Origin of the sequence: Rhizobium herbae (genome assembly GCF_017873135.1) — a bacterium.
GTDB classification, from domain to species: domain Bacteria; phylum Pseudomonadota; class Alphaproteobacteria; order Rhizobiales; family Rhizobiaceae; genus Pararhizobium; species Pararhizobium herbae.
The window spans coordinates 57512-112907 of sequence record NZ_JAGGJV010000013.1; the positions used below are offsets into that span (position 1 = coordinate 57512).

Here is a 55396-nt window from a genome sequence, read left to right on the forward strand (position 1 = left end):
TTCAGACACGGGTCGCCCGTCTCCTTATTGACGAAACCGAGTATGAGAAACAACGACAATTGCCGGAGGAGGACGGCCACGGCGATGACTTCATCCAGTTTCAAATCGCCCGCCGCGGCGAAAACGGCGAAACGACAAGGATAGCGGCTACCGCAGATACTTTGGTCGAGCCGCGCGACCTGATCGAAGTGGCTCCGGAGACACCCCATCGGTCCAAGCTCGGCATGAGCCCTCCCGCACGCGCTCAGCACCGTATTGCCTCTTCGGACGCGCTGACGCGGTAGACGGAGTCGTGGTGTCACTCAGCCTGACTTGTTGCGAAGAGAACCAATACGGCGGCGCATCTTTGGAAAACTGAAGCCGGTGCGCTCGTCTTTGCTCGGAGACGGAAATGGAACAAGGACGCCGATCACGTATGCGATCTGCATGATCACGAACAACGCGGCTGTTGAGGCAAGGGACGCAAAGACCGTGGTGCTTTCATAGATCAGGGCGAGGTACAGCATGTTGGTGATCAAAGCGAAAATCGAAAACGCACCGACATGCAGAATGAAGCCCGCAACAAACGAGACAAGTCCCGCAATAATCAGCCCGGCAATCATCCCGTTATCACTCCTGGCGGCCTCTGGTTATCAGCATTGTCCCCAACTCTCCCAATTTAACTTACCCTGGATGAAGAGACCGTTTCCAGACTAACGTCCATATCATTTTTTCACACTCGGTTCACTCGCCGAACAAAGTCGCTTTGCGCCTGGGCGCTTGGTTCATTTTTGCCACCTGCGCTGATACCCATTTTATAGAATCGAACAGACACTTTCTTCCCGATAGTGGTAGGCATGCGATGCGTGTTTTTGTTGGCTCCAACAACTGTTATATTTCGTCGCATGGAATGGGGGCGTAGTTCATGCAGTGTCCTGAGAATGCACCGGAAGTCTATGACTATATCATCTTAGGTTGTGGAATCTCTGCTTTGACGGCAGCAAAGCAACTGTGTGAAAATCATTCGGTTCTTGTCCTGGAAAGCTACAAGGAGCCTGGTGGAAACCACCAGTCTCATACAATTGATGGCATGGAATTTGATGTAGGCTCCATCTGTTTTAACACGGCTGACGAGCAGTTCCGATACTTTCCGGAATTGCTTCGAGAATGTGTTGCCAAGGACGTTGAAGTCAAAAAAATCTGCACCAACGGCGTTGTTGGGAAATACCCCTTCGATTGGCAAGTCGAGGCATCTTCATTCAATTTGCTGGAGCGCATTTCTTGCATCTGGAGTCTTTTGAGAGGGCGGTTTCGCGCAGACCGGTATGACAGCGCGCGCGGCTTCGCTCTATCCCGGATCGGCGACGTACTCTATCGACGTGTCGGGTTGGATTTGTACATCAGGAGGCTATTCGGGGTAGATGCAGCCGGCATCGACTATGATTTCGCGCTCAAGCGCATGCAGTGGCTTTCGCGCGAAACCTCGCTGAGACACCGCTTCGGAAGAAGCATAAAAAACCGTCTGACAATCACCCTGACCAACGGCAAGACGGTCGTGCGGCCATCGGGTGGATTCGGCCTTTATTATCAGAAAGCCCTTGATGGACTGCGGGAACATGGCGTTCATTTCATATTTGATAATAGGGCTCTCAAAATCGAGACCAATTCACCCCTCATGGAGATCAAAACTGCGACCGGAACCTTTCTGGCAAAGAGGCTCATTTCGACCATACCCCTCGATGAGGCTTCTGCACTTTGCGATCTGCCGGAAACGGGCCTTCCAACCGTGACCTTGCTGAGCCTGTTTGTGGCTCTACGCGGATCCTGGATACCCGGCTGTTCCGTTCTTTACAATTTTCATACCGGCGGAAACTGGAAACGGATTACCGTTCACTCCGATTTTTATCCCTACACCAACTCTTATGACAAACACTTCACGGCCGAGATTACCGTTCCACCGACAGTTGCAGTGCCGACGCCGGAATGTGCATTTTCGGAATTGCTGGCGCATCTTCGGCAGATGAATCTCATTGAAGGTGAACTGTTTTTGATCGGCAGTTCGGAACTAAAAAACGCCTACCCGATTCCCGAAAAAGGCTTCAAGCCACGCCGTGACGCTGCAATTGCGCGGCTTGCGTCCAAGGGTGTGATCTGTCTGGGACGTCAAGGCAAATTTGAATACATCCCGCATTCGAATATTGCCGCCAAGGAAGCGATAACGGTATTGAATCAGATGGTTAAACCAATCACCGCTTATTGAGTCGTGCGTGCGCATTCAGCTGCGAGCCAGGTATGGTTCTGATTAAAGACTCAAAAAACGGAAAAACTTCCGCTTTATCAATATTTTAAGCGTCCCGCTTCAGATGTCGAACGTCCCAATCCGCTCAAGGCGGCCAAAATCCGGCCCGTATCCTCGCAGGTGGCGCGATCCTGACATTCGGCGCCTTTTACCAAGCCACTTCGTAGATCCGGGCGGCATCCGACAGCGACACCGTGCGCGGATTGTTGACCAGCAAACGGGTCTGTTCCATTGCACTTTCCGCAAGCAGAGAGAGCCCATCTTTGGGAATGCCGACATCCCTCAGGCGTACAGGGAGGTTCAGGCGCACGGGCAGCAATGCCAGTCCTTCGATGAAACCGGAAAGCCGCTCGGCTTGATCGGCAGGCTCAAGGTGAGGAAAAAGGCAAGGTGCCAGTTCCGCGTAGGCTTCACCACACGCGATCGCATTGAAGCGCAGCACGTGCGGTAAAACAAGACTGTTGGAAAGGCCGTGCGGAACGTGATAGCGGCCACCGATCGGATAGGCGAGAGCATGGACGGCAGCGACCGGCGAATTGGCAAAGGCCTGACCGGCCAGCATTGCGCCGAGCAGCATCGCCTGTCGGGCGGCCAGATCAGTTCCGTTCATGACCGCGATCTCGATACTCGCCCCGAGAAGCCGAAGAGCCTCTTTGGCAAGGGCACGGGAAACCGGATTGTTGTTCGTACTCACGGAGGTAAAGGCCTCGATGGCGTGCACCATGGCGTCAATCCCCGTTGCAGCCGTCACGGCCGGTGGAAGGCCGATGGTCAACTCCGCGTCGAGAAGGGCCGCATCCGGTAGTAGCACCGGCGATACGACGCCTCTTTTCTCGTATGCGCCCGTGGTGACAATGGAAATCGGCGTGACTTCAGACCCGGTGCCCGCCGTTGTCGGCACGAGTACCAGCGGCAGGCGCTGCCCACTGGCTTTACCCACGCCATAGATATCGCCAAGTGCTTCACCGCTTTTGCAGAGCAGGGCCACCAGCTTTGCGACATCAAGCGACGAGCCGCCGCCGATGCCAAGTACACCCGTGGCCCCGAATCCGATCGCCTGTGTCACAGCCGAGTGAATCACGGCTTCCGGTGGATCGGCGACAACGCCGGTGAAGATCGATGTCTCAGCGCCGCCGTTCGCAAGGGTTGCTAGGGCCGGCTGAACGAGCCCAGCTTTGACGACCCCATCGTCCGAAATCACCATGACGCGCGGCCCAAGCCGGGTTTTCGTCACTTCCGAGAGCTTGGCGATGCAGCCCGGCCCCGCGATGATCTGCGGCACGGTCGCGAATGTGAATGTGGACATCGTGCCGTTCTCTCACTGATGCCATCTGACGAGCGGCTGATAGTGATGCGGTTGGCGCATGACAACGAGATCCTTTCGCCGGACGATGTTCGTCGGATAGGGCGTATCGAGATTGGTGGTATCGACTGCTGCCGCAGCAATCCCTTCTTCATCTAAAATAGATGATTCCTTGCGTGGAAAGGCAAAGGAATCGGGTCCGAACACAGCGCTCTTGCCTTGATATCCCCGTCCTGTGTCCAGCACATTGGCAAAGGCGAAATAGACGTTGTTCTCGCCCCCGCGCACGCGCAGAGCATGCCAGTGATAGGGATCCGCTCCCTTGGGGATAGGATAATTGTGTGGGATTTTCGTGCCGCCATGGCTGCCAGTGAAGGTGCCGGCAATGGCCGAGGGGCAGGCAACCACATCGCATCCCATCAGCGCGAGCGAACGGATGGCTTCCGGATAGAGCGCGTCATGGCCGATCGCCAGGCCGAGGCGGCCGATGGCAAGATCGAAGACTTTCCATTCGTCGCCAGCCGTCGCCCAGTTGTCGGCTACGCCGAGATGTGTCTTGCGATAGCTCCCCACAAGTCCCTCGGGCCCAGCGAGAACCGCGCTGTTGTAGACCTTGTCACCATCCGCTTCGGCAAATCCAGCAACAAGATAGAAACCCAGTTTCATGGCCAGACGAACGAAGGCGGATACCGTCGCGCCTGATAGCGGCTCCGCCCGGCTTTGCGGGGCTTCCAGTCCGGTCAGCGACAGTTCCGGGAAAACCAGAATGTCCGGCGCTGTCGTAGCCTTCGCTTCGGCTGCCAGATCGGCTATGCGCGCAAGATTGTCGGCGATGACAGAGGACGGGGCGAACTGGGCGACAGCTGCGCGCGATGCGCGTCCGCGTGGTATCGGCTGGTATCCATAGAGGCGGAAGTAATCGCCCGGATTCCAGGTGAAGCTGTTGGTCATCATGTTCATGTACAGCTCGGGCCGGCGGGACTTGAATACCGGTTCGCACAAGACCTCGCGACGGCGGGCGCGGGCAAGATCGACCGTGCCATAGGCAATCCCGTCGCCCGTATCGATCGATGCGGCAACCGTACCGTCTGGCTCGATCAGGCAGCTTCCACCGGAAAACTGCACGGTTCTCTCAAGCCCCCACCGGTTACTTTCGATGACATAGCAGGCGTTTTCGAAGGCGCGGTTGATCCAGTAAGGTGCCGGGGTGCGTTCCTGGAGCCAGTTGGAGATATGGCAGATGATGTCGGCACCCGCGAGAGCCTCTAGGCGCGCCGTCTCGAAGAAATGCAGATCCATGCAGACCAGCATGGAGATTCGGCCGATCTCCGTTTCGAAGACCTCGTGGACGATATCGCCGTTTGCAGCCCATTTTGGCTCGGCGATATAGGGATGCGATTTGCGATGCCGGCCGACGACGCCCTCGGGGCCAATCAGGACGGCGGTATTGTAGTATAGCTCACTGGCCGGATCGACCTCCGGCATGCCGACGACGATATAGCAGCGGTATTTGCTAGCAATGGCCTGGAAAACATCGGTGGTCGGTCCGGGGATAGCCTCGACAAACGGTTTCACTTCGGCCCTGTCGAACCAGCAATAGCCGGTCGTGCCCATTTCCGGGGTTACGATCAAGCGGGCGCCTGCCGCCGCTGCCTCCTCGCAAAGGGCTGCCAGTCGGCTAATATTGCGTGCCTTCTCGAACATGGTCGGCTCGAACTGGATGGTGGCCGCGGTGTAGCTTTGTGTCGATGTCATTGTCGTTCCCATTGTCCCTGTGAATGGATGCCCGGCTGTCTCAGACAGCCATGTGCCGTTGAACAAGCGCGTCGGAGAGCGTGTCGATGGTGCCGGCCGCGACCACGCCTCCCTTCTCCAGCATTGCGAACCGGTGAGACGCGTGCCGCGCAAAGGCGACGTTTTGCTCGACAAGGATGATCGTCATGCCGATCTCCCGATTGAGCCGAATGATGATCTTTTCGATGTCCTCGACGATGGATGGCTGGATGCCTTCGTTGGGTTCATCGAGAAGAAGCACCTTGGGATCGGCGGCAAGCGCCCGGGCGATGGCAAGCTGCTGTTGCTGACCGCCCGAAAGCACGCCGCCCGGTCGATCGAGGTTGGCCATCAGATAGGGGAAAAGCTCCGGCACCAGCGCTGGAATTTCGCGTTTGCGATCGGCGCGCGCAAAGGCGCCCATCAGGATGTTCTCGCGGATGGTAAAATCGGGGATGATCTCCCGGCCCTGCGGGACGTAGGCGATGCCCGCCCGGGCCCTCATATGCGTTGGGGACGAGGCGATGTCTTTTCCTTGCAGGCGCATCTCGCCCGTCATGCGGTCGGTCAATGCCATCAGCGTTTTCAACAGCGTCGTCTTGCCGGTGCCGTTGCGCCCGAGAATACTCGTGACCTTGCCGGCCGGAATGTCGAGCGTGACGCCGTGCAGGATATGGCTGCGGCCGTAGTAGCTGTGCACGTCTTTCAACGACATCATCAGGATATTCCTTTCGAACCGAGATAGGCTTCACGGACTTTCGGATTGCGCTCGATATCTTCGACGCTTCCTTCCGCCAGAACCTCCCCGAGATGGAGAACGGTGATGCGTTCGGCGATTTCGCGGACGAACCCCATGTCATGCTCGACAACGAGGATCGTATGGCGACCTTTGAGATTGTTGATGATCTGGGCGGTCTTGCGGGTTTCCGCCTGGGTCATGCCGGCCGTCGGTTCGTCGAGTAGAACCACCTTGGGATCCTGGACGATGAGCATGCCGAGCTCCAGCCACTGTGTCTGGCCGTGGCTGAGATAGGCAGCCATCATGCCATGCTCGGCCTCGAGGCCCGTGAGCGCCAGAACGTCGTCCACACGGCTCGCCTCGGCGCGCGAAAAACCGAACCTGAGATTGGCAAGCACCGAAGGGTTGCGGCAATTGGCGACCTGCAGATTCTGACGTACCGTCAGGTCGCGAAAGACGCTGGGGATCTGGAATTTTCGGCCAATTCCGGCGCGTGCGATGCGATGTTCGGGCCAGTTGGTGATATCGGTGTCGTAGACGAAGACCTTACCCTGCGTGCTGTGGGTCTTGCCGCTGACCAGATCCATCAAGGTTGTCTTGCCGGCTCCGTTTGCGCCGAGTAGCACACGCAGCTCGCCGTCGAAGACGGTGATGCTGACGTTGTTGACGGCGCGGAAGCCACCAAAATCGACGCTGAGACCGTCGATGGTCAATGCGATGGCGCTCATATCACAATGCCTCGCTTTGCTGCGGCAATGCCGGAAAGGCCTTGCCTAGTTTACGCCGACGGACGAACCATCGCAGCACATCATGCGCAACGCCGCCAAGGCCGCGCGGCATGAACAGAACGACGAGCACGAAGATGAGGCCAATGATCGCCTTCCATGCCTCCACCAGCGCTTCGGTCTCGCTGACCTCCGCTTCGATCATGTTGATCAGGATCGCGCCGATGCAGGCGCCAAGCAGGGAGGAGCGGCCGCCGACGGCAGCCCAGACCACCATCGTCACGGAAAAGGACAGGTCCATGAATGTCGGTGACGCAAACTCTGCGACGACCACGTAGAGCATGCCGGCAACGCCGGCGATCCCCGCGGAAATGACGAAGAAAAACACCTGGTAGAGCGAGACATCGAAGCCGAGATAGCGGGCGCGCACATGATCGTCGCGGATCGCCTGCAGGATCATGCCCGCGCGGGTTTCAACGATGAGACGGGCACCGATGAGCGTCAGCGACAGGCATGCGGCACACAGATAATAGGTCGCCCTGCTGTAGGGGTCGAATTCGATGCCGCCAATCGTCAGCCAACCAAGATCTGTCAGGCCGTTGAAACCGTTGGTCACCGGTTGCGCATCGACCATGACGAGACGGACGAGCAGAACGAGCGCCAGCGTGATGATCGAGACGAAAACACCTGAAATTCGCTTGCGGAAAACCAGCATGCCGAGTGCGCCGGCAATCACCACCGGAAGCACTATGCCGAGCACAAGCCCGACTGACTGGCTTTGAAAGGGAAGCCAGAGAAAGGAGCCTTTGTTGATGCAGCAAAGTTCCGTCGGCGCGCCAGGCTCGGCATTCCAGAGCATGAAATCCGGAACCGGCCTGTCGGAGCCCTGTTGGAGACTGGTCAGGCTCGACAGCTTCAGCGACATGGCCAGCATGTAGGCGCCCAGACCGAAAAACAGCCCCTGGCCCAGATTGAGAATGCCGGCATAGCCCCATGTGAGCGCGATGGCGACGCCGAGCATGCCGTAGACGAGATATTTCGAAATGCGGTTCAGCCAGAATTCATCGCCGAAAACGGGTGCTGCGAAGATCACCGCGATGAAAAGCATATAGGCGGCGATCTGGAATTTTCTTTCGATGCTCATGTCAGCGACCCTTGAACGAGAACAGCCCGCTGGGCTTGACGAGAATGACGAGGATGACGACGCCGAACACGACGGCACGCGCCAGGATGTCGTTCGTGCCGATGGCTACCAGCGCATTGATTTCGCCCAGCAGGCCTGAGGAGAGGATAGTGCCGAAAAGACTGCCGACCCCGCCGGTCACCACGACCATGAAGCCATCGACGACCATCGTCGTGCCCATGTCGGGAAAGACGGTCTTGAAGCCGGACATCATGACCCCGGCAACGCCGGCAAGACCGGAACCGAAAGCGAAGGTCATGGCATTGACGCGCTTCACGTCGATGCCGCAGGCTCCGGCCATTTTCGGGTTCCGGATGATGGCGCGAACCTGCATGCCGGCCGACGTGCGATAGAGAATGAACCATGTCATCAGTGTCAGCGCTGCCGTAACAGCGATGATGAAGGTACGGTATGCGTTGATGTCAGCGCTGGCGAGCCTGAACGTGCCTTGCAGGTAAGAAGGTACTGCGACGTTCTGCAGGCCGGCCCCGAGACCCTCGACATGAATGCCGAAAAAGGACAGGCCGAATTCGAGCCGCACGGCCTGCTGCAAAAGGATGGCGATCCCCCAGGTGGCGAGAAGGGTGTCCAGCAGGCGGCCGTAGAGCCGCCGGACGACCACCCGCTCGATCAGAAGGCCGAGCAGGGCCGTCACGACGAATGCCAGAGGGATCGCGAGCAGAAGGCTTGCTTTCAGCCAGATGCCGGAGAGGACGGCGACATAGGCGCCGATCATGACCATCTCGCCATGGGCCATGTTGATGACGCCCATAGCGCCATAGGTGATGGCAAGTCCAAGCGCCACCAGAAGAAGGATCGAGCCGAGACTGAGGCCGATAAAGAGAATGTCGAGCATAACGCCACCGTTCGTGAGAAGGGCGGACCGGACTCTCCTGCGCCTTCCATACTGAAGTCAGGATGGAAGCTTTTGGAAGAAGAGCGGAGGCACGCCTTACCGAGACATGATCCCGCCATCCATGGATGGCGGGACGACGCGAGGAGGGGTCAGCCCTTGAGCTTTGCGGCGTCGAGACCGTTGCTGGTGCAGAACAGATTGCTCTCCGTCTCGCCATAGGCGGAATAGGGCAGTGGCTTGATCGGCGCCGGGTACGCGTTCACCACCTTGCTCTGGCCGTCCGCCTGCCATTGCCCGATGCGCGGCGTCAGCCAGCAATGCAGGTTATCAGGGTCGGTGGTCACCTTGCCGCCGGGCGCTTCATATGTCTGGCCGCGAATGCCTGCCCTGATCGCATCAGCCGAAAGATCGCCGGATTTTTCGACGGCCTGCTTCCACAGGAAGACCTGAAAATAGGCGGCTTCGAGGGAATGGTAAGTCACGGCTTTGGGATCGTTGACGAAGGTCCTGAAGCGGTCGATGAAGCTCTTGTTTGCCGGCGTGTCGATCGACATGAAATAGGGGAAGGAGGTGTAGCTGCCGGCAGCATATTCGGCACCCATCGCCGCGATCTCGATTTCGGAGGTGACCGTCGCGCAGATCGGCAGGACCTCCTGCGAGAGCCCCTGGTTCTTGAACTCGCGGTAGAAGGCGATGATGGAGTCGCCGACCACGTTGGACAAGACCACGTCGGCACCGGATTCCTTGATCTTGCTGACCATGACGGCCCATTCCGAATGGCCAAGCTCCAGATATTCGTCGGCCACCCATTCGGCGCCGGCGGCTTCAATCAGCTTCTTGGAAACCTTGGCCATCTCGCGCGGATAAACATAGTTCGAACCGACGATGAAGAATTTCTTCTTGCCCAGTTTCTCGACAATCCAGGGAATGTAGTTGGAGAGTTGCTGGTTCGGAACGGCGCCGGAATAGACGACATTGCGCGAGCACTCGAAGCCTTCGTAGTGCGTCTGGTAGAACAGCATGGCGCCGCGTCGCTCGAAGATTGGCAGCACTGCCTTGCGGCTGGCCGACGTGTGGCAGCCGAATACGGTGGAGATCTTGTCCTTGAGGATTAGCTTCGAAGCTTTTTCGCTGAAGGTTTTCGGATCGGAAGCCCCATCTTCGACGACCACCTCGACCGGACGGCCGAGAACGCCGCCGGCCGCGTTGATTTCGGCCACGGCCATCATGACGCCGTTTGCCAGAAGCTTTTCGGCAACCGAAAGCCCGCCCGTCTGCGAGTAGAGCGCGCCGACCTTGATGGCATCGGCTGCGAAGGCGCGGCTGCCCAGAGCGGGCAGGGCGAGTGCTGCGGAAGCGGTCGCTGCGGTTTTCAGAAATTCACGTCTGTTGAACACCATCTTGGTTCCCCTTTTTTTGATTGGCGCACGCGGCGGCACTGCCCACCGAACGGCGAGGCTCTCATGCCGAAAAATGGATAGAGGACTGACGTCACTGTCAGCAGACAACAAAAAACCCGCGAGGCTTGTCACAGCCTGCGGGCACCCTTGCCATCACCGCATCACGGCTGCGCCGTGTGCAACAGCGGCACATGGCTTCGTGAAACGAAGGGATGTGCCGGAGGTGTTTATTCAAAACACGTGAAAAACTAATCATGTTTTTGGGGCGGGCGCAAGAGCTGTTCGGCGCTGATAATCGAATTGGCGATTTCATCGATCGGCACGCGCCGGGCCATCGCCTGCTCCCGCATTTCGCGGTAGGCCTCATTCTCGCTGGTGCCGCGCTTGGCCATCAAAATGGCTTTAGCCCGGGCGAGCTTTTGATCTCCCAGCACCTTGCGCTTGTACTTGCGCGCTTCCTTGACGAGCTTCTGGCGCTCAAGCCAGAGGTTGCGGGCGATGGCGAGATTGGTCAGCAGACCAAAGGGTTTGATCGGTCTCTCGACAATGGCGAGCGCGCCGCTTTCCAGAACGATCTGCAACGTCGACGGGTTTTCGTAACCGACGATGGCAAGCATGGTCGGGGCTGGATTGGGAAAGGATTTCAGCAAGCGTTCGATTTCCGGTCGCGCCTCATCTTCCATGGCTAGGAAGACGACATCCGTGCCGTGTGGCAATTCGGGCGGCACCGGCCAGAGGTAACTGACTGTACAACCGATACGGCGGAGGTGATCCACGAGAAACTCCCCTTCGGATGTCCGGGGATGGATGACCAGGACCTTAAGATCCCGCAAATCTCTGAGAAGGGCGAAAGACATGGTCGCTCCCTGTCAAACCTGGACACGATGTGGGAAAGTCTGCGTCAAGTCCGGGCGATATTCTCGCATGAACGGGTCTGGCGCCACCCGGAGCGACGGATCATAGACGATGTCGTATCCGCCCTGTGGATTCACCCTTGCCACTCTTGGCCACAGATGCGTGTGGTTTGTCAGCCGATCAATCTTCACCGCACCCTGCGGGGCATCGTACTCGACGTCATAGAGAGCCGGCAGAAGCTGCTCAAGCCCGTCGCCACCGGCGCGCTGCAAAGCCGCCGCATAGAGATAAACCTGGAAATAGGCCGCTTCGGCCGGCGCGGTTGGCAGCATCTCCAGGCCGTATCGCTGTTGGTAAGCCGAGACGAAGGCGCGGGCGCGGGGTGTATCCAGAGAGGCGAAGAAGGGGGCTGCGGTGATATGACCCTCGGCCACATCCGGCCGCATGCGGATCACGTCCGCCTCGCTGGTCGATTGGCTCGCAATCGGCATCGTCGCCGCATCGAATCCAGCCTCTTTGAACGCCGTGTAGAACGGAATGATACCGTCGCCGACGATCGTCGAATAGATGACATCCGGCTGGGCCGCGCGAATATGCCGGATGATCTTGGAGACATCTTCGGTTTTAAGGTTCAGGGGAACATACATCTCGTCCAGCACCTGTCCGCCCAGTTGAAGAAAGAGGTCGCTGATCGTCCGGTTGGATTCATAAGGATAGACGTAGTTCGAACCCACAAGGAAGACCCGCTTTCCATAATGCTTGGTCAGGAAGTCGACGAGCTGGACGGAGTTCTGGTTGGGGGCTGCACCCGTATAGATGCAGTGACGGGAGTATTCGAATCCCTCGTAAAGCGTCGGGTAGAACAGCAGCGCGTCACGAGCCTCGATGACGGGCAGAACGGCTTTGCGGGTACTCGACATATGACAACCGAAAACGACCCGGACCCGGTCTTCGTCGCAAAGCTTGACCGCGAGTTCCTTGTAGAGATTGGGCGTCGATTGGGGATCATAGGCGACGGGCTCGATCGCCCGGCCGAGCACGCCGCCGGCCGCATTGATTTCGTCGATCGCCAGCAAGGTCGCGGCCCTCTGGGTTGTTTCCACGGCCCCTGTCACACCTGTTTCGGAGAACAGCACACCGACTCGCCAGCTTTCTGAATGCATCATCGCCCACCAAAAAATAAAAAAGCTCCCGCCCGTTTCCGGTCGAGAGCTACCCTGCTCATGGAATATCAGCGGCCCATTGAAGCCTGCCAAGCCATGATGTCAGTTTCCGTGTCCGGTGACAATAGCGGAACGAAAGGCCGTGCATGGTTATTGGTGTGCATCCTCAAGCAGCATTGCAGCACCTTTCATCGCGATCATCGCCGTCGGCGTATTGGTGTTGCCGGAGGTGATTGTCGGCATGATCGACGCATCGATCACGCGAAGACGCGCTATCCCGTGAAGGCGCAGGCGTGCATCGACGACGGACAGCGGATCGTCCGCGCGACCCATCTTCGCGGTCCCGACCGGATGGAATATGGTGGTGCCGATATCGCCGGCGGCCCTGGCCAGCGATGCCTCGTCATCGCCGACGGCGCAGCCCGGCAGAACTTCCTCTGGACGGTAGGGTTTCAACGCGGGCTGTGCCATCAGCCGGCGTGTCGCGCGGATAGCGTCCGCGGCCACCCGCCTATCTTCCTCTGTCGTCAGATAGTGCGGGGCGATGAGCGGCGGCGCATGGGGGTCGGCTGAGCGCAGCCGCACCTCGCCGCGCGACGTCGGCCTAAGATTGCAGGCGCTGACGGTGATCGCGGGAAACCGATGCAACGGTTCGCCGAACCTGTCGAGGGACAGGGGCTGGACGTGAAACTGGATGTTGGCGCGATCGTGCGACGGATCGGAGCGCATGAACAGGCCGAGCTGGGATGGCGCCATGGTCAGCGGTCCACGGCGGTGCAGGGCATAGTCGAGCCCCATCAGCCCACGGCGAAAGAGCGAGTGATAGGTCTCGTTCAGCGTGCGGGCGCCGCTGATCCTGTAGACGGCGCGCTGCTGCAGATGATCCTGGAGATTGCGCCCCACGCCGGGCCGCTCAAGAATCGGTTCGATGCCCACGGCCGAAAGCCATTCCGACGGCCCGATGCCCGACCGCTGCAACAGCTGGACGGAGCCGATGGCGCCGGCACTCAGCACGACCTCGCCTCTTGCCGTCGCCGTTCTCAAGACGCCGTCGCGGATATAGCGCACCCCCGTTGCCCGCCCGTCTTCGATGACAAGCCGGTCCACAAGAACACCGGTTACAAGCCGAAGGTTTGGCCGAGCCAGAATCGGCTTCAGGAAACCCCTCGCCGACGACCACCGACGACCTCGTTTCTGATTGACGTGAAAATAGCCGGATCCTTCATTGTCGCCCGTATTGAAATCCGCGATCTTGCGGACGCCGAGTTCCGCTGCGGCCTCCCGAACGGCGTCGAGGATCGGCCAGGAGAGACGCGGCGCCTCGACGCGCCAGCCGCCACCTGTGCCATGATACGCGCTTTCCCCCATAAAATGATCTTCCATCTGCCGGAAATGGGGCAGGACGTCCTGCCAGCCCCAGCCGGGAAGACCAAGGTTCGACCAACCGTCATAGTCCGCCGCCTGTCCGCGCATGGCGATCATCGCGTTGATCGCCGACGACCCGCCAATGACCTTGCCGCGCGGGTAGAACAGCGAACGACCGTTCAGGCCGGCTTCCGCTTCTGTCTTGAACATCCAGTCGGAGCGGGGATTGCCGATCGTGAAAAGATAGCCGACGGGTATATGAAACCAGATCCAGTTGTCCTTGCCGCCGGCCTCAAGGAGCAGCACGCGGTTCCTGGGGTTTTCAGACAGCCTGTTGGCAAGGATGCACCCTGCTGTCCCGGCCCCCACGACAATGTAATCATAATCCCCCTCCATCGCGTCTCTCCATCTTTTGATCGATATGTCACCGGTTTACTGGCGACGTCGTTGAAGACAAGGAACGCAAATGCACATAGCATGTGCAAAAAGGAGTTCTGGAAATTGGATTGGGACAATATCAGGGTATTTCTGCACGTCGCTCGTACCGGCCGGATTATCGATGCTGCACAGGTGCTTGCGTTGGACCACTCGACCATCAGCCGCCGTCTTTCCAAGCTCGAGGAAAGCCTGGGCGTTCAGCTTTTCGAGCGGGCTGGGAGGCGATTGCGCATTACGTCGGCTGGCGAAGAGCTCAGACGGTCCGCCGCCAAGCTCGAATCAATCGTCCTCCAGGAGATCGGCGGTCTCGGTGCTGAGACAACCGGCATGACGGGCCGCGTGCGAATCGGTGCACCGGAGGGGCTCGGCGTGGGCTACCTCGGCGGACGCATTGCAGCCATCATGCAGGACTATCCGAACCTTGACATCGAGCTTGTTGCTTTACCTCAGACGTTTTCGCTTTCCTCCCGGGAAGCCGACATCGCTATTACACTCGATCGCCCGGAAGAAGGCAGCCTGGCGACACGCAAGCTGACCGATTATGCGCTGGGCTTTTACGCCACCCGTAAATATCTCGGACGAAACGGCATTCCCCAGATGCTGGATGATCTGACCGGCCATACGCTCTGCGGCTATATCCCGGGGCTTCTCCACACGAAGGAGCTTGCCTATCTCGACGTTCCGGGTCTGACATCCGCGATGCGGTTCACAAGCACCAGCATCGTTGCCCAATGCGCCATGATTGAAAGCGGCATGGCCATGGGTATTTTGCCGGCCTATCTTACTGCGGGAAAACACCTGCTTGTTCCCGTCCTGCAATCGTCGTTCCTCCTGCGCCGCAGCTACTGGCTGTCGGTTCACGAGGACCTTCGGCGTCATGCCCGAATTCGCAAGACTGTTGACCTGCTCACCGCGGCAGTTCGAAGGGAAAGATCGTTGTTCAATAAGCCTTCTTCGACACACTTTGCGTCAAAGCCGCAAAGGGGCGCCGATGGCCCGAACCCGGAAAATGCTCTCGCTTAAAGAAGCGTACTCGGCATCATTCTTGCATAATCTCCTGTGCCAATCGGAGTCAAAAAGGGATCAGCCATGCTGCAGACTGAAACTGTGCGAACAAAAGCCGACAACGGTATAGTGCTGTCCGTTCGGGAATTGACTGTCAGTCTGCCGAAAAACATGGAGCGGACGCATGCCGTCAACAACATCTCCTTCGATCTGAACTCGGGAGAAATTCTCTGCATCATCGGTGAGTCCGGCTCGGGAAAGTCAGTGACCGCCAACGCCATCATGGGGTTGCTGTCATCGGCGATCACCGTTGCCCACGGAAGCATCTGGTTCAAGGGCATGGATCTGATAACTGCGGACGAAAAGACTTTGCGCGGGCTGCGTGGGCGCGCCGTCTCGATCATCTTCCAGGATCCGCTCTCGGCACTGAATCCGCTGATGACAATCGGCGATCAGATCGCCGAGGTGATGGAGGCTCACAAGGTGGGCACGCCTGAAAGCCGTGCGGCCAAGGTTCTCGAACTTCTCGATGAGGTCGGCTTGCCCGATCCGGCGCTGCTTCAGCATCAATACCCCTTCCGCCTGTCGGGCGGCCAGCGTCAGCGCGTCATGATCGCCATGGCGCTTGCGCTCGATCCGGACATCCTGATCGCCGACGAGCCGACAACGGCGCTGGATGTCACGACCCAAGCGCAGATTCTCGATCTGATCCGCAAAATCCAGCGGCGCAAGAAAATGAGCGTGATGTTCATTACCCACGATTTCGGCGTCGTCGCGGAGATTGCCGACCGCGTCATTGTCATGGAAAAGGGCAATCTGGTCGAGCAGGGTCCGGCGGATGTCGTGCTGAATACGCCCGCGCATCCCTATACGAAACGCCTGATCGCCGCCGTTCCGCGCATGACCGCCCAGGATCGCGAAGGGGTCGCCGATACGCCCGTGGTGCTGGAAGTTTCAAATCTCAGCAAGACCTATAGCACCTCCGGCGGGTTCTTTTCCAAGGGGCGGATGGTGCGGGCCGTCAACGATGTCAGCTTTTCGATCCGCAAGGCCCGCACTCTTGGCGTCGTCGGGGAATCCGGCTCCGGAAAGTCGTCGCTCGGCCGGGTCCTCCTGAAACTGATGGACTCGGACCGCGGCAAGATCCTGTTCGACGGCCGCGACATCGCGCCGATGTCCAACGATGCGTTTCGCTCGATGCGGCCTTATATCCAGATGATCTTTCAGGACCCCTTCGCCTCACTCAACCCGCGCCATACGATCGGCAAGGTTCTGACTGTCGGGCCGGTCGCGCACGGCGTATCGGTGCCGGAGGCCAAGGCGAAGGCGCTTCGGACGTTAAAGCTGGTCGGGCTGGACGAGGGCGCCTATGACCGCTTCCCGCATGAGTTCTCCGGCGGTCAGCGCCAGCGGATCGGCATCGCCAGGGCGCTGATGTTCGACCCGATACTGCTGGTGGCCGATGAAGCCGTGTCGGCGCTCGATGTGTCGATCCAGGCGCAGATTTTGGAGCTGCTAACGAGTATCCAGAAGGAGACGAAGGTGGCGATGATCTTCATCACCCACGATCTGCGCGTCGCAAGCCAAATCTGCGATGAGATCGCCGTCATGTACAAGGGCGAGATCGTCGAATACGGCCCGCCCTCGCAGATCTTCCGCGCGCCCGGCCATGATTATACGCGCAAGCTCGTGTCGGCGATCCCCGGCAGCGAGTGGGAACCTGCTGCCTGACATCCCGCAAAGTGCGATGCTTTCCGCAAACCGTCCTGGTGCAAATCAGGGCGGTTTTTATCGTTTTGCTTCCCTTTGATCTGTGCGCTGCCTATCGAACAGGCAACCTTGGGCGGTGAACAAAATATCGCCGGTGTCATCAAAAAAATAGTTGCATTTATCCACTATCTGGCAAATCATCACACTTAGAAGACCGCCTGACACTGCCAGAGTTAAGACTAAAGCTTCTGTTTTTCGCTGAAGAACGGAAACGCTATCCCATTGTTTTTTTGGAGCCTTGTCACCGTGCTGGAGCGAAGGAAAACACCACCCGTCTCTATAAGCGATATTGATCTCGACGTGCTGGAGGATACGCTCAGCTTCTACATCCGCACGGTCAATCTGGGGGTCTCGCGTGATCTCGACGAGCGCCTGGAAGGGTGCGACGTCGCCAAGGGCACGGGCAAGATCACGACCTTGCTGATGGTCGATAGCCATCCGGGAATTCGCCCCTCCGTGATTGCGCAGCTCATTCTCAAGGATCGGTCCGCCATGGGCCGGCTGGTCGACCAGATGGAAAATCACGGGCTTTTGACGCGCGAGACGTCCGCAGACGATAACCGGGCGCAGGAGCTTTATATCACCGAGAAGGGCGCAGAACTTGCCGTGCAGGTGCGCGCTATTGTTACCCAGCAATCGAGGGACTTCTTCGACTTCATTCCCGAAGACGAGCAACGCCTGCTGACGGACATCCTGCGCAGGGCCTATCGCCGGATCGCCGGCCTATCCTGATCGTTGTTTCCGGAGATCGTGCCATGACGGCAGAACGTGTAGCGTTGATATCGGGTGCCAATCGCGGCATCGGTTCGGAAACGGCCAAGTTTCTTTACGGTGAGGGCTGGTGCTTGTCGCTCGGCATGCGCCAGCCGGTTTTGCCCGGCTGGGCCGATCCCGGCCGGGTCAAGCTCTTCGCCTATGATGCCGCCGATCCCACGAGCGAAACGGCCTGGGTCGCCGACGCGCTGGCGTCCTATGGCCGGATCGACGCCATTGTCGCCAATGCCGGCATCATGATTCCAAAGACGGTCATCGAGGCGGATGAAGACGAGCTTGAGATGACGATGGCGGTCAACGTCAAGGCACCGCGCCGGCTTGCCAAGGCTGCTTGGCCGCCGCTGTCGGCGAGCGGCCATGGACGAGTGATCATTCTGGGCTCGCTCTCGGGCAAGCGGGTGAAGAGTGCCGGTGCCGGGCTCTATTCGATCTCCAAGTTCGCAGCTGTCGCGCTCGCCCACGGCATCCGCCACGCCGGCTGGGATCTCGGCATCCGCGCCACCGCCGTTTGCCCCGGCTTCGTTGCCACCGATATGGCGCGCGGCCTGACAAGCCGCGCCGACGATGAGATGACTGATCCGTGCGATATCGCCCGCATCATCGCCATGCTGCTGGACCTGCCGAACGAGGCGAGCGTCGCCGAATTCACCATCAATTGCCAGCTTGAGGAGTCCTACTGACATGCCTGGACCTTATGTCGTTCCCGTCCACGGCGATGCCGACCTGCCGAAGGAGGTGGATGTCGTCGTCATCGGTGGCGGCATCATCGGCACCTCGACGGCGCTCGAACTGACTGAGCGCGGCCTGCGGGTCGCGCTGTGCGAAAAGGGCGGCATCGGGCATGAGCAGTCGAGCCGCAACTGGGGCTGGGTGCGCATCTCCAGGCGCGATCCGCGCGAAGTGCCGCTGATGGCCGAAGCCTTGCGGCTGTGGAGCAATCTCGACCAGAGAACCGGCCGTGCCACCGGCTACAAACGCGCCGGCATCATGTTCACCTGCGCCACCGATCAGGAATTCGTCGATCACGAGCGCTGGAACCGCAATCTCGAGGGTTACCAGCTCGACTCGCGGATGCTCAACGCCACAGAGTTCAAGGCCATGTTCCCGAACGCGAACATGGCTATCAAGGGGGCACTTTATACCGCGGCCGACGGGCGGGCCGAACCGCAGAAGGCGGCACCCGCAGTTGCCGAGGCTGCACGCGATAAGGGTGCGGCGATCCTCACCGAATGCGCGGTCCGCGGCATAGAAACAGTCGGAGGAAAGATTTCCGGTGTCATCACCGAGCGCGGTCCGATTGCCTGCTCGGCCGTGGTGCTCGCCGGCGGCGCCTGGTCGAGCCTTTTCTCCGGCAATTTCGGAATCGATCTGCCGCAGCTCAAAGTGATGAACTCGGTGCTGCGCACCAAACCGCTCGAAGGTGGGCCGGAGCAGGCCCTCTGGTCTAACGGTTTTGCCGTGCGCAAACGCCAGGACGGCGGCTACACGATCGCGTCCGGTCATGAGAACGTCGTCGATATCGTCCCAAAATCCTTCCGCTATGCCAGGGATTTCATGCCGGCGCTCAGCAAGGAATGGCGGTCTTTGAAATTCCGGCTGGGAGGCCGGTTCTTTGACGAAGCCAGAATCCCGAACCGCTGGGCGATGGATGAGGCAAGCCCGTTCGAATACAATCGCGTGCTCGACCCGAAGCCTGCCACCAAACTGTCCGATCTGGCGCTCGCCAATCTCAAGAAGGCTTTCCCTGTCTTCGAGAAGGCCGAAATCGCCCAGCGCTGGGCCGGCTATATCGACGTGACGCCGGATGCCGTGCCGGTGATTTCCGCGATCGATCAGATCCCTGGCTTCCATATCGCCACCGGTTTTTCCGGCCACGGCTTCGGCATCGGCCCCGCCGCGGGGCGGTTGATGGCCGATATCGTTACGGGAAAACCGCCGATCGTCGATCCGAAGGATTTTCGTTTTTCCCGCTTCTCCGACGGTTCGAAGATCGAGCTGATCAGCGGATTCTAATCTGCCCGGACAAAGAAGGCAGATCGCATGACGTGCAGAAAAACAAAGTGGAACAGTGACTGAGCAACAGCAAAGGGAACGGACCGATGTCTGACGAAACCAAGCATGCAATTCTTAATCCGACGCGCCGTCGGGCGTTGACCATGATGGCTCTGGCCGGCGCGTCCGGTCTGATCATGCCCGGTCTTCTCGGCCGCGATCGGGCATTCGCGGCGACACCGCCTGCAAAGCCAACCGGCCAGATGATCGTTGGCTTTTCGCAGGAACCGACCGTCTTCAATCCGCATCTGCTGCATATCGAAGTGGATGAAGGCATTCATTTCAGCGTTTTTGATCCGCTTTTTGCCATCGATCCTGACGGCAAGTTCATCCCGGCGCTGGCCGTCGAAGTGCCGAGCGTCGAGAACGGCGGCATCTCCGCCGACGGACTGTCTTGGAAGGTCAAGCTGCGTGATGATGTCAAATGGCATGATGGAACGCCGTTTACTGCCGAAGACGTCAAGTTCACGCTGGAATTGATGGTCGATCCCGATTTCCGCAGCTGGCGCAAGACTGGACACGAACTGGTGCGCGAACTGACCGTCGTCTCGCCGACCGAGATCACCTGGAAGATGGACAAGCCGTTCGCGCCCTATCCGTCGATCCTGGCCTCGACGTTCATCGTACCCAAGCATGTATTGGGCGCGGAGAAAGACAAGAACACGGCACCTTTCAACAATGCGCCCATTGGTACCGGTCCGTTCAAATGGGTGGAGCGCGTTGCCGGCGACCACATCACGCTCGAAGCCAATGCCGATTACTTCGGCGACGGCCCCTATCTCGAACGGATCATCTACAAATATATCCCGGATCTCACTGTGCTCTACACCCAGTTCAAGACCGGCGACATCGACGTTGCCGGCCTGCAATGGATCACTCCGGATCACTATGAGGAAGCCAAGGTGCTGGAGGGCAAGACCGTGATCGTCGTACCGGGGTCGACGGTCGAATCCGTCACGTTCAACATGGAGAGGCCGCAGTTCAAGGACCTCGCCGTCCGTCAGGCTCTCTACCATGCGCTGGACAAGGCGACGATCATCGAGGCCCTGTATTATGGCCTGCCGACGCCGACCGAAAGCTACATGCCGCAGCAGTCCTTCTACGCAAATCCGGACCTGCCGAAGCATGAATATGATCCGGAAAAGGCCAAGAAGGTGCTGGATGATGCCGGCTGGGTGCCGGGCGAGGACGGTATCCGCGCCAAGGATGGCATCAAGCTGTCGTTCTCCAATTCCACGACGGCCGGCAATCATATCCGCGAACAGGTGCAGCAGTTCATGCAGCAGTCGTTCAAGGACATCGGCGTCGAGATGACGATCTCCAACCTGCCGCCTGCCGTCATGTGGGGCGAATACTGGACGAGTTCGCAGTTCGACAGCGTTGTCGTCGGTCTCGATTTCCTGACCGGTGCCGATCCGGATACGTCGGACTACTTCAAATCGACATCGATCGTCGCCAAAGGCGGTTCCGGCCAGAATACCTGGCAGTATGTCAATCCCGAGGTCGACAAGCTCCTGACCGAGGGCGGCCAGATATTCGTGCCGGAAGAGCGCAAGAAGATCTATCTGAAGATCCAAGAGATCATGCGCACCGATCTGCCTTTCCTGCCGATCTTCCAGTACGCCACAGTCCGCGGCTACAAGAAAGGCGCCGAAGGCATCGCTTACAATGTCAACGTGCGCATCGACAGCTGGAACCCCGGAAGCTGGTACTGGTCATCCTGACACGTTCCCGTTGAAGCCCTCTCCCTGCTGCGGGAGAGGGCAAAGAAGCATTCGACGTCCGGGACCTGATATCCCAACAATCGGAGAGACTGCGATGCTGCGCTACCTTCTGGGCCGTTTATGGCAAAGCTTGATCCTCCTGGTTCTGGTGTCGATGATCGGGTTCGCAGTACTTAATCTGGCGCCCGGAGGTCCGTTGTCGCAATACGCACTGACGCCGGGTATGACCCAGGAAACGCTCGATCGCATAGCCGAGCAGATGGGCCTGAACCGGCCGCTGCCGATCCAGTACCTTGATTGGCTCTGGCATCTCTTGCAGGGAGACTGGGGGCGCTCCTACCGCGACAGCCAGCCGGTGCTCGGCATCATCACCGGCCATCTCTTCGCGACCTTGCTGCTGATGGGGTCGTCCACCGTGCTGTCGATCGCCGTCGGCACCTGGGTCGGGATCAAGGGCGCGACGAAACGTTATTCCATCTTCGACTATTCCGCCACCGTCGGCGCCATGGTGGCGCTGTCGATCCCGACATTCTGGTTCGGGCTTGTCGCCATCTACGTGTTTTCCCTTGAGCTGAAATGGCTCCCGGCCGGCAACATGTACACGATCGGCAATGGCTCGATTTCGGACTACGCCATCCATCTGATCATGCCCACGGTGGTTCTGGCGCTCGTCAACGTCGCCGTCTGGAGCCGCTACATGCGCACGGCGACACTCGACGTCATCAACCAGGATTTCGTGCGCACCGCCAAAGCCAAGGGCCTGTCGGAACGGCGGGTGCTGATGAAGCACGTAATCGGCAATGCACTGCTGCCGATGATCACGCTGGCAGGCTTGCAACTGCCGACGATTCTTGGTGGTGCACTCGTTACCGAGACGGTGTTTACGTGGCCCGGCATGGGGCGGCTGTTTCTCGATAGCCTCGGTTACAACGACTATCCAGTCGTCATGGGCCTCCTGATGTTCTCCGCCATCCTCGTGCTGTTCGGCAGTCTTATCGCCGACCTTCTCGTCGCTTTCGTCGATCCGCGTATCCGGCTGAGTTAGGGAGAAAGATCATGTCCGCAATCGTTTCCGTTCCCGGCTCCGGGAAATCCCATTGGTGGCAAAGCCGCACATTTCGCCGCTTCGCCCGTCATCGGCTCGCCATGATCGGGCTGATCATGATCACGGTGCTGACGCTCGCCTGCGTCATCGGCCCCTATCTGCTGCCGTTCGACGAGCTCTATATCGATCTGCGCGCCCGGTTTGCACCGCCGCTCACCGGCTACCACATCTTCGGAACCGACCCGCTCGGCCGCGATCTCGCCGCGCGCCTGTTCATGGCAGGACGTATTTCGCTGCTGGTCGGCTTCTTCGCCATGTTGCTCAGCACGATCATTGGCACCGTCATCGGCGTCTGCGCCGGCTACTACGGCGGGCGTATCGGGGCAGCGCTGATGCGCTTCGTCGATGCTTTCCTGTCCTTTCCGAGTATTTTCCTGCTCTTAGCGCTGGCGGCTTTCATCAAGCCGAGCCCGTTCATGATTACCGTCATCATCGCTGTGACAAGCTGGATGGAAATCGCCCGTATCGTCGAAGCGGAGGTCCGCTCCCTGCGCGAGCGCGATTTCGTTCTGGCCGCGCGCATGCTTGGCCTGTCCAACAGCTGGATCATGTTCCGTGAACTGCTGCCGAATGCCATCGGCCCGATCATCGTCGCCGCCACGCTGACGGTTGCCCGCGCCATCCTGCTCGAGGCCTATGTCAGCTTCCTTGGCTACGGCATCCAGCCGCCGCTGCCGAGCTGGGGCAACATGCTGAATGGCGCGCAGCAGTATCTCGACCGTGCGCCCTGGCTGGCGATCGTGCCCGGTGTCGCCATCACGCTCGCCGTCACCAGCTTCAACTTCATCGGCGACGGTCTGCGCGACGCGCTCGACGCCCGCAGCGATCTCAACTGAGGAGGGGCGGCATGGCCAGGTTTTCTCCCTTCAAGACGACCCTGTGGTACGCGACCGCCGCGACCGCTCCGGAAACGGCGGAGCTGGAGGGCACGGTCAAGGCCGATGTGTGCATCGTCGGCGGCGGTTATACCGGCCTGACGACGGCGCTCGAACTTGCCCGCGACGGCATCCGTGTCGTGCTTCTGGAAAAGGAGGAGATCGGCTTTGGCGGTTCCGGCCGCAATGCCGGCCATTGCACACCAACCTTCACCCATTACAGCCTGCCCGAATTGCGCAAGATGCTGGGCGAACCCTGGGCTGAACGGCTGATCGCCCGCCAGACCCGCGCCAACGACCGCGTTGCCGGCATGATCCAGCGCTACCAGATCCAGTGCGAGTGGCAGCAGAACGGTTATGTCATGGGCGCGCCCTATCCCGGCGTGATGAAGACGATCGAGGAGAAGGTCCGCACCTACAATGCGGTCGGTGCGAAAACACGCGCGCTCGACAGGCACGAGGTGGAAAAGCTCACCGGCAGCCCGCGCTTTCATGGCGGCTGGCTGCATGAGGAAGCAGGGCATCTCAACCCTCTCGGCTATTCTCGTGGTCTCGCCCGTGCCGTCCTCCAGGAGGGTGGCATCGTCCACACCAGTTCGCCCGTGACCGGCTGCGAGCGCGAAGGGACCGGCTGGGCCATCCGCACCCCCAACGGCAAGGTCGCTGCAGACAAGGTCATCTTTGCGACCGGCGCCTATACGGTCGGCGGCTGGCCGAAGCTCGACGGAACCTTCAAGATCCAGAAGGTCTTCGTTGCCGCCACGCAGCCGCTGTCGCAGGGCGAGCGCCGGTCTATCCTGCCGCAGAACACCACCATCCATGACGGGCGCGGCGATATCTACGTCTACAAATACAATGCCGAAGGGCGGATCGTTGCTTCGATGTTCCCGATGGGCCGGCGCGGGCGGGATATGGACTATACGCGAACCGTCATGAGCGACCGGCTAAAATGGCTGCATCCGCAGATCAGGCAGGAAATCCGCTGGGAGTTTTTCTGGTTCGGAGAGCTGGATATGCAGTATCGAACCGTCCCGCGCCTCTACGATCTTGCTCCCGGTGTGGTCGCCCTGACCGGCCTTTCTGGCCGGGGCGTGCCGACCGGCAGCATGCTTGGCGGTATTCTTTCTGAATGGGCAAAGGGCGTGCCGGAGAAAGACCTGTCGCTGAAGCTTGAGCCGCTGACGGCCGCGCCGTACTACATGAACTACGGCCCGCAACTGACCCTGCGCTATTACCGCGTTTCCGATTGGATCAAGACCAGACTTGCGGGCGCTCCTTTGCCTCCGCATGCCTAACCGGTCGAGACCTCGAACACGACAGCAGCAACCGAAGGACCCAATCCATGCCTGTGCCGATCTACGACATTTTCGACGATATCGACCTGACCCCTGGTCTTCCCGCGCAGGGCCGCGATTCCGGCTCATGGCGCCGTCCGATCTGGGAGGACGATGGTGATGGTGGGACGATCGTCGCCGTCTGGAAGGCCGAGCCGGGTGTCTATTCCTATCCGGCCCGTCCTCTGGAGGAGACCTTCGTTGTTCTCGAGGGTGAGGCGCTGTGCACGCTCGGCGATGCCGAACCTGTCCGGATCAGGCCCGGCTCGATCGTCCGGGTGCCGCTCGGTAGCAGCGTTTCGCTCGAGGTTCTCTCGCCTTTCCGCAAGCTGGCGACGGTCGTTCCCAAAATCTGATCGTTTGCACTGTGATCTGACCTCGCTCCAGACTTCTCGCAGGGAACGTTCATTCCGATGCACGGTCTCTCGTCCGACACCGTACTCCGCTTAGCCACCCGCTGAGACTATGCGCCCTGGCCAATCAGTAGCAAGCGTGAACGGGCGGTGATTGCCGAGCAGCAGGCGGACGTAGCGCTCAGGCAGACGACCGAGGGCGCCAATGCTGTCGAGGACTACGGTCATATGGGGCTAAAATTGCGCGCGCCCTGTCAGTTTCCTGCGCGAGAATCTTACGAAGCGGAGCATCGTGACCTGTGCCGAGGCGACGTCGGGGCGCGACGGTCGATGGCTGATGACCGCGGGCTGTCCTTGTCCGCGCCAAGGGCGTGATGTTCATGACGATCGACGAAGAGACGGGCGTCGCCAATGTCGTCGTCTGGCCGCGCCTGTTTGAAAGCAACGCCGTGTCGTGCTCGGGTCGAGCTTGATGGCCTTCAACGCTAAAATCCAGCGGGAAGGCTGCGTTGTGTATCTCGTTGAGCAACGGATGTTCCATCCGACCCCGGAGCTGGCAGGTCTTGGCGAGCGGGATGGTTTCCGGCTGCCGTCAGGACGGGGCGACGAGTTAGCACATGGATCACTGGGCAGTTCGGACAACCGCGAGCGGCTATCTATAGGTGTGAAGACGAGGGATATATTGATACCGACCTGCATCGATACGTTGAAGGTGAAAGCTTGGAATTTTCAGTGAACTCAGCGAGAGATGGCTCTGATGAAAGGTGCTACCGGGAACAATCAGAAAGGGTGCCATCATCGATAAGGTTTCGGACGGCTTGAAGTTCGGGGTACATGGGACGGTCGCTGGTGCGCGGGGGAACCACACTCCGGATCGCGTCATAGGCCGCGGCCGTACCTTTGCCCGGCCGCAAAGCCTTGTGGAATTCCAGTCCCTGTGCGGCGCAAATGAGCTCGATACTCAAGATGTCGGCGAGATTATCGGACGCGCTGCGTGCCTGCATAGCCGCGGACATGCCCATGCTGACGTGGTCTTCCTGGCTGGCACAGGTGGTCAAGCGCAATCTGATCGACAAATGCGGATTGGATACGATCTACCGCCTGGCGGAAGACCTCGATCTTGCAATCGTCAGCTGCGGCGATATCGGCCCACGTTCGACTTCGCTCTCCGAAGGTTGGATCTCAAAGGTGGAATTGCAGCAGCTGATCGATGCCGGCTGCGTTTGCGACACAATGTTCAACTTCCTCGATAAGGACGGCAACAGCGTCGATCACGCGATCAACAGTCGCGTGATGTCGGTTGATCTGGATACCCTGAAGAAGGCAAGGCACATCGTGCTTTCCTCGGGGGGCGCACATCGCGCCGTGGCGATCCGCGCCACGATAAAGCGCATAGGCTGCAACACGCTGATCACCGAGGAAAGCGCCGCTAAGGCGCTACTGGAATTGGCCGAGAGCTAGGGTGAGGACCAATTATTTCGTGTGAGATGCCATTTTGAGTTCGCTTAGCAGAAACCAATCACCCGCGTGAGGTTTTTGATGCCGCGGTTTCCGCAGTAGCGCAGGCCGCTCATACCGCCTTGCCGAGGGAGGGAGCGCGGTACTTGCTCCACATCTTTGCCGTTTTCACTCCGAGGCAGATGCACCAAAAGGTGAGACCAACACTTAATCCCCATCTAGTATCGGAAGTGCGAGACCGAGGCCGAACTGCAGATTGAAGTGAGCCGACTAAAAGCGGCGCGGTTCGATGTGAACGAACGAGGCAAGCCGTGAGTCTTCCCGTTAGCGCGCCAATGACGCAGAAAAACACTGATCGGCCGGAGCACCGCAGCATAACCACTGGCGAAGACCTCAGGGCTGCTTCAATTCCGCTTCAGGATGCCGGCTTCCTCTGCTGCGGCTTCAAACGCGATGCGCGCTTCCGCATTGGTCTTCGTTCCCTCCAAGGCGGCCAGGCACGCCTGTCGGGCGACTGCGTGACGGGAGCCTTTGATTTCAGGCCAGCTCGTGGTCAGGCAGGCCATCGCCTCACGCGCGTTCCGTACCACACGAAAATGATCGCTGCATTCAATGGCGAGCTCGACGTTCACATCCCAGATGCTGTCGTTGTTCATGACATGCTCCTTCGGCTGCATTTGCCAAAGACGGATAGGATCACCCGTAACGCGATATCCACGAGCGGCATGGCCTCAAACAACCTTCAGTGTCTGCCTCATGGTAGCGGCCATAAATGCCAGCCTGGCCTCGTCAGCGGACATCTTGCGCTCCATTGCCAACTGACAACATTGCTGTGCGTGCCGTTGAAGCCGGCCATTTTTCACGAAGTTCTGGCAGTTCAAGATTGCGAATGCCTGGAGAGGGCCGCAGACCTTGAACACCGGCCCCTCGCGCATTTGGACGATCACAGGGCGCCATTCGATTTCGGTGGGCGTAGGGACTTCATTCGGATGCATCGGTCATCTCCCAACCATCATGAAACTCTCGCGCGACAGCAACGCGCCGCCGCGGGATTTGTTCCTGAGGTATATCTAATATTCGAGTGCGGGCACCCGTGCCGAATTCCGTCGTAAGCTGTTGGAGAACAGGCGGTTCCGGCTTTGAGAAGGCTTACGGCATCCCGCGGCCGAAAGGCGACGCCACCGTTCTCCCGATGAAAAGGAAAGCAGCATGACCACGCTCATCGATATCAAGGCAGGCCAGTGGGTGCTGGCGTTCCCGCAGCCTTATGGACTGTGGGACGACACCACGATGCAAGAACGCATGGAGGGATTTTGCCGTCTCGGTGGCGGATGGGATTCGCATCGCGTCGACGAGATTTTTGCGGTTCATCAGGTCCAGAAGGTCATGCCGCAAACCTATCTTGCGGCAGGCAGCAGCCGCCTTATCCGCGAAGGCGAGCGCCTGTACCGGGGGTCGGTTCCGGCTGGGGGCGAAATGACACCCTAAGCTTCGGTCAGCGCTGGTCTCCGGGATGATCGCCAGATCAATAAACGGAACGTATCGCTTCCACCGTTACAAGCTTGGCAATCTTCTCGGATAGTACCGGGTCCGATACAGCCCGAGCAAGCGTGACGCCGCCGGTAAGCAGGGTGAGCAATAGAATTGCCTGATCTTCTCGCGGGGTTCCCGCCGAACGCGACGAAGGGCCTTCTGGCAGACCGGCAGCGATTTCCGCGATAAGATGCTCCAGTTCTTCTGTGTAGACGCGTCTGGTTTCGTTATCGGTGCGCATTACATCTGCGGACAGGCTCGGTAGCGCACAGCTTTCGCCGAGATCGCATGTTCGCTTATGCCCTAGATAGTAGCCTACGAACGTTTCCAGCCAGCCCTGCGGCTGTTCGGTCCTAAGCGTCGCGATTCCCTGCCGCAATTCTTCCAGTCCGGCAACGACGGCGGTACGAAATGCTTCGCTTTTCGATCTAAAGTGCCCATAAAATGCGCCGTTTGTTACGCCCGCTGCTTTTGTTAGTGCGTCAATACCTGCGCCGCCGTAGCCTTCCTTGCGGAACACTTGTCCGGCTGCTGCGACGACCTTCGACCGTGTCTCGTTTTTATGCTCGGCGCTGTAGCGCATATCGGCCCCTTTAAGAGAGATCACTCTTTATCATTGCATAGAGAGTGATCAGTGTGTATCGATAGAGAGTACTCAGTATATATCATGTCTGGACACACGTTAAACAAGGAGAGAACCATGCCCATCACGCTGACCATACCGGAAGGTCTACTATCGCCTGCAGCGCAGGCCAAGGCCTTCGCAGGGCTGACTGAAGCCGTCCTTGAAATCGCCGGCCTCAGCGGAAACGCGTTCATGACCGCCAATATCGTCGGTTCGATCAACGTGCTTCCCAAGGAACATATTCTTGCTGCGGGGAAGCCCGTTAAGGCGGCTTTCGTTGAGCTGAAACTCCCCGAAATCGCGCTGGCGACATCGGAGGCGAAGAGGGCGTTTATCGAGAAGGCAACAGATGTGGTCGAGCGAGCCGCGGGAGGTCAGCTCAGGCGCGAATACATCTGGTCGAACATCGTCTACGCGCCCGAGGGAGCCTGGGGGATCGCAGGGCGTAGCTACGATAACGCCGATCTCGTAGAAGCCATCACCGCCTCCGCCGCCTAACCCCATCTCACAAATATCCAGGAATGCCGGGCTAGTTGGCCCGGCAATAGACAGGAGTCTATGAAATGCAGCTAGCCAACTATCTTTTCTTCACCACGCAGTGCGACGCTGCGCTTACATTCTATACGGAATGTGGCCTTGGTCAGGTAACAACGCTCATGCGCCATGGAGATCACGGCATTCCAATCGCCAGCGAAGCGATGAAGGGCAAGGTAATGCATGCCCGCTTCGAGGGGCCGGGAGTTCTGTTCTTCGCCTCGGACAATCACGATGCTGAGCCGATGCGAGGTTCGTCCCACATTCTCATCATGGGCAATCGCGACAGCACCGACAGATTATTTACGAAACTCACTGTCGGCGGAAAGGTAACGACGCCACTCGCGATGCAGCCTTGGGGGAGCTACTATGGCAAGCTCACCGATCGGTACGGGGTTCAATGGATGCTTGACTGCAAAGTCTAGATTCTTCAGTCCGTTGTAGCTGCACGATGTTGGTGACGGTATTCTTGCCCACGTGCCGCACAGATCACGATCAAGTGGGTCAAGGGGCATAACGGTGCGACAGGCAACGAGCGAGCTGACGAGCCCTCCCTGATCGGGCCTGAGCAAGCCATCGACGTTGTCATCGAGCCCGTAGATACCCTGACCACCGAATATCGGCAGATCCTGGGGGCGATGTGAAACGTCGGGAAAGCGGCCTTATGGAAGGTTTAGCTCAGATCCCCCAACACGTCGCCGATGCTTGGCTCAACCGGGTTTGGTTCCGGTTTGTCATCAGGAAGGCGGCCGGGGTCGGGCTCTTGTTCCGGCTCAAGCGGGGGCAGGTCCGGCACATCGATTGGCGGAACCGGCGGCGTCGGACCGGGCAGGTCGGGCCCGGGATTTACGGGGAGCGTCATGGGCAATCCTTTATGGTTAAAAGCGGAGAACGCGTATCCGGCGATGTGGGCGGGGGCATGCCCTCAATTCGCGCGCAACTCTTGGTCCATCGTGGCGGCTACAAACGCTTGACGAGCCTGTTCCGGTGTCATTTTGCGTTCGAGTGCCAACCGACAGCAGCGGGCAGCATTCGCAGAAATATTGCTATTCGGTCCGACCATATGTCGGTTCAAAATCTCGAAGCCCTGAAGCGGGCCGCATACTTTCCTCTCAATGCCGCCACGAAGTCTGACGGTCACCGGCTGCCATTGAATTTCAGTTGGGTTGCAGATTTCATTCGGGTGCATTTTGCTCCTCCCAGAGTCTTGCTGCGCGCCAAACTCAAATCCCCGAGTTTTGTTCCATGGAGGGCTTTATGATTGCTCCGCGCGCATACCGCTGCGACATCTACCGGGTCACTCGGGAATGCAACGTGCGCCTGATGGACGCCCACCTGCACAGCCCAGCCAGCCGGCGGGCTTTCGAGTGCTATTGCAAGCCGACGGTGCGCGAGATCGGCACCAGGTACGGGGAGGGGCATTTGCGCCTCGTCCTCCAGTTGATGACTGGAACGCGGCAAAACGCCCGTGAGCTTTATGCCGACATGCTCAAGGCGGTATCCAGGCTCATCGCTGGCAACCCCGACTTGATCAATCGAAAGACGCTCGTCGCCGACTTCGATTCCATCAATCTCGGCAGCCTGCGCCGCAGAGCCAAGGCGATGCGTTGCGGTATCCCGGCGAGCGACGTGCTGCTGGTCCTGATATCGGTGAAATTCTTTCAGCCCGTTCAGGGCGACTTGCTTGAGATGATCGGAGACGCTGCATGAAATTCGAGGATTGGACTGCCAAGGTGGTCGAGGGCAGGATTTTGGAGATGGCTGAGGCGCTTCGGCTTTCGCCGGCCGCACGAGGCCCGCAATCGTTCGGCAACGGCATGCCTGAGCCCGTGCGTGACCCTGGAGAGGGGTACGGGTATGGAGCGGCCTACTATCGCAAAACCGTCTCGGCGGGCGCTCTGGGCCGCATGGAGCAGGTCTGGGAGTGGATCAATGCCCTCCCTGATCAGGGTGACCGGAAACTGATCTACGCATGGTCTTGGGTGAAAGTCCGGAAAGGCTTGAAGATCTCCGCATTCGCATCAGAAAATGACCTGAACGAACGAACTTTGCGCCGCGCTGTAACCGCTGTCTGTCAACGGATTGCGAACAATCTAAACCGAAACCATGCCATTCGGCTTGACAGTGCGGATTTACAGGTGTCCGAAAATCAGCCAGATATTACATCACAAACGGTAACGTCCGAAAGTTGCGTCAAGCACTGGCGCAGCGAGGACGCCAAGCCACAAATCGACCCTGTCCACGCTCAGCACCGGGTACTCGATCACCGGAAATTCGGGCGCGGAGATTCCGATTCGACATTAACTGCAGGTTATCGGACATTGTAGGACAATAAACTAAACGCGTTTCTCGGCAGTTCCTCGGATGGAGAATATTCCACGACAGTGGATGCTTTGTCCGATATAGTGCTTTAATATTGATTTTGACGGCTGTGCTTCGAGCCAGCGCTTGACTCCATGTTCCGGCAGAACCAGTTTGCCTAAATATCCGCTGAGGCGCTCCTTGCCCCTGGACAGAGTTCGGCGGATGCCGCGCGGCAGAACAAGGTGACCCTTAAAACTTGCGTAGCAAGCCGCAAGGCCTGCTGCGTTGAGCGAAATCCAGTAGTTCGGAACCTCTCCCAAGCCCCAGGGAACCGAACTACTGGATTTATCGCAAGGGCAGATATTGGGCGTTAACCCTTTGCTTGCCGTTGCAATTGTGAACCAACGAAGCGCCAGGAGGGCAGATCCGGTTAACGATTGGAATGTTGTTGGTGTGCTAACGAGCAAATCATATTGTCTGGCGTATCCGCCAACTACTTATGAAGGCTCAGCTCAGCAGTCATGCGGTATTCTTCTGTCCGCCGCATCTAGGGTTGTGCTGAATACTTTATAATTTTACCCTAAAATCAATGGGGATATTATCTCACATTTTGCAGCCATATCAAGGCGTCCATCAAAGTTTTGACAGTTTGTCGTTCCCCAAAACTAGTGACTCGACATTTCCATAAGTGGGGCCTAATTTTCCAGTGCCGTTGCCTTGGCTGAAACCGGAACGGCATTTCTAGCGAAAGCGTTTTCGACTTTCCGTAATGTGGGGCTTTTTCAGCGGTTTGTATTTGCGAGGCGTTTTAGAGCCTGCTGCCTTGATGGGTGGCAGGCTCTTTAAGCTACGGCTTGTCTCGCCCTCGCGACATCAATGTTGATTGCCCGCTGCTGCGATGGGTATCGGTCCCCTTGCCAATTGTTGCTCGTTAATAACTCCGAGCTGAAACATCTCCATCAATTGACTGGCGGCAAATTGTGCTGCGACCCCATCAGGACTTATGGCGAGGTGCATGCATCGACCAGAAAGCGCACGCTTCAGAAGCTCAATATCGTCATCCGACAAGATTCGATCGATCATGCTGCACCCCCAAGGTCCGAGCGAGATGAGTTTGTTGATGTCTCAGCCACTGCGCAAGGGCTGAATCTGACCTTCATAGTGATTACCGTAAACTGGTTGACGTGCCGCAGTCGTCGTGCTGATTAGCACTGCTCGTAGAATTCGAACGCTCCGGGCAGCAAAGGGCTTCCGTTTAGATTAGCAGCGGAAGTCCTTTTGTTTCTCTAAGCGACCCCATCACCCTAAGATCATCTGCCGTAGCTGCGCAATACCACCCAAGCCCCGCTTAGACTAACCGGCGAGCGGATTTTCTTGTTGGCGGGCGCACTGGCATGTTATTTGCGGTGTTACTAATATGCACGCGCAATAGGAGGGGAGAATGTCATGTGTTCGCACATGTCGTGTCAATTTCCTACAATTTGGGTGCTGACGGGTGTTGGAGAACGATACAAACCAATTGATTCTGTTATAGCCGCAGCCGAGCTACTTCTTGGTGCATGGCCGTCGGCGGGTGGAAAAGCTTACTTGCGCGCGCTTCAAGCCTGCCTGGACGCACTGCAGGACAGTGAACCAGTTGGCGTAGTTCCAGGTGCGCTCATGCTAGCGGCTGATGAAGCGTTCGTCTCGTACATTCGGGTGGTCAGCGATACCACAGTTGGCGAACCGATGGTGCCGGCCCGCCGCGTGAATTGATGATAGTCTAGTCGACAACCTCGGCATCGCCGTCAACCTTCGCCCACGTCATCGCCACCTTCGTTGTGCAAGCGGGCATTTTGGCGTCCTATTGCTGAGTGAATCGCACACCCCAACAGAGTCCTCCGGCGGGCGTTCTTGCTCCGTCGTCTACCATTCTGAGATTCCTGGAGCAGCATTGGTATTTCGGGATCGATCTCCTCGATGATCTCAGGACCGTGGTACTTCAAGGGCGTTTACCGAGCGACCCCAGCCACATATTCAACTCTTTCAACACTATCCGCATCTTGCCAGGGGACGCATTATGTCGTGTCGACTTTTGGCGATCTCGGTCGCGTGTTCTGGCGCTGGCCAAATGCCGATTGCTTGTTCGACGGCCAGTGTCACGTAGCGACATGCCGTCCGCGATTTGCCGGCCGTCCTGCCATTGGAGCAGCGGCTTCATCTTTCGGACAATGTCGCGCACGGTCGCGGGAGTGAGGCTGTGCTGCTCGGCCAGCGTTGCGGTGGGCACCCCGGACGCATGGTCGTGGGCGATACGGTGATTGCGTGTCGGATCATTTGTCATTGGGAGAAAATAGCCAACGATCCGCGCTGGGCGCAACTCGTCAAAATGCGAATAGTTATCTCATGAATGGCTCCCACCAAAACCAAACCGCGCCTGCATTCAGCATGCAAGCGGCGAAGCAGGAGAACAGCGTTGGCCTGTGGAAGGCGAGGGCGGCCGACAGGACAGCGAGGGCGGATATGAGGTAAGGCAACGCTTAACGTCAGGCAAACATCAAGAGCGGCAATGCCGCAGCGAACGCAACCAGACCGAAGCCGGTTGCCAGCCTCGCGATCGTCGCCACTTTCGTCCGTTTTCCATCCCAGTCGTAGCTCATGGACCCCTCTACGCAATACGGGTTTAGTTTGGCATGAGGCGCATATGAGTCAAGACGGAAGCCCAACCCTAGCTCTTCGCGCGTCCGAGCCGTCCCTCGGCTTGCCACGGCCCACATTGCATCAGTGGCGCACTGCTTACGGCTGGCCGGCCTTTCTGATCATTGCGGCAAGCTGCACAGAATCTCGAATTCCCTGGCGGTACAGCTCGATGATCAATGCGCCCGTATCCCCGGCCTTGTCAGATGCTGGGTCGATATTCTGCGTGGCACAAATCTCTTGAAAGGCAGCCCGACAGAAATCTAAATCTTCTGGAGCCAATGGTTGGTCATGGACACTGAAGATCTGGGTATTCATGGATTTACGTTCCTCATTTCAACGCGGTTTCCACGGGGAAAAGGTATAATCGAAATGGTGGTTTTTCAAGAAGTCGGAAGCTCGCCGCAGCGGTTCGAAGTGACACCAGCGAGAATAAAATAGCCATTGCTCAGTGTCACCGCGTCATCAAGATGAATGACCGCCGACCGCTTCGAAGGAAGAGCTGCCGGCGGTTGCGTGCAGATGCGGCAGCGGTTTTCCGTCCTTCCAGGCAAGCGAGCCCGTCAAGTTGGTCACCTCAAAGTTTTCGTAGCTCTTCGGCTTGTATTCGCGAGCCTCGAATTCTAAGAAGCCGAAGGTGATCTGGCCGGCGAACCCGAATCCAGAAACCATGGCCGAAGGTATGTATTCGTCGACCATCAGCGTTCCTAGGCGAGCAAGCATGTCGTCTCCCTGTCTCAAGACCATCAAGAATCCGTCAGGTGTTGGGATGTAACGCTGCTGCTCGGTCATCGGACACGACCGATCAACGATGAGCGCGGGGCTCGGCGTTCCGTTTTCTGGTCGCAGCCGCCTTCTTTGCCGAAGCGGAACGGTCCGCGGCCGATCGCGACGCTGCCGCCTTGCCGCCCTTCTCGCCGCCTTTGTGGGCGGCCGGATGACCGGTATGCTTGCCTTGCCCGGAACCGCCGGCCTTCTTGCCGCCGCCATCATCCTTATTGACGGTCGCCCAGGCTCGGCGCTCGGCTTGCTTCTCGGATACGCCACGGTCTTCGTAGCTTTCGGCGATGTGGTCAGCCTTGCGTTCCTGCTTGTCGGTGTACTTGGACTTGTCGCCACGGGGCATGACATTTCCTCCTTCGTTGATAAGCAGGACGAACGACAACGCAAAGAGTTTGTTCCGAGCCGACGGCATTACAGGAACAAAGGGATGAAACGGGCGTTCACAGACAGTCATTCCGCATGCAATTCGCAAAAAATCTTAGGTGTCATTATGAGCGACAAGACCTCTATGAACGATCCTCGCACGCTTTATCCAGCGCCGCCTTTCCCAGACCAACCGCAACAGGCGCCTGGCCTCGCCCGCAAGATGGATCCCACCCCGGATCACGGCGAGGAAAGTTATCGCGGGTCTGGGAAGCTCACTGGCAGGAAGGCACTTGTGACCGGCGGCGATTCTGGCATCGGCCGTGCCGCGGCAATCGCCTTTGCCCGCGAGGGGGCCGACGTCGCGATTGCTTACCTTCCGGATGAAGACGTGGATGCCAGGGAGGTGATGAGCCTTATCGGAGCCGAGGGCCGCAAGGCCGTCGCGCTTCCGGGCGACATCACGGACGAGTCCTGGTGCAAAGAGCTGGTCGACAGAACCGTTTCTGGCCTGGGTGGTCTCGATATCCTCGTCATCAATGCCGGCCGTCAGCAATACCGCGAAAAGATCGAAGAGTTGTCTACGGAAGATTTCGACAAAACGATGAAGACCAATCTCTATGCGCTCCACTGGATCGCGCAGGCCGCCGTGCCCCATATGCCGGCGGGATCCGCGGTGATAACGACAGCCTCTATCCAGGCTTATCAGCCGTCACCGATCTTGCTCGACTATGCCACGACAAAGGCCGGTATCGTTGCCTATACGAAGGCGCTTGCTAAGCAGCTGATTGAGCGTGGCATTCGCGCGAATGTCGTCGCACCCGGACCGGTCTGGACGGTTCTCCAGCCGAGTGGCGGCCAGCCAGACGAGAAGGTGAAGAACTTCGGCAAGGACAGCGACTTCGGTCGTCCGGGCCAGCCGGTCGAACTGGCTCCCGTGTTCGTCCTGCTCGCATCGTCGGAAGCAAGCTTCATCAACGGTGAGGTCTATGGTGTCACCGGCGGCAAGGGCATCGCCTGATCGAGAAGGATTGCGCGAAGTTCAGGCCAATGTCGCCGTTTATGAGTAGGATTGAGCCGGTGGAAGAAGCCGCCAGGTCCTGTAAAGACGCCGCCTTGACTAGTCGATATTGGTGCATCTCTTCGCACCTCCACCATACTGCTTGAGTCAGGCGTATCCTTAAAGCTGCCCTCCCAATTTTAATACACCAATAACGTATGTCGACTACAACAATGACGGGAATATTCCACGGCTGCAGCCATCTCGTGAGTAGCTAATTTAGGACACGTTGATGCAAAATCGATACGACGCAAACACCATTGACGGCCGTGAAGATGCCACCGGCCTGTTGCATGCCACAATCGACAACTTTCCCGGCGGTATCTGTGTGCTCGACAACGACCTCACCATGCTGGTGACCAATCGAAAATTCTATGAGTTGCTTGATCTGTCCGAAGACATGTTTCCGGTAGGCTCCAACTTCGAAGGCGTGTTTAGATACAATGCACATCGCGGGGAATACGGCCTTGGCGATCCCGAAGAAAAGGTGCGCGAGCGCCTCACCCACGTCAGGCGCTTCGAAGAACATTGCTTCGATCGCGAAGTCGGAACGGGTCTCGTCATCGAAATGCGATCTGCCCCAAAGCCCGGCGGCGGAAGCGTTCTGACCTACCTCGACGTCACCGTGAACAGACGGGCTGAACAAGCGCTCCTCAGGCATAAGGAAACACTTGAGGAATTGGTCCTACTTCGAACCGAAGAAATCGAGCGACAGGCTGAGGAACTGAGAAGACTGCTCGATCAGGAACGGCACATCAACGAACTGCAGCGCCAGTTCGTGACGATGACCTCTCACGAGTTCCGCACACCGCTCGCCATCATTGATGGGGCGGCCCAGCGGCTCCAGCGGCGCAAGCATGCCGTCACGAGTGAATTCGTTGAAGAAAAGGCCGGTCTGATCCGCGGCGCCGTTTCGCGGATGGTTGACCTGATGGAGAGCTTCCTGTCGGCGGGCCGCATCGAACACGGGAACATGACATACGAATTTCGCCCCTGTTCTTTGAGAGAGGTTGTCGAGCGGTGTGTCGCGCGGCAGCACTCCATCACCACCACTCATCGCTTCCACCTGGAACTTAACGATCTCCCGCCCGTTGTGGTTGCTGACACGGCGGCGATGGAGCAGGTGTTCACAAACCTCATTTCAAACGCGGTGAAGTATGCTCCGGTTTCGCCGGACATTTACATTACCGGGTATTCGGACGGGGGAAGCGCATGCGTGGCGGTGACGGACACGGGGGTCGGCATTGATACAGACGATCTACCAAAAATGTTCACGCGCTACTTCCGCGCCAGAAGCTCAACCGGGATTGCAGGGACGGGGATTGGCCTCAACCTCGTGAAACAGATTGTTGAGGCGCATAAGGGGAGTATTTCGCTCGAAAGCCGGAAGGGTCAAGGGACAAAGTTCACCGTAACTCTTCCTGTGACAAATCCAATGCTCATCGCCACATGCGATGAGGCGAAAGCAGGTTGAACCAATGATCACGATCCTTTGCGTCGAGGACGAAGACGACATCCGCAACCTTCTGGTCGAAGAGATCAGTGAAGCCGGGTTTACTACGCTCGAAGCCACCAATGGAAAGCTGGCGCTCGAACTGATCATCAGCAAATGGCCTGATATCGTCGTGTGCGATATCACCATGCCCGAAATGAATGGGCATCAGTTGTTCGCCGAAATTCAGATGAACCACGAGCAACTCGCCAACATTCCCTTCATCTTCCTGACAGCACTAAGTGACAAGGAAAACATGGTCAACGCGCTTAAAGCGGGAGCAGCCGATTACCTTACCAAGCCGGTTGATTTCGATTTGTTGATGGCGAAAATCCAGGGCTGCGTTGCGCGGCTGGAAAGTGATAGAAAGATGGGGCGAGCATTCTGAGGCTTGTGGTCACCAAATCGGCGTCAACCCACCGGCAAGTGACGCCGCTGTTTCCGAGGTGGCCCTGCGCGCGATCACCGGCAACTCCTAGGTGACGAGGATTATCGCCAGCCATGCCGGCGTCCGATACACAGAGTTTCCCTCAGGTCGCGATGGTGCGCCGGCAATATCTCCCGTGGAGGACCATTTATGAAACCCCCTCTCCCAACAGACCTTTACGTTGGTTCCAAGATACGCCTCCAACGCACCCTCCTTAAGATGAGTCAGACCGCGCTTGGCGAACGGCTCGGCATAACATTTCAACAGATACAGAAATACGAAAGTGGTAAGAACCGGGTCAGTCCCAGCAAGCTTCACCAAATAAGCGAGATCCTTCAGGTTCCGATATCCGTCTTCTTTCCAAACGGAGGCCGAACGGACCCAGCATCCCAAAGCGTAGAAGGATCTGACGAGTTATCGTTGTTTTTAAAGTCGGCAGAGGGGCGGGAGCTCAATCGCGCGTTCCAGCGAATTCTGGAACCGAAGTTAAGAAGAGCCGTCGTCGTCTTGGCCAAATCGATTGCCGGCGAAAATGAGATTCCATGAAATTGCAAGGGACGCCGTACTACGACAGCACGGCGTATTAACACTCCACTTATCTTGTATTCCAGAAACACCGATCTGCAAGCGTGCGCGTCGTCAGCTTAGAGAAATCCCAGTCGAAGAACGGAAAGCGGGCAGCGTTCTCGTTCGTCATGTTCTTCCCGCCACGGCCAGGAGCGGCGAGCAGAATGCCCGCCGAAATGCGAGGGTCGGAGAAATCCTCCCCATTCAACTGCGCGCCCAACAGCAGCCCGACGGTGTGACCGCCGAAGGAATGGCCGGCCGCTGCGATCCGTAAGTGATCCAGCCGGCCCGCAACCGAAGGCGCCTGACGTTCCACCTCGGGCAGTTGGTCGAGGATCGCCTTCAACTCCTCCATACGCTCACGCCAGAAGAACGGCGCACCGGGTGCGTCGACGGGCAGCCCTCCGACGCGGGAACTGGCGTGCGTCGGCTGGATCACCGCAAACCCGCGTTCCGCCCAAAACTGCGCGAGTGGAGCGTAACCGTCTTTTGACGGGATATAGTTGGAGGGGCCAAACCCGTGCGACAGCAGCACGATGGGCAGATTGCCACCGCTGGCAGGTGCAGTCAGACGCAGTTCCAGCGGCTGGCGGCCATCCATCGCAAGACGGATCGGGGTATAAGCCAACGTAAGAGTTGCGTCTGGCGTGGGAATGTGGCGAGCGAGATCGATGAGATTGTTCATTTCAAATGCCCTGTGTTCGGGGCAGGGCTCCTACTCGACGAAGTGGCCTGCTTTGCGAAACCAGGTCTGTGCATCGGCGCCGGCGGGGATTTTCATCGGCGCTTCCGGCTCCGTGACGGCACGCCAGACGGCCTCGGCCACGTCTTCCGGCCTCGTGAATTCAGTTCCCGATCGCAGCGTCGTGAGATAGTCCTGAACGAAGGCGCTATATGCTTCGGGAATATTCATTCCCATTCGGGCTACGGCATTCTTCCCGAAACCAGTCGTCGGCGCGGAGCCTGGCAGGACCAGTTTGGCACGCACACCAAACAGAGCCGCCTCCAGAGCCAGACTTTCGGTAAATGCGTTCAATGCGGCTTTGCTCGCGCTGTAGACGGACAGGGCGGGCAGCGGCTTGATCGTAACGCTGGAGCTGACGTTGACGATGACCCCTGACCTACGGATCCGCATCTGCGGAAGAACTGCTTTGGTCATGGCCATTGCGCCGAACACGTTCGTTTCAAACAGCTCGCGGACCTTCGCCATCTCGGCCCCCTCCAGCACGTTCAGCATGCCGACGCCTGCGTTGTTGACTAGAGCATCGATCGGCCCGACCGCTTCGACCGCCTTCGTGATGCTATCCGCGCTGGTGACATCCAGCCCCAGGATTTCGAGCCTGTCGTTAGCGGGGAGCAGGTCGTTGCGCGGCGTGCGCATGGTTGCAACCACGTCCCATTCTTCAGAAAGGAAAGTCCGCGCGATTGCGAGACCGAAGCCGGAAGAGCAACCGGTGATGAGTATCTTTGGCATGTGTTTGTCTCCTGGATGATTGCTGCCAAAAGATGGACGAGCATTGCCGGACTTACTATATTCGGTTGTCCGAGAATTTTTAGCAGAAGTCCGAAAATGACCGATCCAGTCGCCGAAGTTGTCTCGCTGCTCAAACCAAGTCCATCGATCGCCAAGCTGGTGACGGGCGGCGGTCAGTGGCTCGTCGAGCGGACGGAACTTGGAAGCCCCTTTTATTGCGCCGTGGTCGAAGGGCACTGCCGGATGACGATCACCGGTCGTGAGCCGATGCTTTTGACCGCCGGCGACTTCGTGCTGGTTCCGGAAATCTTCTCGTTCACAATGAGCAGCCTGGAGCCGCCGCCGCGCGGAGCGCTTGCCCAGCGCCTCGAGACCAGCCAGGGTGTCTTCCGGCTCGGAGACTCCGGTGCCCCTGCCGAAATCAAGGCGATGGTTGGTCATTGTGCCTTTGGCTCGGACGACAAGGCTCTTCTCGTCTCGCTGCTACCGGAGGTCATCCATGTTCGAGGTGAAGAGCGGTTGATGATGCTTGTCCGGATGATAAACGATGAAACGAGGGCCGAGCGTACCGCCCGTGAGATGGTGCTTCAACGGCTGTTGGAGGTGCTGTTGATCGAGGCTTTGCGATCCGCGGCAAGCACTGCGGCACCGCCCGGCCTTCTGCGCGGTATGGCCGATCCACTGCTGGCACCGACCTTGCGTCGAATCCACGCGGATCCCGGTCGCAGCATGACTGTGAAAGCACTTGCTCAGGACGCCGCCATGTCACGGTCGACCTTCTTCGATCGTTTCCGGAAAGAAGTTGGCGTGGCCCCGATGGAATACGCGACCGGCTGGCGCATGGCGCTTGCGAAGGAGTTGCTCCGCGAGGATGTCGCCACGGCGGAGATCGCACAACGCGTCGGCTACGGTTCCACAAGCGCCTTCAGCGTCGCGTTCAGTCGGCATGTGGGAATGCCGCCCGGCGCTTATTCGCGGGTAAACACTGCTGGGTAACGCTCATGCGATTGCAAAATGTGGAGCAGGCTGCTTCGGTCCCTCACCTGCCGATGTAGGCCGCCAGTTCACCAGGCGTTCCGTTGGGAAAGGCCTGCTTTAGAAAATCCAGGAAGGCAGATACACGCACGCTCAACAGACGCCGCGACGGGTAAAGCGCCCACAGCGCGATCTCGGAGCCCTCGATATCGCCCCAGTGCAGCAAAGTGCCGTCGGCCAGATCGTGACTCACCAGCGAAATCGGCATACGAGCAGCGCCTACGCCAGTTCGCACGGCATCCCGAACCATGATCAGTGACGACAGGGCGAGGATGGGCTCGATCCCGATCGTCGCGGGTCCTTCTGAAGTCACGACGTTCCAGGTCTGCCGATCACCGGCCCCGCGCACGACACCTGGCGCCGGGAGATGTGCCGCCGGCCGGGGAAGATCGGGGCTTGCCACGACAACGAGGCGATCATGCAGAAAGGGTCGACCGACAAGACTTTCGTCTGGGTCCGGATTGACCCGGATGACCAGATCATAGCCTTCCTCGATCATGTCTACGGCTCGGTCCTCGGTCGTGACTTCCAATCGCACGTCGGGATATTTAAGTGCAAAGCCCGCCGCGATCCGACCCATGGCGGTCTGCGAAAACAGCAGCGGCGCGCTGATCCGTAACCTGCCGCGCGGCTTGTCCCCGCCCGCCGCGATTGTGGCCGCCGTTTCGTCGAGCTCCGTCAGCAGAGCGGCTGTCCGCTCATGAAGCGCGCGTCCTTCCTCGGTGAGTTTCAGGTTGCGCGCGCCACGTTCGAACAGCCGAAGCTGAAGGGACGCCTCCAGTTCTGTAACCCGCCGCGACAAGGTCGCTTTGGGACGGCCGGACGCCCGCGACGCTTTGCCGAAGCCACCGTGACGCGCCACAAGGTTGAAGTCGGCAAGAGCAACCAGATCCACAATCGTTCCACCTGTGAGACGAACTGTCTAATTTCACAGTCTATTGGTTTAACAATGAACCAGTCATATTCCGGGTGTCAAGCAATACCAACCCGGAGAAAATCCCATGACCATTCTCGTTACCGGCGCCACCGGCAATATCGGCGGCCAAGTCATCCAGCACCTTGTCGACCGCGGCGCTGATGTCCGCGCTCTCGTCCGCGACCCTTCCAGGGCCAATTTTCCGGTAGAGGTTGCCGTCGCCAAAGGTGACTTCCTCGACGTCGACTCCCTGCGCACTGCCTTCGACGGTGTGTCGACGCTCTTCCTGCTGAATGCTGTCGCGCCAGACGAGTTCACCCAGGCTTTGATCGCCCTCAACGTTGCCCGCTCGGCCGGCATCGAACGGATCGTCTACCTGTCGGTCATTCACCCGGACGTCTACGTGAACGTGCCGCACTTCGCCGGCAAATTTGGCGTCGAACGGATGATCGAGCAGATGGGCTTTCACGCCACCATCCTGCGTCCGGCCTACTTCATCCAGAACGATGTGACGATCAAGGACGTCATCAGTGGCTATGGTGTCTATCCGATGCCGGTCGGCGACAAGGGGCTTGCGATGATCGACGCGCGCGACATCGCAGAGATTGCAGCTCTTGAATTGCTGCGTCGCGAACAGGCTGCACAGCCGCTCCCGATCAAACGCATCAACCTCGTCGGTCCCGACACACTGACCGGAACCGATATCGCTGCCATCTGGTCGGACGCGCTCGCCCGCCCGATCAACTACGGCGGTGGCGATACCCAAGCCTTCGAGCAAAACCTCAAGCAGTTCATGCCGGCCTGGATGGCCTACGACATGCGCATGATGGGCGAGCGTTTCCTGACGGACGGAATGCTGCCTGAGGGCGGTGACGTCGAGCGTCTGACGACACTTCTCGGCCGGCCGCTCCGCTCCTATCGCGATTTCGCCTCGGAAACCGTGGCCGCTGCCTGAGGCAAGCAGTCGCGCATCCCAAACAAGGAACACTGTCATGATTTACTCAACGGCTACCGTCCCGGTGAACCCGGAAGGCGAAACAAAACTCACCCGGGATCAGGTCTGGAAGGGCCTGGAACTGAAGGCGCGCGATGCTCGCCTGTTTCTCCCACCCGGTCTTTGCACCCGCTGCGACGTCGTGGAGGAAAGCGCTACCCACTTTGTGCGCGAAGCCACGATCGCTGGGTCTGACATTCGCGAGATCATCACGCTCGAACCGCAGAGCAAGGTCACCTTCTTCCAGGCCACTGGACCTCGCGAAGGGGCTATCATCAATGAACTGTTCGAGGACGAAGGCGGCGCCCTGCAGCTGAAATTCTACTGCTACATCGGCCTGCGCGGCAAGGCACCGAATGGTCCCGAGGAACTGGCGGAGCAGACGCAGTTCGACAGCGACAAGGGCTACAAGTCGGCCCTGCTGTCAACGCTGAAGCGGACCCGCGAACTGCTCGCAGAGGGCAGACTCTGATCGCCGCCAGCAACAAGCACACCAGCAACAAACCTAACAGGCGGCCTCTTGAGAGGCGCCCTGTCTTTCAAGAGGACCGAAACCATGTCCATCACTGAAACACATCTCGCCGCCGCACCGAAGATTTTGGTTCTCGGCGCCACCGGGCCGACCGGCCGCCATATCGTCAGCCAGGCTGTAAGCCGCGGCTATGACGTCACCCTGCTGGTGCGCTCGCCGGAGAAGGCCGCAGACATGAACGGAGCGAAGATCATCGCTGGAGATGCCCGCGACGAGAAGGCGCTGCGTCAGGCAGTCAAGGGGCGCGATGCCGTGATCAGCGCGCTCGGCACACCAGCGAGTCCATTTCGCGAGGTCACGCTTCTTTCGACCGCGACCCGAGCGCTTGTCGGTGCCATGAAAGCAGAGCGCGTCTCGCGTCTCGTCGCCATCACCGGTATGGGCGCTGGCGACAGTGCAGGGCACGGCGGTTTCCTCTTCGACAAGCTGATCTTCCCTCTGCTTTTGCGCAAGGTCTACGCCGACAAGAACCGGCAGGAAGCCGTCATTAAGGACAGCGGGCTCGACTGGACCATCGTCCGTCCGTCGGTTCTCAACAACAAGCCGGGGGGCAAGGCGGTCCGGACACTCACGGACCTGAGTGACTTCAATGGCGGCTCGATCTCGCGGGAAGACGTAGCGACCTTCATACTCGATCAGGTTAGCGGTGTGACCTGGCTGCGCGGATCAGCGTTGATTACCTGGTGATGCGACACTGCATTGCCGTCGCCAAGTTGAAGGCGTCTCGTCACCTCGCGAGTTTCAGCCGGCATCCGGTATGCACGCCTTTACGAGAGCGGCGACGCAGCAGAAGATGGCGAAAGTCGTGCATCGAAGTCTGTCTAATCGGCTTCAGTGACCCCAGTATGAGTCAAAACTATGCGCCGATCAACACAGGCCGCGGGATCAATCTCCGGCTAACGGAGGCTATGGCGCGAACGAGCACTGCGTGATGCTATTTGGCTAAACACCAAACGGAAAACGGGTCAAATCCTGCTGGAATTTAACAGGTGAGAGTTGTCCAGCCGTTGTGGAAATTTGCCGATGGCATACCCTCACCCATTATAAGTTCGGGGTCAGCAACCTCGGTGATGACAAGCTTTAGAACACTGCAGTCGTCGTGCTCTCCATTCGCCTCGACTTTGCGGCCATCGATCACGGCAAGCTGCTCGTGTGCTGAAAGTTCGGCCCAGAAGCCATCCGTGGAGATTAAATAGACGCTGGGCAAGCTGTCCGTTTCGAGGATTTCAGGTGTCATATGCTCACGGGAACGAAAGCTCTTGCTGAGGAGATGTCTGGCCGATATTTTCGATAGCTCGTCAATTGGAACTTCGGCAAGGACATTGGCGAGCGTGTGAGGGCGAGTTTGCCGCCGAATTCGATCGCCTGGGGCGATCTCGCCCAGAAAACAGTCGCCGGCATGGACAACGGCCGTTCGGCCTCCTGCGGCTACATGTACGATAATAAAACTGGCCGCCCCCCGAGGGAAACGGCCCTGCAAATCCGCATGGATTCCGCGCAGCTGTCTCGTGAGTACATCGGGATCCAGCGCTTCCTCTAGGCCGCAGAACCAGACGACCATCTCCCGGACGATCGCGCCCGCGTATTCGCCATTGTTCGCGCCTGCGGTAGAGCCATCGACGACTATGCCCATCACGCCGCTGGTATTTGTGCCAAGCCCTGCATGGTCACGATTGTCTGCGGTTTTGGTGCCTTTTCGGCTATACCAGTTTGCTTCAATGCGCATGGGCGCCAGCGTCTGCGCAGTGGCTTATGGCAACATAGCGCTCGCGCACGATAGCTACGCGGCCGGGCTGCCCACGCAAATTTCCCTCGAGGAAATCGTCGAAGTCGCGATGCTTGAGTAGCGCCTGGAATTGGTCAGCCATGTATGTCCTGACGTCGAGATCGGCATTCGCCAACTCCTGACCAAGTTCCTCTCTCCCATCAACCACGAGAAGTATGTCTTCGGCATCCCGGCTGGAATATGCGCTGCTCGACACATTGGCGAGACCACCGCCATGCGTGATCGCTCTGCCTGCTCGACATGACATTTGTGTTGCCCTTGCCGTTGCAATCCTGTGTGTCAAGGCGCTGGGGTGGCGACCTCCACGGCTTGAAGCCGACATTTGTGACCGACCCTGAACTTGGAACCTGAGTCAGGGACTTAGAAACCGTACATCGCGATGACGAGTGCGAAAGCGATGACGAACAAAATGCCGACAAACGTCATAGCGCTTACGATGAAGGAGGCCGCGATCGGATAGACGTTGCGCCATGCAAGCGTGGCCGCGGCGATTGCGACGATGGGCGGTGCGCCGAAGTAGACCGGGGTCAGTTTGCTGTCGCCGTAAAAGTCGAGTCCCTGTTCAAACACGGACGGCAGTGTCGAAAGCCAGCCCAGCATGATGCTGCCGGCTACTGCAAGGGTAGCGCCGCGAAGATCGCGCTGAACGGCCAGCATGAAAGCAATGACGGCGGCAACCGCCTGGAGCCCGCCCATCGTGGCCTCGGTCCATCCACCGAGTCCGGAGGCCGGGGTCGACACACCCATGAACGGGTACGCCACGGCCGAGAGACCAAAATAAACCTGCAGCACAGCCGTGAGAATCAGCAGTGGCCATGCCGCCTTTGCCGCCAAAGAATTGTTCTCATGCTTTTCGCGCGCCATTTTCCGTTCCTGAAGCTCGGATTATCTCGGCCATGCACCAGCCTGATCCCAGGCTGTTTATGAAAACGGCTCCAAGTACGGAAATGTCTGCCTGGAAGAGGTGTTTTGCAATCCCACCACGCAAACGACACGTCGGGGCGATATGCGGAAATCATTTCCGTTTTGAGGGCGCATTGCCGCCCGGCGGCATTGGCAATCGGTCGGTGGTGTCTCTGATCGCATTTCTGCTAAAGCTGGGAAGAAAATCGCCCGCGATGTCACCAACTGCCGAAGTGTGAAAGGCGCAACGGGCTGATGGGCCTCTCGTTCGTCGCGTCAGGCCACCACGGAAAGCAAAGATATACCCGTCGCCTTGTCCTGGTCACCCTGCCGGGTGGTGATATCAAGTCTGTTAACCGCACCTTCAGGCGTCTCGCCAAACGCCGTGTGGTGAGAAGTGACAATGCAAGTTCATCTAGCCGGCAGCGTCGAAGCTGACACCCATTTCATTGAGTTTGCGCCATCTGACGGTGCACCTGTAACTCCTGAGTCGGCACACACCAAGAGGAATTCATCAGGCAGACGTAAGGCATTCTCGATAAGAAGCTTGGCTCCGCCCGCTGACAGGTTGCGGATCGTGCAGTTGATCGAGGACGATCCGTTGTTAAACATGATGCGTCCGCTCTTGAGAGCCCTTGTCCTTGGTAAATCGCGTTTCTCCGTCAATTTCAGGATCTCCGGTTCCGGTTGGAGGCACTCGGTTTCGACTTCGAGCCTCGTATGTTTGACCCGTAATGTCAGAGTGTTTGGGCAAAGAAGTTCCCACCCAAGGTGACTCGCTTGTTATGGGCTATTCTATTGGTGCTTAAGCATCTCCTCTATTGCCACTAGCTCAATTGACTTGCCGAAACGATAACCTTGAATTTCGTCGCACCGGCTCTCGCTTAGGAAGGCGAGTTGTTCATACCGAGCATTCCGGCCAAGTTGTGCGTGACGCGATGGGCCAGATCGAGACTTCGTCGCGCGAGATGCGCTCCGTCACGCAAAACGCTTGTCCATAAAGCTCCCGCACTAACCGCTCACAGAGCCCATTCAACACCTGCGGCCCTCGTGTCCGCTACGGTTGCGGAGAACCCCAAGCTTTTCCTCATCGAATTCGCTAAGCCGCGTAGGCTTGTGCGTCGTCGGCTCGGAACATCCCCGCCAGATTGAGAAAGCAGATCATGCTGTTGTCATGCGTGATGATGCCGTCGGAAAAACTCCGATCAATGGAAATGCCCACGTCCGGGATTGCTTGGATCTGGCTTCCCTTGACGGACAAAATGTCGGAAACCTGATCAACCAGTAATCCCACAACCATTGTATGGATCTCCGCTACCACAATAGCACTCCGTTCGGTTGGGGTAGTCGGCGCCATTCCGAGCTTGCTCGCCAGATCGATAACCGGGATCACTACCCCGCGAAGATTCATCACGCCGAGCATTTCGCGAGGAGAGCGCGGAACCGGAGTGGAGGGCGACCACCCGCGAATCTCGCGGATAGCCTTTGTCATGACGCAGAATTCCTGGCCCTGTAACCGGAAGGCGATGATTTCTATCTGATCATTGTCGAGACCGATCAATCGCTCACTCTGCGCCATCAAAACTCCTCCCAGCTGTCGCCGCTTTTCAGTGCAGCGTTACCGTTGAACGCTTGGGCTACTTTGGCCGTCATGTGGCGAACGGGTGATGCGACGGGTCGCGACTGCTGGTTGGCGGGAGCCGGTGCGGCCCGATGGATCACGGCCGTAGTTCCGATGTTGAACTGACCAATGAGTTCAAACAATTGAGCTGCTTCTTTTGAAAGACTGTGGGCCGCCGCACTTGTTTCCTCGACCATTGCGGCATTTTGTTGCGTGCCTTGGTCGATTGTGTTGACGGCTGTGTTGATTTCCTTCAGGCCAGTTGCCTGCTCCTTGGAGGCTTCAACAATAGCGCCGACATTGCCATCCACCTGTACAACCTGCGTTACGATTTGCAGCAGCGCCTTCCCGGTGTCGCCGACCAGCACAACTCCGCTTTTTACATGCTCGTTCGATGTTTTGATCAGTTCCTTGATTTCTTTTGCCGCCTTGGCCGATCGCTGCGCAAGCTCACGAACTTCTTGTGCGACAACGGCAAAGCCTTTGCCGGCATCTCCGGCACGCGCCGCTTCCACGCCGGCGTTGAGAGCCAGGAGGTTGGTCTGGAAAGCGATCTCATCAATGACGCCGATGATGTTGGCGATCTCGCCCGCTGACTTTTCGATTTTTCCCATGGCTTCGACCGCTTGGCCGACGATGTTTCCTGAGTGCTCGGCATTTTCCTTGGTCTTGCGGACAAGCTGGCCCGCCTCTTGGGCGCGCTGACTAGAGTCAGCCACAGTTGTGGTGATTTCCTCAAGCGCGGCGGCGGTTTCCTCGACGGAAGCGGCCTGCTGTTCAGTCCGTTTGGAGAGGTCATTCGAAGCCGACTGAATCTGTTGCGACGAAGCGGCAATGGCGCCAGCGTTCTGGGTGATCGTCTGCAGTGTGGTTCGGAGCTTGGAGGAGGCCTCGTTGAAATCCTCTCGCAACTTCTCGAGCGAAGGCAGGAAAGGAGTGGCGAGGGTCTGCGTTAGGTCGCCTTCCGACAAGGCCTTGAGGGACCTTGCGAGTTGATCGACGTTGCCCACGCGCGTCGTGACATCGGTCGCGAACTTCACGACCTTGAATACCTTGCCGTTCATGTCAAAGATGGGATTGTAGGAGGCTTGGATATAGGCCTTCTTACCACCCTTGCCGACCCGCATGAACTCGTCCGCAATGAATTCACCGCCAGCAAGTCTCGTCCAGAAGCGGCGATATTCTTCGCTGTTCGTAAAGCCCGGTTCGCAGAACATCGAGTGGTGCTTGCCCTGGACCTCTGAAAGCTGATAGCCGAGTGTGTCGAGGAAGTTCTCGTTTGCGGTAAGGATGTCGCCCTTCGGCGTGAACTCGATCACCGCCTGAGCACGCGAGATCGCGTCCAGCTTACCAGCGTCCTCAGCGCTTTTCAGTTTCTGTTCTGTAATGTCGGTCGCGAATTTTACGACCTTGTAGGGCTTGCCACCGCGGAACACCGGATTGTAGGAGGCCTCGATCCAGACTTCCTTGCCGCCCTTGCCAATCCGCTTGTACTGGCGGCGGTCAAACTCCCCACGCGCGAGCTTGGCCCAGAACTCCCTGTAGTCTGCGGTTGCGGCTTCGGCCGGATCGACAAAAAGACGATGGTGCTGGCCTGCGATTTCGGACAGCTGATAACCGAGCGCCTGACAAAAGTTCTCATTCGCGGTGATGATCGTACCATCGAGTTCTAACTCGATGATCGCCTGCGACTTTCTCATCGCTTCGAGAACGGCCTTTGCGTCAGCCCCGGCGCCAAATCCTAGCATGCATTCCTCCCAAATTTCTGCTTCAACGGACAAGAGAAGTTACGGCAGAAAGCCACATGTGACCTTCATTCTTGATAGTGCAAATTCTGGGGATAAGGGGTTTATAGTATGTAAATATTCTAATAGAACGCAGTAAAGTTTGCGCATTTGCGACGTTTCTTGGAGCCAATCAAAATACCGCATATCTTTAAAAGAAATTACTCAAGATTTATGCAACCCAAGATACATATAAAATGCCTATGGAACGACAGGAAGAATTACAGCTACAGTTTAGGGAACCGAACCCGAAGGCCGAAATTCATACGACCAGGGGCTGGTGCGGCGTTTCGGTACAGTTATCCCGATTGTGGCTGCCCGCCGAATATCAATTCAAATGAGTACGAAGCTCTTTGATCGCTATGACAGCAAGGTGTCCTTTGGACAGAAACGCGTTCCCGTGGACCGACATCATCTTCCCGAACGGCTCGACTTTGCAGATCGGCGGTATGTCGGGGACGGATGCGCAAGGGTATGGCGGTTTCAACGACAAGGTCAACAATCACACTTTGAAAACTTCCAGCTCGGCGGCTGATTGCCCTGATCGGGACGGGTATCGACATGGCTGTTCCAGAAAGTTCGACGCTCGCGACCCAGGACACTGCCTCGGATGCGGCGCGGCGGAGTAGCGGATCGTACCATCCAACGGAACCTGGACGTTCAACCGATCCTCGAGATCCACCCTAGTTAAAAGTTCAATGTCCTTCTCGATCAAGACATTATTTTCCCGGTCGCTTACAATGGCTGACCGCGGGTAACAGCCGAAGCAATTCTTAGTAGGTGACGCAGGTTCGTGTTGCTTCCAGGCACCCAATCAAAGCTCTCCAGCTCGAATGCCCCTACGTAGGGCGGATACGAACTGCGCGTCTTCAAACTCTGCTTCAGCCATTGTCTGGAGTTCCCGCGGCAGGAAAGTCGCCATGCCGGAAATGACAATCCGACCACCTAGCGAGATTCCCTTTGCGAGAGCAACCGACAGGCCGCACCGTTTTCTCAAAACATTCTCCGGGACCGCAGGATCCGAGCACGCGCGTCGGAAGGTAACGCCACATCTTGCGTTTAAAAAGTCGTCATGTCCAACCGAAGTAAACCCGTCCAGCCGTTGCTCGAGTGCCTGCGGGGCGCGATTCACCTAACCAGCAATTTTCTGGCGGGGTGTTTGTTCCTGGTGACCGGCGGCAAAGCGGGTGATCAAGCCTACCACTTTTCTGGGGCTGAAGACGTCATCGAGTACAAGATGGGCGGCGCCGAACAGCGCGCTGTCTTTCTGCGGGTCAGCTAGGACAATCTGCAATTCACGCGTGGCAAGAGGCAAGCATCGCTGATAAACGAGTTCACGAATCCCCGAAAGCAGGAAGTCGCCGGCCTTGGCCAGCGTTCCACCCACAACGATCAGACTGGGATTAAGGATGCTGACCACGTCGGAGGCAACTTCGCCGATTGTCCTGCCTGCCTCACGCAGCAGCATGATCGCCTCGGGTTTCTGGTTATCGACGAGGTCGATGACATCCCTTGCGCTTTCCGCTGCGAAACCTCTTTTTGAAAGGTCGCGGGCAATCGCCCAGCCGCCCGCGCGAGCTTCCACACAGCCGAGTTTGCCGCAGCGGCAGAGCGGCGGCTCGTCGGAACTGAACTGAATATGTCCTATATCCCCGGCGGCTCCCTGCGCGCCCCGGAAAATCCTGCCGCCGGTGACAATACCGCTACCAATGCCTGTTCCCGCCTTTATGAAGAACATGTCCTCCACGTCTGGGAAATTGTGCCTATGCTCGTAGATGGTCATCAGATTCACGTCGTTTTCGACGTAGATTGGCGCCTCGTATCGAGCGCCAAGCCAAGCGATGATGTCGAACTCGTCCCAGCCGTGAAGCACCGAGGGGCCGACGACGCGGCCGCGTTTGAAATCCACCGGTGTTGGAAGGCTGAGGCTGACGCCCAGCAGGAAGCCATGACTTTCCCGTGTCTTCGCCGCCAGCGCATCGAAAGCGTTGGCGATTTGGGAAAGGGTAACCGCCGCGCCATCTGAAGCCCCGAATGGGATCGTGCTTTGCACGATGATGGCCGGCTCCATATCCATTGCCGCGAGATGAACATGCGTTTCGCCGATGTTGGCGACAAGCATGAAGCCTGCGCTTTCATTGATTGCAAGGACGCGCGTCGGCCGCCCGCCGCTGGGCAAGGTGCGTTCCGTTTCGCGGACGAGCCCTGAAGCAAGGAGCGCGTTCAGGCGCTGGGTTACGGTCACACGCGATAGCCCTGATGCATCCAAAATTGCCGAACGGGACGTGGCTGCCCTGGTAGCGATCAGCGAAAGAATGTCACCCGTATTCGTGAGGGCCGTTTCCAGCGTTTCCTCATCTTTCGCCATGCTTCAAAACTCCTTTTCTGAAACAGACTTAGCGCCAACTCTGACAGGATTAAAGAGACATTTTCCAAAGTCCAATTAATCTTTTGTACAAAATCATCCATAAAGATATTGACTTATGAACATATACGATCTTAAATGAAGCCAACCACGGAGGGCGGTTGGGACGAACGGCATTGTGGCGCCGCTGTTTCTGCAGACTTTCGTCCTCTGGGTCAGGGATGAGGCGGAAGTATTAAATGTTGCAAAATCAAGACATCACAATCAGACAGGCGGATTTGGCAAACGCCATTCGGGCCCTGTCCATGGACGCGGTGCAGAACGCCAATTCCGGGCATCCGGGCATGCCGATGGGGATGGCAGAAATCGCGGTTGCTCTTTGGCACCGGCACCTCAAGCACAATCCCGCCAATCCTGCCTGGGCGAACCGTGACCGTTTCGTGCTCAGCAACGGGCATGGATCCATGCTGATTTACAGCTTGCTGCATTTGACCGGATACGAGATTTCAATCGAGGACTTGCGCCAGTTTCGCCGGCTTCACAGCAAGACCCCTGGGCATCCGGAGCGCGGCTATACGCCAGGCGTGGAGACGACAACCGGCCCGTTGGGTCAAGGGATCGCCAATGCAGTGGGCATGGCAATCGCGGAGAAAACGCTCGCGGTTCGCTTCAATCGTCCGGAATACGATATCGTCGACCACCACACCTATGCATTCGTCGGTGACGGATGCCTCATGGAGGGCATTTCCCATGAGGCATGTTCGCTCGCCGGCACGCTCGGCCTTGGCAAGCTGATCGTCCTTTACGACGACAACGGCATTTCGATCGACGGACATGTCGAAGGGTGGTTTTCCGACGATACACCGAAGCGTTTCGAGGCCTATGGCTGGCAGGTTATTCCTGATATTGACGGACACGATATCGATGCTGTCGATCGGGCCATTGCTGAAGCAAAGGCGGATATAAGCCGTCCGACGATTATCTGCTGCAAGACGGTGATCGGCAAGGGCGCACCCACCAAAGCAGGAAGCCATGAAAGCCATGGATCTCCGCTAGGTTCAGAGGAAATCGCCCATGCGCGCCTCGAACTGAACTGGCAGCATGCGCCCTTTCACGTTCCTACTGAAATCTCGGAAGCTTGGAACGCTCGCGCTAAAGGCGAGCAGTCGCAAGCGGACTGGTCGCAGCAATTCGAAGCCTACCGCTCGGTCTATCCAAACGAGGCATCGGAGTTCGAGCGACGTATGGCAGGAAAGCTCCCGCATGATTTTGATGAGAAGGCGCGGGACTTCGTCGCCCAGACCGCAGAAAAAGCTGAGAACATAGCCACCCGCAAGGCAAGCCAGAACGCGGTTCAGACTTTCGCCGGTGTCCTTCCGGAAATCATCGGCGGCTCTGCCGATCTGGCAAGTTCGAACCTGACCTTGTGGAACGGGATCGAGCCCGTCACGGCGACGGCCGGCGGCAACTACATCTATTACGGCGTTCGCGAGTTCGGCATGGCAGCGATCATGAACGGTCTAGTCGCCCATGGCGGCGTTCGAGCTTTCGGCGGCACCTATGTCATGTTCTCCGAATATGCGCGCAACGCGATGCGAATGGCTGCGCTGATGAAGCTCGGCACGATCTACGTGCTCACGCATGATTCGATCGCGCTGGGCCAGGACGGTCCAACCCATCAGCCGATCGAACAACTCGCGACCCTGCGGCTGATGCCGAACATGGATGTGTGGCGCCCCTGCGACAGTGTCGAGACCGCCGTTGCCTGGCAAGTGGCACTCGAACAGGCGGCAACACCGACAGTGCTGGCGCTCAGCCGGCAGAACCTTTCATTTCAGCCTCGTGACAACGAGCAATTGGCATCGATCCGCAAGGGTGGATACATCTTGCGACGGGAACAAGGGCAACTCCAGGCAGTGATCATTGCCACCGGTTCGGAAGTCGGACTCGCGACCGAGGCATACGAAATCCTCGCGGAACAAGGCGTTCATGTCCGTGTCGTCTCGATGCCATCAACCTTTGCTTTCGATCGCCAGGACCGGAACTACCAGCAACAGGTCCTGCCCGAAGGCGTGCCGCGCATCTCCGTCGAGGCAGGCGTGACGGATTATTGGTGGAAATATGTTGGCCTTGAGGGAGCTTGTCTGGGCATCGATACTTTCGGCGAGTCCGCTGCGCCCGACGTGCTATTCGAGCACTTCAAGCTGACCACCGCATCCGTCGTGAATGCGGTCAGAGAGCTGACTGCTCATGGGGCCGGGGAGCAATAGCGCCATGACCAGCTCCTACATCATCGGGTTGGACTACGGTTCTGAATCCGCCCGCGGCGTCTTGATTGACGTCGTCACCAGCGAACCGGTCGCCAGTCATACCCACAACTACCGCAACGGCATCATGACCCGTGCACTTCCCGATGGCACGCCTTTGGCCCGGGCCTGGGCCTTGCAGAATGCGGCGGACTATACGGAAGCTGCCGAGGATATCCTGGCGACACTCGGTCGCGGGAAAACCGTCCTGTCGATCGGCGTCGGCTTTACCGCGAGCTCCCCGATGCCCGCTACTCAGAATGGTGTTGCGCTGTCGCAGCTCCATCCGGGCGATCCGCATGCTTACGTGAAGCTCTGGAAACATGGCGCCGCTCAACCCTATGCGGACACCATCAACAGCAGGGGCGGCCTCTTCCTCGACAATTTCGGTGGCAAACTTTCAGGAGAATGGCTTTTGGCAAAGGCGGCCCAGATCGCCGACGAGGCGCCTGCCACCTGGGATAAGACAGATCGATTCATCGAGGCCGGCGATTGGCTCGTTTGGCAACTGACCGGCAACGAAGCCCGCAGCCTCGGTTTCGCAGCTTACAAAGCGCAGCATTCCGAAGTTAGCGGTTATCCGCAGGGTATCGTGCCCGGCCTCTCCCAAAAGCTGTCGCCCCCGCTCCGTGTCGGCTCGGCCGCGGGCCAGCTGTCGAATGCATGGCGCGAGCGCACCGGCATCGAGGGCGACGCGATCGTTGCTGTCGCGGTGATTGATTCCCACGTTGTTCTGCCGGCGATCGACGCTGTGTCCAGCGGCTGTCTGGTCGGCGCCCTTGGCACCT

At 58.3% G+C, this 55396-nt stretch carries 56 protein-coding genes and 5 pseudogenes (2 of these 61 cut by a window edge); 32 read left to right on the top strand and 29 right to left on the bottom strand.

Translation table 11 applies throughout. The annotated features are described in order from the left end of the window. Positions 1 to 284, top strand: partial view of a polysaccharide biosynthesis/export family protein gene (locus J2Z75_RS27445; protein ID WP_209856936.1) — the final stretch only. The gene continues 1042 nt to the left of window position 1, outside the view; only the last 284 of its 1326 coding nucleotides appear in the window; the start codon falls outside the window, past its left edge; it ends in the stop codon at positions 282 to 284. A gap of 18 nt (positions 285 to 302) precedes the next feature. Here the strand turns inward: J2Z75_RS27445 and J2Z75_RS27450 are convergent, their stop codons facing one another. Next, complete coding sequence (locus tag J2Z75_RS27450) at positions 303 to 602, bottom strand: hypothetical protein (protein WP_209856938.1); 300 nt, start codon at positions 600 to 602, stop codon at positions 303 to 305. A gap of 302 nt (positions 603 to 904) precedes the next feature. On the opposite strand from J2Z75_RS27450, the gene J2Z75_RS27455 reads away from it, so the two are divergent. Continuing rightward, positions 905 to 2239, top strand: coding sequence for an NAD(P)-binding protein (locus J2Z75_RS27455; protein WP_209856940.1), 1335 nt, complete (start codon positions 905 to 907; stop codon positions 2237 to 2239). A gap of 187 nt (positions 2240 to 2426) precedes the next feature. On the opposite strand, the gene J2Z75_RS27460 is transcribed toward J2Z75_RS27455, so the two are convergent. The 10 genes from J2Z75_RS27460 to J2Z75_RS27505 all read right to left on the bottom strand — a co-directional run bounded on the left by J2Z75_RS27460 (position 2427) and on the right by J2Z75_RS27505 (position 14009). Beyond that, positions 2427 to 3584, bottom strand: a complete 1158-nt coding sequence (locus J2Z75_RS27460) for an iron-containing alcohol dehydrogenase (RefSeq protein ID WP_209856942.1) — start codon at positions 3582 to 3584, stop codon at positions 2427 to 2429. A gap of 12 nt (positions 3585 to 3596) precedes the next feature. After that, complete coding sequence (locus tag J2Z75_RS27465) at positions 3597 to 5348, bottom strand: nitrilase-related carbon-nitrogen hydrolase (RefSeq protein WP_209856943.1); 1752 nt, start codon at positions 5346 to 5348, stop codon at positions 3597 to 3599. Between the two features lie 28 nt (positions 5349 to 5376). Further along, positions 5377 to 6072 carry an urea ABC transporter ATP-binding subunit UrtE gene (gene urtE, locus J2Z75_RS27470; RefSeq protein WP_209856944.1) on the bottom strand — a complete coding sequence of 232 codons (696 nt, stop codon included), beginning with the start codon at positions 6070 to 6072 and terminating at the stop codon, positions 5377 to 5379. After that, positions 6072 to 6821 carry an urea ABC transporter ATP-binding protein UrtD gene (urtD, locus tag J2Z75_RS27475; protein ID WP_209856945.1) on the bottom strand — a complete coding sequence of 250 codons (750 nt, stop codon included), beginning with the start codon at positions 6819 to 6821 and terminating at the stop codon, positions 6072 to 6074. Before urtD ends, urtE begins: the two co-directional genes overlap by 1 nt. 1 nt (position 6822) lies before the next feature. Then, the gene (gene urtC, locus J2Z75_RS27480) at positions 6823 to 7962 is read right to left on the bottom strand and encodes an urea ABC transporter permease subunit UrtC (RefSeq protein ID WP_209856946.1); all 1140 of its coding nucleotides are present in this window, start codon (positions 7960 to 7962) and stop codon (positions 6823 to 6825) included. Position 7963: 1 nt separating this feature from the next. Next, positions 7964 to 8857, bottom strand: a complete 894-nt coding sequence (urtB, locus tag J2Z75_RS27485; RefSeq protein WP_209856947.1) for an urea ABC transporter permease subunit UrtB — start codon at positions 8855 to 8857, stop codon at positions 7964 to 7966. 149 nt (positions 8858 to 9006) lie between these two features. Continuing rightward, positions 9007 to 10257, bottom strand: a complete 1251-nt coding sequence (locus J2Z75_RS27490) for a transporter substrate-binding domain-containing protein (protein ID WP_209856948.1) — start codon at positions 10255 to 10257, stop codon at positions 9007 to 9009. Between the two features lie 248 nt (positions 10258 to 10505). Next, positions 10506 to 11114 (bottom strand): ANTAR domain-containing response regulator, encoded by a 609-nt coding sequence (locus J2Z75_RS27495; protein WP_209856950.1) that lies wholly within the window; start codon positions 11112 to 11114, stop codon positions 10506 to 10508. Positions 11115 to 11126: 12 nt separating this feature from the next. Further along, positions 11127 to 12278 (bottom strand): transporter substrate-binding domain-containing protein, encoded by a 1152-nt coding sequence (locus tag J2Z75_RS27500; RefSeq protein ID WP_209856952.1) that lies wholly within the window; start codon positions 12276 to 12278, stop codon positions 11127 to 11129. Positions 12279 to 12425: 147 nt separating this feature from the next. After that, positions 12426 to 14009, bottom strand: coding sequence for a GMC family oxidoreductase (locus J2Z75_RS27505; RefSeq protein WP_327791305.1), 1584 nt, complete (start codon positions 14007 to 14009; stop codon positions 12426 to 12428). On the opposite strand from J2Z75_RS27505, the gene J2Z75_RS27510 reads away from it, so the two are divergent. From J2Z75_RS27510 to dnaE2, 11 genes and pseudogenes are all read left to right on the top strand, one after another. Next, complete coding sequence (locus J2Z75_RS27510) at positions 13899 to 15101, top strand: LysR family transcriptional regulator (RefSeq protein ID WP_327791306.1); 1203 nt, start codon at positions 13899 to 13901, stop codon at positions 15099 to 15101. The two genes, J2Z75_RS27505 and J2Z75_RS27510, sit on opposite strands and share 111 nt — an antisense overlap. Positions 15102 to 15167: 66 nt before the next feature. Then, complete coding sequence (locus J2Z75_RS27515) at positions 15168 to 16814, top strand: ABC transporter ATP-binding protein (RefSeq protein WP_209856957.1); 1647 nt, start codon at positions 15168 to 15170, stop codon at positions 16812 to 16814. 285 nt (positions 16815 to 17099) lie between these two features. Beyond that, a complete protein-coding gene (locus J2Z75_RS27520) occupies positions 17100 to 17585 on the top strand; it encodes a MarR family winged helix-turn-helix transcriptional regulator (RefSeq protein WP_327791307.1) in 486 nt (161 codons plus the stop codon). Between the two features lie 23 nt (positions 17586 to 17608). Beyond that, positions 17609 to 18307: an SDR family NAD(P)-dependent oxidoreductase gene (locus tag J2Z75_RS27525; protein ID WP_209856958.1), complete on the top strand. Its 699-nt coding sequence runs from the start codon at positions 17609 to 17611 to the stop codon at positions 18305 to 18307. A gap of 1 nt (position 18308) precedes the next feature. Continuing rightward, on the top strand, positions 18309 to 19640 hold the full coding sequence (locus J2Z75_RS27530) for an NAD(P)/FAD-dependent oxidoreductase (protein WP_209856959.1): 1332 nt from the start codon (positions 18309 to 18311) through the stop codon (positions 19638 to 19640). A gap of 86 nt (positions 19641 to 19726) precedes the next feature. Then, the gene (locus J2Z75_RS27535; RefSeq protein WP_209856960.1) at positions 19727 to 21403 is read left to right on the top strand and encodes a peptide ABC transporter substrate-binding protein; all 1677 of its coding nucleotides are present in this window, start codon (positions 19727 to 19729) and stop codon (positions 21401 to 21403) included. Positions 21404 to 21497: 94 nt separating this feature from the next. After that, a complete protein-coding gene (locus J2Z75_RS27540; RefSeq protein ID WP_209856961.1) occupies positions 21498 to 22448 on the top strand; it encodes an ABC transporter permease in 951 nt (316 codons plus the stop codon). An 11-nt stretch (positions 22449 to 22459) separates the two neighbouring features. Beyond that, complete coding sequence (locus J2Z75_RS27545; RefSeq protein WP_209856963.1) at positions 22460 to 23344, top strand: ABC transporter permease; 885 nt, start codon at positions 22460 to 22462, stop codon at positions 23342 to 23344. 11 nt (positions 23345 to 23355) lie between these two features. Further along, entirely contained in the window at positions 23356 to 24678 is a 1323-nt protein-coding gene (locus tag J2Z75_RS27550) for an NAD(P)/FAD-dependent oxidoreductase (RefSeq protein WP_209856965.1), read from the top strand. 47 nt (positions 24679 to 24725) lie between these two features. Next, complete coding sequence (locus J2Z75_RS27555) at positions 24726 to 25073, top strand: cupin domain-containing protein (protein ID WP_209856967.1); 348 nt, start codon at positions 24726 to 24728, stop codon at positions 25071 to 25073. A gap of 126 nt (positions 25074 to 25199) precedes the next feature. Beyond that, positions 25200 to 25806 (top strand): annotated as a pseudogene (dnaE2, locus tag J2Z75_RS27560) (error-prone DNA polymerase); the annotation flags it as partial. 31 nt (positions 25807 to 25837) lie between these two features. Here dnaE2 and J2Z75_RS27565 read toward each other — a convergent pair. Continuing rightward, positions 25838 to 26092: an aromatic amino acid lyase gene (locus J2Z75_RS27565; protein ID WP_327791308.1), complete on the bottom strand. Its 255-nt coding sequence runs from the start codon at positions 26090 to 26092 to the stop codon at positions 25838 to 25840. Positions 26093 to 26126: 34 nt separating this feature from the next. Here J2Z75_RS27565 and J2Z75_RS27570 point away from each other — a divergent pair. Further along, positions 26127 to 26531 (top strand): annotated as a pseudogene (locus tag J2Z75_RS27570) (sugar-binding domain-containing protein); the annotation flags it as partial. A 401-nt stretch (positions 26532 to 26932) separates the two neighbouring features. Here J2Z75_RS27570 and J2Z75_RS27575 read toward each other — a convergent pair. Next, positions 26933 to 27184 carry a DUF982 domain-containing protein gene (locus tag J2Z75_RS27575; protein ID WP_209856968.1) on the bottom strand — a complete coding sequence of 84 codons (252 nt, stop codon included), beginning with the start codon at positions 27182 to 27184 and terminating at the stop codon, positions 26933 to 26935. 75 nt (positions 27185 to 27259) lie between these two features. Then, on the bottom strand, positions 27260 to 27523 hold the full coding sequence (locus J2Z75_RS27580; RefSeq protein ID WP_209856970.1) for a DUF982 domain-containing protein: 264 nt from the start codon (positions 27521 to 27523) through the stop codon (positions 27260 to 27262). 214 nt (positions 27524 to 27737) lie between these two features. On the opposite strand from J2Z75_RS27580, the gene J2Z75_RS27585 reads away from it, so the two are divergent. Further along, the gene (locus J2Z75_RS27585; protein WP_209856972.1) at positions 27738 to 28016 is read left to right on the top strand and encodes a hypothetical protein; all 279 of its coding nucleotides are present in this window, start codon (positions 27738 to 27740) and stop codon (positions 28014 to 28016) included. Positions 28017 to 28053: 37 nt separating this feature from the next. Here the strand turns inward: J2Z75_RS27585 and J2Z75_RS27590 are convergent, their stop codons facing one another. Then, positions 28054 to 28644 (bottom strand): TetR/AcrR family transcriptional regulator, encoded by a 591-nt coding sequence (locus J2Z75_RS27590; RefSeq protein ID WP_209856974.1) that lies wholly within the window; start codon positions 28642 to 28644, stop codon positions 28054 to 28056. A 117-nt stretch (positions 28645 to 28761) separates the two neighbouring features. On the opposite strand from J2Z75_RS27590, the gene J2Z75_RS27595 reads away from it, so the two are divergent. The 3 genes and pseudogenes from J2Z75_RS27595 to J2Z75_RS29785 all read left to right on the top strand — a co-directional run. Beyond that, entirely contained in the window at positions 28762 to 29184 is a 423-nt protein-coding gene (locus tag J2Z75_RS27595; protein WP_209856976.1) for a tautomerase family protein, read from the top strand. A gap of 65 nt (positions 29185 to 29249) precedes the next feature. Further along, positions 29250 to 29645: a VOC family protein gene (locus tag J2Z75_RS27600; RefSeq protein WP_209856978.1), complete on the top strand. Its 396-nt coding sequence runs from the start codon at positions 29250 to 29252 to the stop codon at positions 29643 to 29645. Positions 29646 to 29702: 57 nt separating this feature from the next. After that, a pseudogene (locus tag J2Z75_RS29785) lies at positions 29703 to 29864 on the top strand (ribonuclease HI); the annotation flags it as partial. A 281-nt stretch (positions 29865 to 30145) separates the two neighbouring features. Here J2Z75_RS29785 and J2Z75_RS27610 read toward each other — a convergent pair. After that, a complete protein-coding gene (locus J2Z75_RS27610) occupies positions 30146 to 30409 on the bottom strand; it encodes a DUF982 domain-containing protein (RefSeq protein ID WP_209856979.1) in 264 nt (87 codons plus the stop codon). A gap of 68 nt (positions 30410 to 30477) precedes the next feature. Between J2Z75_RS27610 and J2Z75_RS27615 the strand changes: the two genes are divergently transcribed. Further along, positions 30478 to 30930: a hypothetical protein gene (locus J2Z75_RS27615; RefSeq protein WP_209856980.1), complete on the top strand. Its 453-nt coding sequence runs from the start codon at positions 30478 to 30480 to the stop codon at positions 30928 to 30930. Continuing rightward, entirely contained in the window at positions 30927 to 31547 is a 621-nt protein-coding gene (locus J2Z75_RS27620) for a hypothetical protein (protein ID WP_209856981.1), read from the top strand. Before J2Z75_RS27615 ends, J2Z75_RS27620 begins: the two co-directional genes overlap by 4 nt. Before the next feature lie 850 nt (positions 31548 to 32397). On the opposite strand, the gene J2Z75_RS27625 is transcribed toward J2Z75_RS27620, so the two are convergent. After that, positions 32398 to 32607: a hypothetical protein gene (locus J2Z75_RS27625; protein ID WP_209856982.1), complete on the bottom strand. Its 210-nt coding sequence runs from the start codon at positions 32605 to 32607 to the stop codon at positions 32398 to 32400. 375 nt (positions 32608 to 32982) lie between these two features. On the opposite strand from J2Z75_RS27625, the gene J2Z75_RS29790 reads away from it, so the two are divergent. After that, complete coding sequence (locus J2Z75_RS29790) at positions 32983 to 33279, top strand: DUF982 domain-containing protein (RefSeq protein WP_407692824.1); 297 nt, start codon at positions 32983 to 32985, stop codon at positions 33277 to 33279. Between the two features lie 1020 nt (positions 33280 to 34299). On the opposite strand, the gene J2Z75_RS27635 is transcribed toward J2Z75_RS29790, so the two are convergent. From J2Z75_RS27635 to J2Z75_RS27645, 3 genes are all read right to left on the bottom strand, one after another. Then, on the bottom strand, positions 34300 to 34518 hold the full coding sequence (locus J2Z75_RS27635; RefSeq protein ID WP_209856984.1) for a hypothetical protein: 219 nt from the start codon (positions 34516 to 34518) through the stop codon (positions 34300 to 34302). A 147-nt stretch (positions 34519 to 34665) separates the two neighbouring features. Beyond that, a complete protein-coding gene (locus J2Z75_RS27640) occupies positions 34666 to 34992 on the bottom strand; it encodes a PPC domain-containing DNA-binding protein (RefSeq protein WP_234937606.1) in 327 nt (108 codons plus the stop codon). Between the two features lie 13 nt (positions 34993 to 35005). Continuing rightward, positions 35006 to 35326, bottom strand: coding sequence for a plasmid stabilization protein (locus J2Z75_RS27645; RefSeq protein WP_209856985.1), 321 nt, complete (start codon positions 35324 to 35326; stop codon positions 35006 to 35008). A 147-nt stretch (positions 35327 to 35473) separates the two neighbouring features. Here J2Z75_RS27645 and J2Z75_RS27650 point away from each other — a divergent pair, with 147 nt between their 5' ends. The 4 genes from J2Z75_RS27650 to J2Z75_RS27665 all read left to right on the top strand — a co-directional run bounded on the left by J2Z75_RS27650 (position 35474) and on the right by J2Z75_RS27665 (position 38871). Continuing rightward, on the top strand, positions 35474 to 36367 hold the full coding sequence (locus J2Z75_RS27650; protein ID WP_209856987.1) for an SDR family oxidoreductase: 894 nt from the start codon (positions 35474 to 35476) through the stop codon (positions 36365 to 36367). Positions 36368 to 36638: 271 nt separating this feature from the next. After that, positions 36639 to 37880, top strand: coding sequence for a sensor histidine kinase (locus tag J2Z75_RS27655; RefSeq protein ID WP_209856989.1), 1242 nt, complete (start codon positions 36639 to 36641; stop codon positions 37878 to 37880). A 4-nt stretch (positions 37881 to 37884) separates the two neighbouring features. Next, a complete protein-coding gene (locus tag J2Z75_RS27660; RefSeq protein ID WP_209856991.1) occupies positions 37885 to 38286 on the top strand; it encodes a response regulator transcription factor in 402 nt (133 codons plus the stop codon). Between the two features lie 189 nt (positions 38287 to 38475). Next, complete coding sequence (locus J2Z75_RS27665) at positions 38476 to 38871, top strand: helix-turn-helix domain-containing protein (RefSeq protein WP_209856993.1); 396 nt, start codon at positions 38476 to 38478, stop codon at positions 38869 to 38871. A gap of 79 nt (positions 38872 to 38950) precedes the next feature. Here J2Z75_RS27665 and J2Z75_RS27670 read toward each other — a convergent pair. Beyond that, positions 38951 to 39577, bottom strand: a pseudogene (locus tag J2Z75_RS27670) (alpha/beta hydrolase family protein); the annotation flags it as partial. A gap of 30 nt (positions 39578 to 39607) precedes the next feature. Next, positions 39608 to 40366, bottom strand: coding sequence for an SDR family oxidoreductase (locus J2Z75_RS27675; RefSeq protein ID WP_209856995.1), 759 nt, complete (start codon positions 40364 to 40366; stop codon positions 39608 to 39610). A gap of 96 nt (positions 40367 to 40462) precedes the next feature. Here J2Z75_RS27675 and J2Z75_RS27680 point away from each other — a divergent pair, with 96 nt between their 5' ends. Further along, complete coding sequence (locus tag J2Z75_RS27680) at positions 40463 to 41362, top strand: AraC family transcriptional regulator (protein ID WP_209856997.1); 900 nt, start codon at positions 40463 to 40465, stop codon at positions 41360 to 41362. A 43-nt stretch (positions 41363 to 41405) separates the two neighbouring features. On the opposite strand, the gene J2Z75_RS27685 is transcribed toward J2Z75_RS27680, so the two are convergent. Beyond that, entirely contained in the window at positions 41406 to 42296 is an 891-nt protein-coding gene (locus tag J2Z75_RS27685) for a LysR family transcriptional regulator (protein ID WP_209856999.1), read from the bottom strand. A 106-nt stretch (positions 42297 to 42402) separates the two neighbouring features. Here J2Z75_RS27685 and J2Z75_RS27690 point away from each other — a divergent pair, with 106 nt between their 5' ends. The 3 genes from J2Z75_RS27690 (at position 42403) to J2Z75_RS27700 (ending at position 44530) form a co-directional block, all read left to right on the top strand. Continuing rightward, positions 42403 to 43272: an SDR family oxidoreductase gene (locus tag J2Z75_RS27690; RefSeq protein WP_209857001.1), complete on the top strand. Its 870-nt coding sequence runs from the start codon at positions 42403 to 42405 to the stop codon at positions 43270 to 43272. A 37-nt stretch (positions 43273 to 43309) separates the two neighbouring features. Next, a complete protein-coding gene (locus tag J2Z75_RS27695) occupies positions 43310 to 43783 on the top strand; it encodes an SRPBCC family protein (RefSeq protein ID WP_209857004.1) in 474 nt (157 codons plus the stop codon). Positions 43784 to 43867: 84 nt separating this feature from the next. Continuing rightward, positions 43868 to 44530, top strand: a complete 663-nt coding sequence (locus J2Z75_RS27700) for an NAD(P)-dependent oxidoreductase (RefSeq protein ID WP_209857006.1) — start codon at positions 43868 to 43870, stop codon at positions 44528 to 44530. A 295-nt stretch (positions 44531 to 44825) separates the two neighbouring features. Here J2Z75_RS27700 and J2Z75_RS27705 read toward each other — a convergent pair whose 3' ends face one another. From J2Z75_RS27705 to J2Z75_RS27725, 5 genes are all read right to left on the bottom strand, one after another. Beyond that, a complete protein-coding gene (locus J2Z75_RS27705; RefSeq protein WP_209857008.1) occupies positions 44826 to 45569 on the bottom strand; it encodes a hypothetical protein in 744 nt (247 codons plus the stop codon). Next, positions 45559 to 45876 carry a hypothetical protein gene (locus tag J2Z75_RS27710; RefSeq protein ID WP_209857010.1) on the bottom strand — a complete coding sequence of 106 codons (318 nt, stop codon included), beginning with the start codon at positions 45874 to 45876 and terminating at the stop codon, positions 45559 to 45561. Before J2Z75_RS27710 ends, J2Z75_RS27705 begins: the two co-directional genes overlap by 11 nt. Before the next feature lie 113 nt (positions 45877 to 45989). Further along, positions 45990 to 46493: a hypothetical protein gene (locus J2Z75_RS27715; RefSeq protein WP_209857012.1), complete on the bottom strand. Its 504-nt coding sequence runs from the start codon at positions 46491 to 46493 to the stop codon at positions 45990 to 45992. A gap of 1138 nt (positions 46494 to 47631) precedes the next feature. After that, on the bottom strand, positions 47632 to 48111 hold the full coding sequence (locus J2Z75_RS27720) for a chemotaxis protein CheW (RefSeq protein ID WP_209857014.1): 480 nt from the start codon (positions 48109 to 48111) through the stop codon (positions 47632 to 47634). Continuing rightward, complete coding sequence (locus J2Z75_RS27725; protein WP_209857016.1) at positions 48111 to 49901, bottom strand: methyl-accepting chemotaxis protein; 1791 nt, start codon at positions 49899 to 49901, stop codon at positions 48111 to 48113. The genes J2Z75_RS27720 and J2Z75_RS27725 overlap by 1 nt, the downstream gene beginning before the upstream one ends. 373 nt (positions 49902 to 50274) lie before the next feature. On the opposite strand from J2Z75_RS27725, the pseudogene J2Z75_RS27730 reads away from it, so the two are divergent. Then, positions 50275 to 50628, top strand: a pseudogene (locus J2Z75_RS27730) (TrbI/VirB10 family protein); the annotation flags it as partial. A gap of 441 nt (positions 50629 to 51069) precedes the next feature. Here the strand turns inward: J2Z75_RS27730 and J2Z75_RS27735 are convergent. After that, on the bottom strand, positions 51070 to 52305 hold the full coding sequence (locus tag J2Z75_RS27735) for an ROK family transcriptional regulator (RefSeq protein ID WP_209857018.1): 1236 nt from the start codon (positions 52303 to 52305) through the stop codon (positions 51070 to 51072). Between the two features lie 236 nt (positions 52306 to 52541). On the opposite strand from J2Z75_RS27735, the gene tkt reads away from it, so the two are divergent. Both tkt and J2Z75_RS27745 read left to right on the top strand, forming a co-directional pair. After that, entirely contained in the window at positions 52542 to 54572 is a 2031-nt protein-coding gene (gene tkt, locus J2Z75_RS27740; protein WP_209857020.1) for a transketolase, read from the top strand. 4 nt (positions 54573 to 54576) lie between these two features. After that, a protein-coding gene (locus J2Z75_RS27745) for an FGGY-family carbohydrate kinase (RefSeq protein ID WP_209857021.1) crosses the window boundary here: on the top strand, positions 54577 to 55396 show its 5' portion. 791 nt of this gene lie beyond the right edge of the window; 820 of the gene's 1611 nt are visible here — the first part of the coding sequence; the start codon lies at positions 54577 to 54579; its stop codon lies beyond the right edge, outside the window.

Coding starts and splice junctions, on each gene's coding strand:
- J2Z75_RS27450 (WP_209856938.1), bottom strand. CDS start 602: ATGATTGCCGGGCTGATTATTGCGGGACTTGTCTCGTTTGTTGCGGGC.
- J2Z75_RS27455 (WP_209856940.1), top strand. CDS start 905: ATGCAGTGTCCTGAGAATGCACCGGAAGTCTATGACTATATCATCTTA.
- J2Z75_RS27460 (WP_209856942.1), bottom strand. CDS start 3,584: ATGTCCACATTCACATTCGCGACCGTGCCGCAGATCATCGCGGGGCCG.
- J2Z75_RS27465 (WP_209856943.1), bottom strand. CDS start 5,348: ATGGGAACGACAATGACATCGACACAAAGCTACACCGCGGCCACCATC.
- urtE (WP_209856944.1), bottom strand. CDS start 6,072: ATGATGTCGTTGAAAGACGTGCACAGCTACTACGGCCGCAGCCATATC.
- urtD (WP_209856945.1), bottom strand. CDS start 6,821: ATGAGCGCCATCGCATTGACCATCGACGGTCTCAGCGTCGATTTTGGT.
- urtC (WP_209856946.1), bottom strand. CDS start 7,962: ATGAGCATCGAAAGAAAATTCCAGATCGCCGCCTATATGCTTTTCATC.
- urtB (WP_209856947.1), bottom strand. CDS start 8,857: ATGCTCGACATTCTCTTTATCGGCCTCAGTCTCGGCTCGATCCTTCTT.
- J2Z75_RS27490 (WP_209856948.1), bottom strand. CDS start 10,257: ATGGTGTTCAACAGACGTGAATTTCTGAAAACCGCAGCGACCGCTTCC.
- J2Z75_RS27495 (WP_209856950.1), bottom strand. CDS start 11,114: ATGTCTTTCGCCCTTCTCAGAGATTTGCGGGATCTTAAGGTCCTGGTC.
- J2Z75_RS27500 (WP_209856952.1), bottom strand. CDS start 12,278: ATGATGCATTCAGAAAGCTGGCGAGTCGGTGTGCTGTTCTCCGAAACA.
- J2Z75_RS27510 (WP_327791306.1), top strand. CDS start 13,899: ATGAAACCAGATCCAGTTGTCCTTGCCGCCGGCCTCAAGGAGCAGCAC.
- J2Z75_RS27515 (WP_209856957.1), top strand. CDS start 15,168: ATGCTGCAGACTGAAACTGTGCGAACAAAAGCCGACAACGGTATAGTG.
- J2Z75_RS27525 (WP_209856958.1), top strand. CDS start 17,609: ATGACGGCAGAACGTGTAGCGTTGATATCGGGTGCCAATCGCGGCATC.
- J2Z75_RS27530 (WP_209856959.1), top strand. CDS start 18,309: ATGCCTGGACCTTATGTCGTTCCCGTCCACGGCGATGCCGACCTGCCG.
- J2Z75_RS27535 (WP_209856960.1), top strand. CDS start 19,727: ATGTCTGACGAAACCAAGCATGCAATTCTTAATCCGACGCGCCGTCGG.
- J2Z75_RS27540 (WP_209856961.1), top strand. CDS start 21,498: ATGCTGCGCTACCTTCTGGGCCGTTTATGGCAAAGCTTGATCCTCCTG.
- J2Z75_RS27545 (WP_209856963.1), top strand. CDS start 22,460: ATGTCCGCAATCGTTTCCGTTCCCGGCTCCGGGAAATCCCATTGGTGG.
- J2Z75_RS27550 (WP_209856965.1), top strand. CDS start 23,356: ATGGCCAGGTTTTCTCCCTTCAAGACGACCCTGTGGTACGCGACCGCC.
- J2Z75_RS27555 (WP_209856967.1), top strand. CDS start 24,726: ATGCCTGTGCCGATCTACGACATTTTCGACGATATCGACCTGACCCCT.
- J2Z75_RS27565 (WP_327791308.1), bottom strand. CDS start 26,092: ATGGGCATGTCCGCGGCTATGCAGGCACGCAGCGCGTCCGATAATCTC.
- J2Z75_RS27575 (WP_209856968.1), bottom strand. CDS start 27,184: ATGAACAACGACAGCATCTGGGATGTGAACGTCGAGCTCGCCATTGAA.
- J2Z75_RS27580 (WP_209856970.1), bottom strand. CDS start 27,523: ATGCATCCGAATGAAGTCCCTACGCCCACCGAAATCGAATGGCGCCCT.
- J2Z75_RS27585 (WP_209856972.1), top strand. CDS start 27,738: ATGACCACGCTCATCGATATCAAGGCAGGCCAGTGGGTGCTGGCGTTC.
- J2Z75_RS27590 (WP_209856974.1), bottom strand. CDS start 28,644: ATGCGCTACAGCGCCGAGCATAAAAACGAGACACGGTCGAAGGTCGTC.
- J2Z75_RS27595 (WP_209856976.1), top strand. CDS start 28,762: ATGCCCATCACGCTGACCATACCGGAAGGTCTACTATCGCCTGCAGCG.
- J2Z75_RS27600 (WP_209856978.1), top strand. CDS start 29,250: ATGCAGCTAGCCAACTATCTTTTCTTCACCACGCAGTGCGACGCTGCG.
- J2Z75_RS27610 (WP_209856979.1), bottom strand. CDS start 30,409: ATGCACCCGAATGAAATCTGCAACCCAACTGAAATTCAATGGCAGCCG.
- J2Z75_RS27615 (WP_209856980.1), top strand. CDS start 30,478: ATGATTGCTCCGCGCGCATACCGCTGCGACATCTACCGGGTCACTCGG.
- J2Z75_RS27620 (WP_209856981.1), top strand. CDS start 30,927: ATGAAATTCGAGGATTGGACTGCCAAGGTGGTCGAGGGCAGGATTTTG.
- J2Z75_RS27625 (WP_209856982.1), bottom strand. CDS start 32,607: ATGATCGATCGAATCTTGTCGGATGACGATATTGAGCTTCTGAAGCGT.
- J2Z75_RS29790 (WP_407692824.1), top strand. CDS start 32,983: ATGTCGTGTCAATTTCCTACAATTTGGGTGCTGACGGGTGTTGGAGAA.
- J2Z75_RS27635 (WP_209856984.1), bottom strand. CDS start 34,518: ATGAATACCCAGATCTTCAGTGTCCATGACCAACCATTGGCTCCAGAA.
- J2Z75_RS27640 (WP_234937606.1), bottom strand. CDS start 34,992: ATGACCGAGCAGCAGCGTTACATCCCAACACCTGACGGATTCTTGATG.
- J2Z75_RS27645 (WP_209856985.1), bottom strand. CDS start 35,326: ATGCCCCGTGGCGACAAGTCCAAGTACACCGACAAGCAGGAACGCAAG.
- J2Z75_RS27650 (WP_209856987.1), top strand. CDS start 35,474: ATGAGCGACAAGACCTCTATGAACGATCCTCGCACGCTTTATCCAGCG.
- J2Z75_RS27655 (WP_209856989.1), top strand. CDS start 36,639: ATGCAAAATCGATACGACGCAAACACCATTGACGGCCGTGAAGATGCC.
- J2Z75_RS27660 (WP_209856991.1), top strand. CDS start 37,885: ATGATCACGATCCTTTGCGTCGAGGACGAAGACGACATCCGCAACCTT.
- J2Z75_RS27665 (WP_209856993.1), top strand. CDS start 38,476: ATGAAACCCCCTCTCCCAACAGACCTTTACGTTGGTTCCAAGATACGC.
- J2Z75_RS27675 (WP_209856995.1), bottom strand. CDS start 40,366: ATGCCAAAGATACTCATCACCGGTTGCTCTTCCGGCTTCGGTCTCGCA.
- J2Z75_RS27680 (WP_209856997.1), top strand. CDS start 40,463: ATGACCGATCCAGTCGCCGAAGTTGTCTCGCTGCTCAAACCAAGTCCA.
- J2Z75_RS27690 (WP_209857001.1), top strand. CDS start 42,403: ATGACCATTCTCGTTACCGGCGCCACCGGCAATATCGGCGGCCAAGTC.
- J2Z75_RS27695 (WP_209857004.1), top strand. CDS start 43,310: ATGATTTACTCAACGGCTACCGTCCCGGTGAACCCGGAAGGCGAAACA.
- J2Z75_RS27700 (WP_209857006.1), top strand. CDS start 43,868: ATGTCCATCACTGAAACACATCTCGCCGCCGCACCGAAGATTTTGGTT.
- J2Z75_RS27705 (WP_209857008.1), bottom strand. CDS start 45,569: ATGCGCATTGAAGCAAACTGGTATAGCCGAAAAGGCACCAAAACCGCA.
- J2Z75_RS27710 (WP_209857010.1), bottom strand. CDS start 45,876: ATGTCATGTCGAGCAGGCAGAGCGATCACGCATGGCGGTGGTCTCGCC.
- J2Z75_RS27715 (WP_209857012.1), bottom strand. CDS start 46,493: ATGGCGCGCGAAAAGCATGAGAACAATTCTTTGGCGGCAAAGGCGGCA.
- J2Z75_RS27720 (WP_209857014.1), bottom strand. CDS start 48,111: ATGGCGCAGAGTGAGCGATTGATCGGTCTCGACAATGATCAGATAGAA.
- J2Z75_RS27725 (WP_209857016.1), bottom strand. CDS start 49,901: ATGCTAGGATTTGGCGCCGGGGCTGACGCAAAGGCCGTTCTCGAAGCG.
- J2Z75_RS27735 (WP_209857018.1), bottom strand. CDS start 52,305: ATGGCGAAAGATGAGGAAACGCTGGAAACGGCCCTCACGAATACGGGT.
- tkt (WP_209857020.1), top strand. CDS start 52,542: ATGTTGCAAAATCAAGACATCACAATCAGACAGGCGGATTTGGCAAAC.